The sequence below is a fragment of the Algoriphagus terrigena DSM 22685 genome, from assembly GCF_000429445.1.
Classification (GTDB): domain Bacteria; phylum Bacteroidota; class Bacteroidia; order Cytophagales; family Cyclobacteriaceae; genus Algoriphagus; species Algoriphagus terrigena.
Genome location: NZ_AUBW01000012.1, coordinates 1 through 57324, shown reverse-complemented (window position 1 = coordinate 57324; position 57324 = coordinate 1). Strand labels below are relative to the sequence as shown.

Below are 57324 nucleotides of genomic sequence, written 5' to 3'. Positions count from 1 at the left end.
TGAGTTTCTAGCGGTGGGAGTGCTTGTTTCCTGTTTTGCTTTTCTCATCCGAAGAAACGTGCTGAAGGTCCCGCGACTCAACAAACCCGAATTAAAAGGCTGGCCGGCGATGGATGCCAATCTGATCCTGGTGATTGAGATCGTGTTGATGTTTGCCATTCTGAAGATGAACGCGGCAGACCAAATCCTGGCCGAGCGAGGCGTAGGGCACTATGTCTTAGTGGGGCCTCTTTTCTTCAGTGGCTTGTTTCATCCGATTTTCGACGGGTTTTCCAACAGCTTTTTGATCTTCGCTGAGCGTGCTGCGTGGTGGTTTCACATCATCGGGATTTTGTTTTTCGCGATTTACGTCACCTACTCCAAGCACCTGCACATCTTCCTGGCATTCCCTAATACTTGGTATTCCAATCTGAAGCCAAAAGGAGAGATGAAGAATATGCCAGAGGTAACCAATGAAGTGAATATGATGTTGGGTATCCCGGTGGAAAGTCCTGCGGAGCCGCCCGCAGAGATCGGACGGTTTGGTGCCAAAGATGTCAATGACCTCAGCTGGATCAATGTACTCAACGCTTATTCCTGTACGGAATGCGGCCGCTGTACAGCGGAGTGTCCTGCGAATATTACGGGCAAGAAACTGTCTCCGCGAAAAATCATGATGGACGTCCGGGATCGGGCGGAAGAAGTCGGTAAAAGCATGGACGCCGGAGGCGCTGGTTTTGAAGATGGCAAATCACTCCTAGGTGACTACATCACCAAAGAAGAGCTTAACGCCTGTACCAGCTGCAATGCCTGCGTGGAGGCCTGTCCGGTAAATATCGATCCGCTTTCGATCATCTTGCAGATGCGTCGCTATGTAGCGATGGAGGAATCCGGCACTCCGGCGCAATGGAATGCGATGTTTCAGAACATGGAGACGAGTTTTTCCCCCTGGAAATTCAGCCCGTCGGATCGATTCAACTGGGCGGACAAGGTGAAAGAGAGTGAACAGTGATCAGTCGCAGTTGCCAGTCTTAGTGTTCAGCAAACAATGATAGATTGCACTGAAAAAGTTAAAAGTATTTTTAAAAGGCTTAGTTTGACTGATTGAATTGACTTTAATAGCAATCAAGGCCTCGTAAATCGTTATTCTAAAATCGTAATTCAAAGCTATGTCAACCTATAAAGTACCCACCATGGCCGAAATGGCCGCGAACGGGCAAAGCCCGGAAGTCCTTTTTTGGGTGGGCTGCGCGGGCTCCTTTGATGAGCGCTACAAGGCCGTCACCCAGGCATTTGTGAAGATCCTGAACAAGGTCGGCGTAAGCTTCGCGGTCCTCGGGCCTGAGGAGACCTGCACGGGAGATCCGGCGAGGAGAGCTGGGAACGAGTTTTTGTTCCAAATGCAGGCTGTCGGCAATATCCAGGTGATGAATGCCTACGACGTGAAAAAGGTCGTGACCGCCTGTCCACATTGCTTCAACACGATCAAAAACGAATATCCCGCGCTCGGTGGAAACTACGAGGTGATACACCATTCCCAGTTTCTCCAGCAGCTGATTAATGATGGAAAAGTCCGGCTTCAGGGCGGAGGAGAGTTCAAAGGGAAGAAGATCACCTTTCACGACTCCTGCTTTCTTGGCCGGGCAAACAATGTCTACGAAGCGCCTCGGGAAGTCATCAAGGCGTTGGATATAGAGTTGGTCGAAATGAAGCGTTGCAAGACCAAGGGACTCTGCTGTGGAGCCGGAGGTGCCCAGATGTTCAAAGAGCCGGAACCAGGCAACAAGGACATCAACGTCGAGCGTACGGAGGAAGCCTTGGCTACCGGTGCTCAGGCGATTGCAGTCGGCTGCCCGTTTTGTTTGACCATGATGACCGACGGGGTGAAAAACAAGAACCGCGAAGCCGAGGTCAAAGTCTACGACCTGGCAGAGATGGTTGCCAAAGACATGGGGATTTAATTCCGTGTTTTGAATCCATTCAGCCCTTTTTGCCGTTATGCAGAAAGGGTTTTTCTTTGTGAGACAAACTAACTTATGTACCTCCCTTTTGAACAGATGCCAGAGTATTCCCGAGTTTGGGTGTATCAGGCAGACCACAAATTCTCAGATTCCGAAGCGCAGCTGGTCCGAGAGCGCTTGAGCAGTTTTTGCGAAGGCTGGAATACGCACGGCAATCATATGCCGGCTTCCTTTGATTTGGTCGAAAATCAGATTCTTCTTTTGGCAGTTGACGAAAGCAATCTTGGGGCAAGTGGCTGTTCGATTGATAGTTCCGTCCGGACTTTGCGTGAGCTAGAAAGTCTTCTGGACACCAATCTGACTGATCAGGGCAAGATTAGTCTGAAGCAGCCGAGCGGGGAAATGACAGTTATACCTGCCTTGGGAGTGAAGGCCCGGGTGACTGCTGGCGAGATTAATCTGGACACAGCGGTGATCAATCCTCTCATACGAACCAAGTCCGATCTAAAAAATATGTGGCAACCCGTCCGAAATAGTTGGCTAAACAGATATTTTCCAAATTAATTAGTAATATTCAGTATTGACCGACAATCGCCTATCGATGAAGCAGCATTTTTTGTGGATACCAGTTTTGATTCTTTTGCTGAGTGGCTGCAAAAGCCTCCAGGAAAAAGGAAATGATCAATTCCTATCCGGGCAGTACCAATATGCCATCAACACGTTTACGCAAATTCTGGAGCAGGACTCCGCCAATCTGGAAGCCAATCGGGTGATCGGAGAAAGCTATCGGCTTTCCAACCGAATCGAGAAGTCCGAGCCTTACTATCGCCAACTCGTCGAGGAAGAACCTTCTTTCAACCACTATTTTTTCCTGGGTCAAAGTTTAAAGGCCCAACAAAAGAACGAGGAAGCAAAAGCAGCTTTTGAAAAAGCGAAAGGTTATACGTCTGACGAGGCGCTTTTGGCCAGAAACCAGCGCGAGATCGAATCCATCAAACTCGCCGAAGGCATCGAAAACTACTGGCCCAAACATGAGCTGGTCAATTACAAGGAGCTGAACACACCGGGGCCTGATTATTCCCCTGTTTTGAGCGAAGATTTCCTCTATTTCACTTCAGGAAGACAAGCCTCCGGTTTGTATCCCGCCACAGGTACACCTTACACGCAGTTGTTTCGAGCCCGGGCCGATGGATTGAAAGTGGATGCAGGCGCGGTGCAAGCTTTGCCGGAATTCCGAAACGAAGATGGTCTGAATCAGGGCGCCATTGCTATCAGTCCTGACGGAAATACCATCATTTACGCGAGAGGAAACTCAGTTTCGTCCAAAGACTATCCAGAGACGACGCTATTTGTATCCTATTTCCGCGGAGCGGGCTTTACACAGCCCATCTGGATGCCGGTAAATGAGGATGAGACTTGGTATAACACCACTCCAGCTTTCAGCCCGGACGGTTCCGAATTGTATTTTGCATCAACCAGACCCGGCGGATTCGGAGGTTTGGATCTGTACAAGGCAACTAAGGTCGCTAATGGCGACTTTGGCAACGCCGTGAATCTTGGCCCGACTGTCAATACACCGGGGAATGAGATGTTTCCCAGAATGGCTGCGGATGGTAAGTTTTTCTTTGCTTCGGATGGACATCCCGGATATGGGAAGCTTGATGTGTTTGTCGCGGAGAATGATGCCTCGGGCACGCAGGTGATCAGAAACTTGGGACAAAATATCAATAGCCAAGACGATGACTTTGGGATCTTCTTTACCGAATATCCGAAGGCGGGATTCCTGTCCTCCAATCGTGCAGATGGAGTTGGAGACGACGACATTTACTTCTTTGAAGACAAGACGCCGAAGCCGAAAATTATTAACATCCTGCTAAACGTCTATACCAAAGAAGCCAAAGCAGACGGGACTGAAGCGGTTTTGCCGCAGGCCCGCGTCGTACTCTACGGATCGGATAACAAGCAGCAGGGCGGAGATTTCTCCAATACCAACGGGCGTGTGAGATTCACCATGAACGCTGATTCTGACTACACCATCATTGCCTCTAAGGGAGGCTATTTCTCCAAGTCGATTCCTTACACGACCAAGGGGAAAACACCAGATCCAGCGACGCTCGTTCAGGAAGTGACCAACATTACGCTGGATACCACGCTGGTTTTGGATCAGTTAATCTTAGACAAATCCATCGTACTGGACAATATCTACTACGATTTGGATAAAGCTGAAATCCGGCCGGATGCAGCCATCGAGCTGGATAAATTGGTAAAAATCCTCACGGACAATCCTGCCATCAGTATAGAACTGAGCTCGCATACAGATTCCCGCTCCAGCGATGCATACAATCTGGATCTGTCGCAGCGAAGAGCCCAATCTGCAGTCGATTATATCGTGTCTAAGGGTGTGGCGGCCGAAAGACTGGTGGCCAAAGGCTATGGAGAATCACAGCTGATCATCAAAGATGCGCAGACGGAGGAAGAACATCAGACCAACCGACGCACCGAGTTTAAGGTGATTGAGATCAAGGAAGAATAGGTGCCTAAACGTTAGTATCAAGACGCCAGAGGTAAGAACCAAGGCTCAAGAACCAAGAGTGGGGCAGGTAGCGTTGAAACTAGAAAAGGCCTTTCGGAACATTATTCCGGATGGCCTTTTTTTCTTCTCTTGAGATTTACTCTGTAAGCAAAAAAAAGATGAACTTCTCGATCACTGCAAAAGGGCAAATTGATTTTCACAACACCAAAGTAGAATCGGATTTGTTAAAATATAAACGCAATTGACCGTTTCTCAGACTAGAAGAAATTTCTGGAACACCGACAGTGTTTGCCTAGCACCGTCCAAGCATAAGGTATGTTATCTGCTTTTATTTTTCACTATGATGCATTGGAACTTGCCTTTAAGAGTTAATACGTCAAGGTTTAGGGTCTTCAAATTTTTGCTCGTTATATCGATTGATCCGGTTAGAATGTCGCCTACTTTGTAGTTAGGAAAATTTACAAACAACGTTGATAGTTCAGGTTGGTAGTTATAAAAATAACCTGATTTGAAATCCTCGATATCCGAGTAGTGTTGAATATATGATGTCCAAGAATGATTGTCTAGCGCTATAAGCACCGCAATTCCTCCTTCTGCTAAAATATTATAAATCCTAATGTGAACTGTGTCGCCATTCATTTCGCAACTGCATCTATCGAGCTTTTCCCATTCTTCGGCTGTATCAATTACGTCTGCGATAGAAAACGAGTAAGCGAAATATTCAGTAGAATCTAGTAATGAATAGCGTTTATCATATTCCCATTTAAGCCCCTTCAAATCACGGATAACCAATTTATTCTATGCAATTGTTGCTAGCGAGTTCGTCGTGATGAAAAATAGGAAAAGAATAATTCTTCTACTCATTGACATTGGAGGTAGCGGTAAAGAGAAGGTACAACGTGACGCCGTCTAAGAGCAATCTCACTTCACCATCGCCTCATAGATGATATCGTGGATATTGGTTCGTATATTTTCGTCGTAAAGCTTGGTGTTTTCTGCTGCCGGATAGACCCGGTTGGAGAGAAACACGTAGACCAAGTTATTTTCGGGATCTGCCCAGACACAAGTGCCGGTGAATCCAGTATGTCCAAAGGTGCTTTTAGGGGCAAATTTGCTCGCCGAACCGCCTTTACCCATCTCAAGGTCTGGTTTGTCCCAACCCCAAGCCCTGCGACTCATCGTGGATTGACGCTTGGTGAATGTTTCCACTGTCTCGGGCTTGATGAGTGTGACATCGCCGTAGGTTCCCTTGTTTAGCATGAGTTGCATCATCACCGCAAGGTCGTTGGCGGTACCAAATAGTCCCGCATGACCGGCGACGCCTCCATACATTGCAGCTCCCGGATCATGAACATAGCCTTGAATCTGTCGCTTTCTGAAGGCGACGTCGTTTTCAGTCGGAGCGATGTTTTCCATCGGCATCTTATTGAGCGGATTAAAAGTTAGCGTCTTTAGTCCCAGCGGAGCATAGAAATTTTGATCCAGGAATTCATCCAGCGGCTGGTTGACGATGCGCTCTACCACCGCCTGCATGAAGTACATGGTCAAGTCAGAGTAGACGTATTTGGCTGGCTTTGGCAGTAGATCCGACTTCACAGTCCAGCTCCAGATACTGTCCCGAAGCGCGTCTCTGCCATACATGTCATTGGAGACGGGTCGGGAAAATCCGGGTTCGACGCGGGCTTTGTAGTAATCTCCACGCCATTGGCCCGACTGTACGGTGTGGACATAATGCGGGATGAAAGCCTTCAGTCCTGCTTCGTGCATCAGCACATCCTTTAGCTTCAGGTTGGATTTGTTCGTGCCTTTCAGCTCCGGCAAGTAGTCGCCCAAGGTCTTGTTCATCTCGAGCTCACCCCGGCTTTGGAGAAACATGACCGCCTGGGTCGTTGCCAATACCTTGGTGATGGACGCCAAATCATAGACTGTTTCCGCAGTCACCGGTTTGGAATTTGTGTAATCGAAGTACCCGTATGATTTTTGGAAGACGACTTTTCCATCCTTCATCACCAAGACATTTGCTCCCGGAGCTGCCTGGATATTGATCATTCGCTCGGCTATTGCGTCGATTCCCCCCAAAATCTTGCTGTCCAGACCCACGCTTTCAGGAGCTCCGTAGGAAAGGCGATGAGAATACGCTAGAAATCCTCCCACGCCGTGAGAATACAGCCCGCCGACTGTGACCGGCAGAATGCCCATCGCCGACCTACCGCCAAAAAGTACCTGTGGCGCCAGTTTTTGGGTTTCCGGAGAATTCTCGTAAGCCAATACGACATTACCAAAACCCTCCAGAGCTTTCGCCCCATAGGCATTGCCAAATAGAACGGTGACTACTTTTTGTCTTTTCTCCAGCTCCCTGATCAGGCCGATGTCACCGGGAGCGATCCCAAATGCCCGCTGCGGACTATTGGTCACTCCCATCAGGCCTACTACGACCACGTCATAGTCCTCGAGTTGCTTCATCAGATTGTAGTGGGAGGATTCTCCGGCGGCTTTTTGGACGGTGAAATGATCGAAAGAAGCGTAATTTTTCAAATACTGGCTGAAGACCTTGCCGTCGTCACCGATCGACAAACTCGCGAATTTGGTCAGATCCAGGTTCTTGAATGGAAGAAGGTCGTTTTTGTTGGCCGCCACGGTGATCGATTCGGCGTAGAGTTTCTCGATCACGGCCGCCGTCGATGGGGTGTTCAGGCGCTCGGCAATTTTGTAGGTGTCGATAGGTTTGTAATGATTCAATCCTGCCCAATACTTTGCTTTGAGGACTTTTTTGACCCGGCGATTAAGCTCTGACTCGGCAATCAGTCCCCGATTTACAGCATCTTTGATCAGGATTTTCGCTTTGGGGACATCTTGAGAGTATAGCAGCACGTCGTTTCCCGCCAAAAGCGCTTTTAGATCTACTTCTCCCGGTTTACTGAAATTTGCGACGCCCTTCATATTTAGCGCGTCGGTGAAGATCAAACCCTGAAAATTCATCCGCTTCTGGAGCAAATCCGTGACCACAGGTTTGGAAAGACTGGTAGGAATATTGGCGCCATAGTCTAGGCTGGGGACGTTGAGATGTGCGACCATGACCGACATGAGGTCTTCTCTGAATAGCTCCTGATAAGGATAGAGGTCGATGTCCCAGATGCGTTTTTCGGGATGATTGATCACAGGCAGCGCATAGTGGCTGTCTGTCTCTGTATCCCCGTGGCCGGGAAAATGCTTGGCATTTGCCATGACACCGTGATCTTGCAATCCCTTCATATAGGCGACTGCACGACGGGTGACCATTTCTTTATCTTCGCCAAAAGCCCGGTAGCCAATCACAGGATTGTCGGGATTGGAATTGACGTCCACCACCGGAGCAAAGTTGATGTGCATCCCGAGTTCCTTGAACTGGCGCGCGATCTCCGAGCCCATTTCGTAGATCAAGTCCGGATTTTGCACGGCGCCCAGCGTCATCGCCTTCGGGAAATTTGCCACGGAATCAAGGCGCATACCAATGCCCCATTCCGCATCCATGGCGATGAGTAGCGGAGTCTTTGCCTGAGCTTGGTAGTAATTGGTCAGCCGGGCCTGCCTGTCCGGGCCTCCCTGGAAGAAAATTAAGCCACCTAGATTTTCGGTTGCAACCAAATTGCTGATTTCATCGACGTGTCGTTGGTCTTTGTTGGAATAGGCGGCAACCATGAAAAGTTGGCCCAATCTGTCCTCAAAAGTCAGCGAATTGAAGACGCTGTCGACCCAGTATTCTTGGGATAGGCGGTCTTCGGCGATCAGGGGATCTTCGTTTGCAACAAAGGGATCTGTCTTTCCCGAAGTGAATAATCCCGTTAATATCAAAAAAGAAATCAGGCTCCAATGCTTTCTATTCATTACTGAGTTCAATTTTTAATCCTTAACTTTCAAAATATATTTGTGATCGCGACGGAAGAGTATACTTCCCGAGGTCCCTGGTCGCTTCAGTGCATTGGAGAAAGGGACGACAAAATGAATATAGGAAAGATTGGGCAACATTGAACACGGTTTAAGGTTAAAAAACGGAGAAAAGTGATTTACGGTATCTCTCTTTTCTAACGACTCGTTATTTTCCTTCAATTTCTGATCCCATCTATCATCCCAACGAATAGCTTATGAAATTCCCCTCCCTCTTTCGCAGCACCGCACCCATGCGGTATGATGTCAAGCCCAGATACTATGATCCCGTCAAGGAGGAGATAGAGGAGCGTACTTCCCGGATTAAAAGGGAAATGGAGGAAGAAGGATTGCTGAATGCGGAGGAAATCGAAAGTAGATCAAGAACATACGCAGGCGGGATTCGGGGGTCTTTTGCCCAACACAGGGGGATCAAGCCGAAGAGCTCAAGTATGTTCAACTCTACGGCGATGATCAGAACCCTGCTATTCTTTGCGATGATTATCGGCGCGTTTGGGTATATCTATCTTGGGCCGGTCATTCTCAATTACCTTCTCTACGTCGCGCTCATCGCGGGTGGGCTTTTCTATGCGTCCAGATTTTTAAAGCGGAGGAGGAAAGATGATTGATATCATCCAGCTACTGCCGGATGCGATTGCCAATCAGATTGCCGCTGGAGAGGTTGTCCAGCGCCCCGCTTCTGCACTTAAGGAACTTCTGGAAAATGCCGTCGATGCCGGAGCCACCCAAGTACAGGTAGTGGTCAAGGATGCCGGCAAGCAACTGATCCAAGTCATTGACAATGGCAAGGGTATGTCTGCGACAGACGCTCGGATGAGTTTCGAGCGGCACGCCACTTCCAAGATTAGAACTTCCCAAGACCTTTTTGCGATCCGGACATTTGGATTTCGCGGAGAGGCATTGGCGTCGATCGCCGCTGTCGCGCAGGTGGAGCTCAAGACCCGCCAGACTGACGCTGAACTGGGGACACTGATCCAGATCGAGGGCTCTGATGTGAAGAGGCAAGAGCCGATTGCAGCTCCGGTCGGCACGTCAGTGTCGATGAAAAACCTGTTCTTCAATGTACCAGCCCGCCGCAATTTCCTCAAATCCAACCCCGTTGAGATGCGCCACATCGTGGAGGAGTTTCAGCGGGTCGCTCTTTCTTACCCGGAAGTTGCTTTTTCTCTTTTCCAGCAAGACTTGGAGGTTTTTAGCCTTTCTTCGGGGAAGTTGAGTCAGCGGATCGTCGGGCTTTTTGGGAAAAACTACCAGGGACAGCTCGTCCCTTGCGACGAAGAAACTCCCCATCTCAATGTCAAGGGCTATATCGGAAAGCCTGAAAGTGCCAAAAAGACGCGCGGAGAGCAGTTTTTCTTTGTCAATAATCGCTTCATCAAAAGTACTTATTTACATCACGCCGTGAGCTCGGCTTTTGATGGGCTGATTGCCAGTGATCAGCATCCTTTTTATGTCCTTTTTCTCGACATTGACCCGGCTCATATTGACATCAACGTCCATCCCACCAAGACCGAAATCAAATTTGAAGATGAGCGGACGGTCTATGCGGTGATTCGCTCGGCAGTCAAGCAGGCCCTGGGCGCGCACCACGTCACACCCTCATTGGACTTTTCGCTTGATGTGAATTTTCAGGAAAACTGGACGAACAATCCCGAAACTAAAGTGCAGGTGGATCGGGAATACAGTTACAAGACATTTAACACGCCGGAGTTTAAGCAGTCGTCTGTGTCGGGCTGGGAGCGGCTTTTCGAAGGGAATCCCAATCCTGTCCCATCTTCCCTGCCCGATCCGGATGAAGATCAGGAGATCCTGACTTTTCCTAGCAGGGCATCGGCGGACGAACCCCGATTTGCGATCCCACGCCAGGACGAAGAGTCCGCCGGGACGACGTTTCAGGTGGAGTTGAGCTATGTGGTGGCGCAGATGTCCACCGGATTACTGATCATCGACCAGCAATCTTCGCATGAACGGATCTTATACGAGCGCTATTCCCGGCAGATCCAATCTGCGCAGGGCGCGTCTCAGCAGTGCCTTTTTCCGCCGACGGTTCAGCTGAACACGGGTGATTTTGCTTTGGTGATGGACATGCTGCCTGAGTTGCAAAGTTTGGGCTTTGTGGTGGAGGAATTCGGAAAGGACACCGTTCTCATCCAAGGTGTGCCGGCAGATGTACCGGTAAAAAACGAAAAAGAACTCTTCGAAGGATTGATCGAGCAGTTCAAAAATTTCAAGAATCAGCTCTCCTTGGACAAAAGAGAAAATCTTGCGAGGTCGCTTTCCCGTAGATCATCTATTAAAAAGGGCCAAAAACTCAATCCGCAGGAAATGGAAACGCTGGTCGGCCAGCTTTTTGCCTGCCAAAACCCAAACTATTCCCCCGCCGGGAACAAAACTTTTGTGAAATTGGATTTAAGTAGCATTCACTCCTTCTTCGGAAAATAGCATGTTTAGAAATATTACCCCAGTCGTACAAAATCTACTGCTGATCAACATCCTCGTATTTGTGCTGGCAAGCTTTGTCTTTCCAGTTTTGGACGAATGGTTTGCGCTTTATAACATTCAAAGTGCCTATTTCAAGCCTTTCCAGTTTCTGACCTACATGTTTATGCATGCCGATTTCTGGCATTTGTTCAGCAACATGCTCGGGCTGCTGGTCTTTGGTCCGTTGCTGGAGCAGTTTTTGGGGCCAAAGAAGCTCTTCACTCTGTGGATGGTGTGTGGCGTAGGAGCGGGGGTGCTGTATACAGGCTATTCCCTGTACGAGTATAAAAACATGGAAGAAAAGGTCCTGACCTTTGAGGGCAATCCTGACCCGGAGTATTTCAACAAACTGGTGCTGGAGAATCGGAGCTATTTTTCTCCGGAGGTTTTTGACTTTGTAGACCAATACAGTCGAAACCCACAGGATCCTATGTTCATCGAGCGCGCGGAGAAGACGCTGGAGGCGATCCTTAAACTCCACGCCAACGCACCGATGGTCGGAGCTTCGGGAGCCTTGTTTGGGGTTCTTATAGCTTTTGGGATGCTTTTCCCCAATACCCAGCTGTTCCTGCTCTTCCCACCGATGCCGGTCAAGGCAAAATATTTGGTGGGAGCGTATGCACTTTATACCGTTTACAACGTATTGCTGAATAGCTCCACGGACAACGTGGCGCACTTTGCCCACCTGAGCGGATTGGTGATCGGCGCGGTGTTGGTTTATTATTGGAAAAAAGACAAGACCTCATTTTATTGATATGTACGGTAGCTTTTGGGAAAACCTGAGAAATGCCTTCCGGCACAGCGACAACAGCCTTTACAAGCTGATTGCGATCAATGTTCTCGTGTTTTTCGCATTGTTGGTCGCGCGGGTTTTGATGACAGTCAGTGGGCTGGGCGACCTGTACAAAACTGGACTGAGCTATCTCATGATGCCGGCCTCGCTACCCAAGCTGGCTGCGCAACCCTGGACGGTTTTTACCTACATGTTCTTGCACGAAGGGGTATTCCATATCCTTTTCAACATGCTGTTTCTGTATTGGTTTGGGATGCTGGTGCATCAGTACCTGGGCAGTCGGAAGCTCGCGAATCTGTACATCCTCGGAGGTCTGTTTGGTGCGGCCTTTTATGTGTTGATCTACAATCTGGCGCCTTATTTCAGCGGATCGGTTGATACCTCTTTGATGCTCGGCGCGAGCGCGGGGGTATTTGCGGTCGTCGTTGGCGCAGCTACGTTGGCGCCCAATACTACTTTCTTTTTGATTATCATCGGTCCGGTGAAGATCGTGTACATTGCGGCTTTCTATGTGATTATGTCCTTTGCCAACTCGATCGGCGCAAATGCAGGGGGAGAAATCGCCCACTTAGGTGGTGCACTTTTGGGCTACCTGTATATTGTTCAGCTGCGCAAAGGGAATGATTGGGGAGTGCCTGTGCAGAAAGTCGGGATCTTCTTCGAAAACCTCTTTAGCCGAAATCCGAGCAAGGTCAAAGTCAGCTACCGAAAGGCCAAAACAACCAGTTCTGGAGGTTTCGGGAGCTTTTCCTCAAAGACCAAGACCAGTCAGGAAGTCAAGCCCCAAGATACTTCTCAGGAAGAAATCGACCAGATCTTGGACAAAATAGCCGCAAAAGGCTACGATGCGCTTTCCAAAGAAGAGAAGCGAAAACTGTTTGAGTTCAGCAAAAAGTAGGAAGGTAAGGGATGATGGATGTGGGATGAAAATCCGGAGACGTAGTCAATTCCAATTCCAGATTTTTATAGTGGGAATGCAAACCCGATCCGAAATCCGGGTTCCTGAGGAGTCTGGCTTTGAAACTTGAACTCCGTACTCAAACCAACCCAATCTGTCAGCCCGATGTAAGCGCCGATGCCGGCATTGGCTCCGATGTAGTTTTCCTTTGTCCCCGGCTGTCCCGGCTGGGTATTTTGAAAGGTCTGGCTATAGCCCGCCATGAAGTAAAGCTGCGAAGGGCCGGCGGTGACATAGTAGCGGAGGTCAAAGCTGAAGTTGCTGGCCTTGCCGACTTCCGGATAGAGTTTGACGAAGCTTGGCATCAGGGCAAATCGATCGGCAAAGAAATATTCAGCTCCTGCGCCTACGCCAAATGCATTGTATTTTAACCCGTAGGTTCCAAGCACATGGATTCGGGCATCTCCTTTTTCCTGCGCCTGAGCGACACTAATACCCATCACAAACAGACAAAAAATCAACAGGGTTTTCTTCATGGTCCTTTTTTGAAAAAAGGTAAAGTGCTTTGCGCAGCTTTGCAAAGTTTTGCCGAAGGTTTCTGTCGAAAAGGAGGTTTGGAGCGGGTAAAGGAAACTTGGCCTATTCGTTTGTCGCCAAATCTGCCACCTCATTCTTGTTGGCCAACTGACCGCAGGCGGCATCAATGTCCTGGCCGCGGGACTTTCTGACTTTGGCGATGATGCCCTGGCTTTCGAGGATGCGCACATACATGTCCACGGCTTCCTGTTTTGCCTGACGGAATTCGCCCTCGTCAATCGGGTTATACTGGATGATGTTGACTTTGGAGGGGATGTGCTTGCAAAACTTTGCCAGTGCCCGAGCATGCCGCTCGTCGTCATTGACACCATCCCAGATCACATACTCGTAGGTGACTTTTCGCTTTGTCTTTTGATACCAATACTTCAGCGCTTCGGCCAGTTCTTCCACAGGGTTGGAATCATTGATCGGCATCAGTCTGGAGCGGGTCTCGTTGATCGCGGAGTGGAGGGAGACGGCCAGGTTGAATTTGACTTCGTCGTCAGCCATCTTTCGGATCATCTTGGTGACGCCAACGGTGGAGACAGTGATGCGACGCGGAGCCATGCCAAGTCCCTCAGGAGATGTGATCTTGTCGATCGCCTCGATGACATTCGCATAGTTCAGCAGTGGTTCGCCCATTCCCATGAAGACGATATTGGTCAGCGGCCGCTGGAAATAGGTCTCAGCCTCGTCCTTGATTGCCACGACCTGATCGTAGATTTCGTCAGGATTGAGGTTTCGCATGCGCTTTAGCCGCGCCGTCGCGCAAAAGTTGCAGTCCAAACTGCAGCCGACTTGGGAAGAAACACAAGCCGTGATCCGCTTCGTGGTGGGGATCAAAACCGACTCGACGATCTTGCTGTCAAAGAGTTTGACGGCGTTTTTGATCGTCCCGTCGCTGCTGTGCTGCATCAGATCCACCTGGATGTGGTTGATGGCAAAGTGGCTTTTGAGCATCTCACGCGTGGAAAGCGAGATGTTGCTCATGTCATCGAAGTTTTTCAGCGACTTGTTCCAAAGCCACTCGTAGACTTGCTTGGCTCGGAATTTCTTTTCTCCCTGCGCTACAAAAAACTCTTCCAGCTCGGCCAGACTGAGTTTTCGGATGTCTTTTTTTTGAGTTTCCACAGTGCAAAGGTAAGGATTGGAAGATTTAAAAATTGTAAGATTGGAAAATTGGGAGGAAAGTGTCGGATGTTGATTGAATTGGAAGAGGGCAAAGTTCCCAGGCTTGAAGGTTACATCCGCTTGAGCCGGATTGATGCTGTTCTAGGCCTCGTAAATCGTATTTCTTAAATCGTAAATCCCCACGCCTTTTATCATAAAATGAAGGGGTTTTGGGATTTATGCCTTACTTTTGCGGTTGAAAAACCCAAGTTCTCCTATGCGCCAATCCTGGTGGAAAATTCTGGCGATCGCCCTGTTGCTCTACACCTTTACTGCCGGTCTGCTCTGGGACGTACCACGTCTTCCGATACTCAATGAGACCATTCGGGCGCTATACTTCCATGTGACGATGTGGTTTGGAATGTTGGTCGCTTTGCTCATTTCGATGATTTATAGCATCCGATATTTGAGGAGTAATAATCTGAAGGACGACGATGTAGCGATTGAGTTTGCCAATGTGGCTATCCTCTTTGGGATGCTCGGGATATTCACCGGGATGCTCTGGGCAAAATTTGCCTGGGGAGACTACTGGAGCGGCGATCCCAAGCAAAATGCGGCAGCGATTGCGTTGTTGATGTACTTCGCGTACTTGATCCTGCGAGGAAGTCTTACGGATACGCAACAGCGAGGCCGGATCAGTGCCATCTACAACATTTTTGCTTTTGCAATCTATATCCCGCTCGTCTACATCTTGCCCCGCATGACAGACAGCCTGCACCCCGGCAATGGTGGCAATCCTGGATTTAACTCGTACGATACCGATGCGACTCTAAAGATGGTTTTCTATCCGGCAATCATCGGATGGATTCTTTTCGGTACCTGGATCGCAACTGTGCGGATAAGAATGCGTAGGGTGGAGAGAACACTTGAAGACCGAATGCTAAATTCCTGATAAATGAAAAAAATACTTACGATTGCCCTGTCGCTTTTCAGCCTTGTTGCTTTGGCACAGGAGAAGATAGCTGTCACAGAGTCAGATTATTCCAACAGCAGTGTGGACATGGCTGATCTGATGCGGTCAAATGGCAAAATCTACATTGTCGTCGGAATCATCGTCATCATTTTCATAGGAATCGTCGCTTATCTGATCTACACAGATCGCAAGCTTTCCAGAATTGAAAAAAGTATTTCAGCCTAATTCTCACTATCATGAAAAAAGGACATATCATCGGTTTGTGCATTATCGCAGTGGCCATCGCCATCATCATGACCTCGATTGGAGATGCGAGCTCCTACGAAAACTTTGACACCGCTTGGGAGATGAAGCAGGACGGAGATGACAAGGCCATCCACGTGGTGGGGCAGCTGAAAAAAGATGCAGCCGGGCAAGTGACGGGATTGGAAGTAAGAGAGGACAAAACGTCGTTCACCTTTGTGCTCGTGGACAATGACGGCACCGAGCAAAAGGTGTTTTACAACGAACCCGTACCGGCAGACTTCCAACGGTCCGAATCCGTCGTAGTGATAGGTTCCTACCGTGAAAAGGAGATCTTCGTGGCTGACAAAATCCTGATGAAATGCCCTTCCAAATATCAGGAGACCGACGTGCAGTCGGCAGGGATGTGATGTTGAATAGTATCCTCAGTAAAAAATCATGATCAATACCTTTATGGGTAACCTGGGTCATTTGATGACCATCGTGGCCTTTGTGAGCGCACTCGTGACGGCCTATTCCTACTTCCAATATTTCAAAGCGAGTGAGATTGAAAAGGCCAGCTGGAGAAGATTCAGCCGGTTCAGTTTCTATATCCATGCGGTTTCGGTGGTGATGATTGCATTCTCACTTTTTGAGATCATCTACAACCACCGCTACGAGTATTTTTACGCCTATTCACACAGCTCCAAAGCACTTCCGGTTCACTACATGATCTCCAGTTTCTGGGAAGGTCAAGAGGGAGCGTTTATCCTCTGGGCATTTTGGAACGTTATTTTGGGCGTGATCTTGATCAATACCAACAAGTTTTGGGAAGGACCGGTGATGCTCGTGTTTGCTTTGGTTCAGGCGTTCTTGATCTCGATGATTATGGGTGTGGTGATTTGGGATTTGAAGATTGGGAGTTCGCCTTTCATGTTGCTGAGAGATGCAACTCAGGCACCGATTTTCCAACTCCAGCCGGATTTTGTGCCTGAGGACGGCACTGGGCTGAACCCGCTTTTGCAAAATATCTGGATGGTGATCCACCCTCCGACCTTGTTTTTGGGCTATGCCTCTACCTTGGTGCCTTTTGCCTTTTTGATTGGCGGATTGGTGACCAAGAGATACTCCGAGTGGATTCGTCCGGCGTTGCCTTGGGCAATCTTCTCTGCGATGATTCTCGGTATGGGGATCATCATGGGCGCCTACTGGGCGTATGTGACGCTGAATTTTGGCGGCTATTGGAACTGGGATCCGGTGGAAAACGCCGTGTATGTGCCATGGCTGATCATGGTGGCTGCGATCCACACCATGATTACTTTTAAGAAAAGTGCGACCGCACTGAAGACCTCAATCGTCTTGGTGATCTTGAGTTTCATCTTGGTGTTGTATGCGACTTTCTTGGTAAGATCGGGCGTGCTGGGTGATGCTTCAGTGCATTCCTTTACGGACTTGGGGCTTTCTGGTCAGCTGCTCATTTACATGCTTTTCTTCCTGGTGATTGCTGTTTTTCTTGCAGCGAGAGCCTGGAAGCATATTCCGACTTCGGAAAAGGAAGCCGATGTTTATTCACGGGAGTTCTGGATTTTCTTGGGAGCGATGACGCTCGGGTTGATGTCTTTTCAGATCATCTTGCCTACGTCGATTCCAGCGTGGAATGCACTGGTTGAGAGCTTCGGAGGTATTTCCAATATGGCGCCGCCGGCAGATCCGGTAGAGTTTTACACCAAGTTTCAGTTGTGGTTTGCGGTAGTGATCGCACTTCTCACGGCGGTGGGCCAGTATTTCTGGTGGCAAAAGATGGACAGAAAGGCTTTGAAGGACGCTTTGGTTACACCCTACATCATTTCGGTGTTGCTTTCCGCTGCTGTGATTGTCCTCACCAAAGTGTATGACTGGAAGTACATCATTGTCGTGCTGGCAGGGATGTTCACCATCGTAGCCAACTCGGTGATCTTGCTCAGAATTTTGAGAAAATCCACCTTCAAACTTGCAGGAGGTTCTCTGGCTCACATTGGATTGGGGATGATTTTGATCGGGATCATGTTTAGCTCCGGCTATTCAGATGTCATTTCGATCAACATGTCCGGCCTGACTTACAGCAATAGCTGGGAAGATGAGATGAACAAAGAGCACGTGCTGCTCTGGATCAACAAGCCTACACAGATGAAGGATTATACGGTGATCTACCGTGGCCGTCAGAAGAAAGTGGTGGGTGTGCCGGAGTACGTTCCATCCAAGATCCTCGAGTCCACCGGTAAGGTCAATGAAGCGTTGGCTTTGGAAGACTACAAGGACTACTTCAAAAAGGGCGATTTGGTCAATATCGTGCTTGAGGAAAATGATTACTTCAAGATTGACTACATGCAGAACGAAACTCTGCAATTTTCCCTGAGTCCGATGTCTCAGTTCAACGAGGGAATGGGCGGGCTAATCTCGTCTCCGGATTCCAAAATCTACCTTGACAAGGATCTCTATACCTATGTCGCGGCGATGAACGACTCTGCTGATCCAGAGTGGAAGGAAGACGAAAACTACGAGGTTGCTCCAGGCGAACAGTTTCACATTGCTGATTTTGTAACCTATTTCGACGGTGCCGAGGTGCTCAAGGAAATCGAAGGTTACGAACTTCAAGAGGGAGACATTGCAGTGAAAGCCAAGCTCCGTGTCTTGGACTATGACGTGGAAAAGCAGCTGAACCCAACCTTTATTATCCGCAATGGCCAGGTTGGCAAGCTTCCAGTCATTGACGACGAGTTGGGGCTAAAGGTAAGTTTGGAGAACATTCTGCCCGAGCAGAACAAATTCGTCTTCAAGGTCAATCAATACCAAAAAGATTATGTGGTGATGAAAGCGATTGTGAAGCCTTACATCAATGTGCTTTGGATCGGGACGATCATTATGTTGTTTGGCCTTACCGTGGCGATCGTTCGCAGATTCGACGAGTTTGCTAAGATGCGGGACAAGGGATTGGAATAAAACATTTGGAATTTTCATTTCGGATTTCAGAAAAAAAGCTCGGTTAGCCGAGCTTTTTTATTTCAATCATCCTACAGCGGAGCTTTGAATTTCCCATTCGAATACGAAATCGCAGATCCAACATCCGAAATTACCTAGCTTTGCACTATGCTTAATTTCAAAGAAATCATCTCCGTTTCTCTGATCCTTTTTTCGGTGATCGATATTTTAGGTTCGATCCCGATAGTGATCAACCTGCGGAAAAAAGTCGGTCACATAAAATCAGAGCGAGCCACCCTTGCTGCCGGATTGTTGATGGTCGCTTTTCTACTGGTTGGTGAAAGTATCTTGAGCCTTTTTGGAATTGGGGTAAGTGATTTTGCGATCGCGGGAGCGCTGATCATCTTTGCTTTGGGCGCTGAGATGATCCTTGGAATTGAGCTCTTTAAGCCCGACCCGGAGGCCACATCCAGTGCTTCTATCGTTCCGATTGCCTTTCCGCTGATCGCCGGTGCAGGGACTTTGACCACTATCCTTACTCTGAAAGCTGAATTTCAACAGCTCAATATCTTTGTCGGAATTTTGCTTAATCTGGTTTTTGTCTACGCGGTTTTGAAGAGTACGACCTGGCTCGAAAGCAAACTCGGCAGGACGGGTTTGGACGTGTTGAGAAGGATTTTTGGGATTATCCTGTTGTCTATCGCGGTCAAGATTTTCAAGACAAATGCCTTTCCGATAGCAGTTGGATAGGATCTCCACAGGCATATTTCGAGGCTTTTTTCGTTTCTTTGCCCCATGATTTTCATTTATACGGATGGTGCCGCCAAGGGCAATCCCGGCCCGGGAGGCTATGGCGCGGTGCTACTTTTCAACAATAAGGGAGAGATCCTACGAAAGGAACTTTCCGAAGGATTCCGCAGGACCACCAACAACCGAATGGAGTTGATGGCGGTCATAAAAGCGCTTCAAGCCTTGAAAGTGACCGGAATCCCTGTTCAGATCTTTTCCGACAGCAAGTACGTGGTAGATGCGATCGAGAAGGGCTGGCTATGGGGCTGGCAAAAAAAAGGATTCAAGGACAAAAAGAATCCCGATCTCTGGCTACGCTACATTCCACTGCACTTGAAGTATAAGCCCAAGTTTGTCTGGGTAAGAGGGCATGCCGGTAACATCGAAAATGAGCGCTGCGACGTGCTGGCGGTGCAGGCAGCAGAGGGGTACAACTTACCCCCAGATACTGGGTACGAGGCGAGTTTATGATTTGCCGAATTCTTTCCTACGGAAAACGTTTACATCTTCAAAAGACAAAGGTTTACGTTGTGAACGTAAACCTTTGTCTTTGATCAGGAAATCTGATCCATCGTGACCAGCGAAATATCTTTCCGGTCGAGGTCGTAGAGCGGCTTGTAGGCAGAATTTGGATATTGCCAGCCGTCTTCCCCCAGTTCATAGAGCAAAGGAGCGAGGTTTTGGACAGCGGCTTTGCAGCCTTGGACAATGGCGCCCATCTTGCCGGTTTGCTTGGAGAGGACAGCTTCATTTTCGATTTCAAAAGGACCGTTAAATCCTTTTTCCTTCAGGATGTTCACAAAAGCCCGCCAGTCCATCGAGTCCCCCAGTCCAAAACCGGGAAGCGTTGCTTCGTAATGGTGCCGATCCCAAGGATTTTTGCTGGAAGGAAGTCCGAGTTTTTCAGCCCACTCCGCCCGAATCTCTTGCATCGGGTACATATTTCCCCAAAAGGGATCGGGATTGTTTCGGGTGGATTTGACGTGAATACGCTTAAGACGACTCATGTCTGTGTTGCGGATGACTTCCACCGGATCTGTGTGCTGCCAGACATCGTGAGAGGGATCGTAGATTTCCCCGTGATTTTTCTCCGGGACGAGTTCGTACATGAGTTTGCGGGCTGCAAGGACTCCAGTGAAGTTGTTGAACGTGCCAAAATGGCCAGAACTTCTCCAACCTTCCATCGGGCAGTTTTCATACAGGACAGTGACTCCGAGGCTGTTTGCATAGCGGATGATCGGGCCAAAAACCCGCTGGTATTCCAGTAAGTTTTTTTCGAACCCGCCTTCCTGATTGCCCATTTCGTGGTTGTAGCCGACGAAAGTTCCGACTTTGACGTCGTTTTCATCGCCCCCCAGCAGGTAGGCGATGCGGATGAGACGAAGTAGGTGGTTTTGGTTTTTGACCCGATGGATGGGGTCGCCGCCGATCAGGTTTTCAAAAGCTCCGATCGAAAGCTGGAGTTTGGCACCGTTGAATTGATCAATCAGTGCCTTTGCCTGATCCGGGCCAAAGTTTTCGTAATCCAGATGTGTCGCCACAAAATCGTCTCTGGTTCCGTCCTTTCTGAACACGCAGAGGTCCAGGCCCTGTACACCGATTTCGATTGCTTTTTCGACCGTTTGATCAAGATTCAGCTGATCAAAAGCGGACGTCATGATCCAGATAGGGTTTGCCATGGTTTTTGAGGTTTGCTAAAAATAGGAATTGATCCAATCCCTGGAAATTGATTCTTGGATAAATCGAATCCAAAAGGGTGATTTTTGGTTTATATTTAAGTAAACGACATGTTTTATGAATATTGAGGAAAGAAAACTAAAGCTGATCAATAGGGTGAAGGAACTTAAAGACGAAAATACCCTTGATTTTCTTGAGGCCTATTTCGGTCAGAAACCGTATCCTCTCTCTCAGGACGAGCTTTTGGACCGGGCAATGGTAGCAGAACAAGATATCCAAAAAGGTAAGTATCTGAGCCAAGACGATTTGGAAAAAGATTCTCAAAATTGGTAAGATGAGACTGTTTTGGACTGAATTTGCCAAAAACGAGTTAAGAGAAATCCATCGGTATTATTCTCGAAAAGCCAGTCCTCAAGTAGCCAATCGGATTAAATCTGAGATTTTTACAAAAGTGAAGCTCCTTATTCTCCGGCCTGAACTTGGGCAAATTGAGTTGAATTTGGAGAGCACAGGTCTTGGCTTTAGGTATTTGGTAGCTGGTAATTTTAAAATTATTTACAAATCAGAAGGAGATGACATCTTCATCACCGACATTTTTGACACGCGTCGTGATCCGGAAAAGATGAAGCGAGCTAATTCTTAGCCCTCAGAATACCTCCTCCTGATCTCCACCTTTAGCTTTTGTCGTTCCCAAAGTGCTTTTGCCAAATCGGCCGCGACTTGGTCGGGTTCGGATTCGTGAAGGATTTGCTTCAGCTTGTTTTCAGAGAGGTCGATTCGGTAGCAGATCTGCAGCAGCCGTTCCAGGTTTCGGTCCATCAATTGACTGATGGCTTTGGCAAGGACCGCAATTGCTTTTTCTTCCGAAAATCCTTCGATGACCTCAGGTAGTTGAAAGTCCTTGGTGACCAGTGTGTAGGTTTCTGTGGAGATGGACGGATCCATAGGCGATGAAAAAAGCCCCGAGTTTGAGGTCGGGGCGGGGAAATTACGCTTCTTTTTGTTCTTCGGAAGTTTCCTGAAGGACTTCAGGAGCAGCTTTTCGGATGAGCTGATACCATGCGTTGAGCTTTTTGATATCCGAGGTATAGACTCTCGCTTCGTCAAACTCCGGAAGGATGGACTTCAAGAAAGCTCTCAACTCCGCATCCGATGAACCTGGCTCGATGCCGGTATCGCCTTGGTATTCGGCTTCGATTTTTTTCATCACAGACTCGAGCGGTTCGGCTCCTTCTTCAGTCAGGGTATAGATCGAGATATCACTTAGGATGGATACGCGCATCGACATTCCAGCTATCAATTTGGACTTTTTCTCATCCAATGACTCCAAGATGACTCCTGAACGAGTTGGCTTTATTACAGTATACAGTCCCGGCTTACCGGCTACTGAGGCTATGTCTTTGAAATTCATGTGTAAATTATTTTCAGGCTGCAAATATAGAACTATCGATCAATTTGTCCGCTCGGCTTCGTATTCTGCGACTAGTTCGTTGATGAAGGTCAGGACTTGGTCTTTTCCGCCGCCTTTCTCCGCAGAGGTGACGAAGTAATCGGGAATATCTCCGAAGATATCTTCCAGCTTGCTGAGGAAAGCCTTGACGTTTTTGTCGGTTTGGGATTTGGACTGCTTGTCAGCTTTGGTAAACGCAACCACAAACGGCACATCTTCCTCTCCGCACCAATTCAGAAATTCTAGATCAATGGTCTGAGGCTCCAGGCGGCTGTCGATGAGGACAAATACGCCGCAGAGATTTTCCCGGGAAGTCAGGTAGGCACTGATCATTTGCTCCCATTTTTCCTTGCGGTCTTTGCTGACTTTGGCAAATCCGTAGCCTGGCAAATCCACCAGATACCAGCGATCATCGATCATGAAGTGGTTGACTAATTGGGTCTTTCCCGGTCTTTGAGAGGTCTTTGCCAGTTCTTTGACGCCGGTCAGCATGTTGATCAGGGAGCTTTTGCCCACGTTGGACCGGCCGATGAAGGCGATCTCTGCCCGATCTGGTTTGGGGCATTTGGTGGGGTCGGTGTTGCTGACCACAAATTGTGCTTTTCGGATCATAATTTTTCTGTTCGGTGCAAAAATACGCTTTTATTTTAGAAGGCCTTGGAAGGGTAAAACCGCAACAATTTTCGATTCCTCGGGTTTCTGTAGTAATATTGCGCACCAAAGAAGATCCGTGATGGCCGTAGTACCCTACAAAGACAAGCAAGACTCCAAAAAAGAACAAGTAGCCGAGATGTTTAACAACATCAGCGGTAAGTATGATCTGCTCAACCATGTGCTGAGTATGGGGATCGACATTGTCTGGAGAAAAAAGGCGGTTAAACTCCTGAAAAGAGACCAACCCAAGCTGATTTTGGACATTGCGACCGGGACGGGAGACTTTGCGATCGAAGCTTTGGCGCTGAATCCAGAGAAAATCATCGGCGTGGACATCTCGGAAGGAATGCTCGCCGAGGGGAAAAAGAAGATGATCAAGCGCGGACTTCAGGACAAGATCGAGATGCAGCTGGGCGATTCCGAGGGATTGCTTTTCGAGGATAATAAGTTTGATGCAGTCATCGTTTCCTTTGGGGTCAGAAACTTCGAAAATTTGGAAAAAGGCCTCGCAGACATGTATCGTGTGCTGAAACCGGGAGGCAAGACGGTAATCCTGGAATTCAGCAAGCCACAGGGTTTTCCGATGAAGCAGGCTTATGGCTTTTATTCCAAGATGATTTTACCTCAAATCGGCAAGATTGTATCCAAAGACAATTCTGCTTATACTTATCTTCCTGAGTCAGTTCAGGCCTTTCCGGATGGAGAGGATTTTCTGGCAGTTTTGAAAAAAGTCGGATTTCACAGCACTGTATGCAGACCACTCACTTTCGGAATCAGCTCTATCTACGTCGGACAAAAGTAGGATTTCTGATTCTGGCATTTTTTGGAGTTAGTTTTTCCGGAGTTTCTCAGGGCTTATTTGGCTTGACTAGCACGGCTGGATCCGATAACAAGACTATTTCCTACGGGTTTTTCCTAGCTGGTCATACATCCACCTATCAGATCAAATATTCGGAACAATTTTTTGACCCTGCCAACGCTGCCAACAACCAAGTCTACTCGATCTATCCCAAATACACACCGGGATTTTCGCTTGGCTTTATCGGAATTTTGAGACTGCACGATCAGGTCAATTTGCTGCTGACTCCCAAGATTGCGTTCTATGAATACCGCGCGGATATCAATTACTATGATACATATGACGTGGCCCTGCCCGAGGGACCTCCACCGTTGGGCTATCGCACCGAAGAAGTGGTGAACGAAGCGACAATAGTGGAGATTCCGCTGCTATTCAAGTACCGATCCCAGCGGTTCAACAATACCCGGATGTACTTCATCGGTGGCGCCAGCTATCAGTTTCGTACCAAAAGCCAGGACGAGGCCAACCTTGACCCCATCGTCACCACGGGACAGGATTTCGCCATTGAAGCAGGGATGGGATTTGAGATCTACTTCAAGTATTTCAAGTTTGCTCCCGAGATTCGATTTTCCCATGGGCTGAACAATATTTACTACGCGGAGAAAACTCCCGCGGAAATTCGCGATGTGATCTCTTCAATAAAACGCAAGGGAATCACCATCTATCTGAACTTTCAGTAGATCCCGAGCGAAGTACTTTTCCGAAATTGTTTGCGTAGAAATCCGCCGTTTCCATCGGTAGCAGGATTTACAGGGGTAGCAAAGCAGAAGTTTATTGTTATTTTGAGGCGGACTGGAAGCGTTTCTTCCAGTCAGATAGTTTCTGCCCATATAACCTCTAGCTCAACCCATGAAATCCAAAATCTGGAACATCATCGTTCTTGCCGTGCTGATCGTTTCGGTCGGCTCTTTTCTTTTTCTCTTTGTCGAAAATAAAGTGACGCCGAAGCTTGGCAGCGTACCTTTCGTCTTCTGGGCCGGATTGCTGGTGGCGATCTTGTTGGTCGGGTTGACTTATCTTGGGTCGGTTTTTTTCCCTCATGAAGAATCCAAGAAAGTATGACGGGCTGGTTGATTTTCTTTTTCACGCTCTTCCTGGCCTCGCTTGGCTTTGCTTCCTACAAGTCTTATAGCAAAAACAGAAGCTCGGATGATTTCATGCTTGGCGGGTCGAACATTGGTTCAATCCTTGGGTTTCTTACTTTCTCCGCCGCCTTGTTTAGTGCCTTTACTTTCATGGGAATGCCGGATTTTTTCCGGACCCACGGCGTAGGGGCGTGGATATTTTTGGCCGTTTCCGATGCTTTGATGGTGTTTATGCTGATTTGGTTTGGCTTTGCGCTGCGCAAAAAAGCTTCGCAAGTCGGATACAAGGGAGTTGCCGGATTTGTACAAAGTTGCTTTCAGAATAAGTGGGCTGGGTACCTTGTGTTTATCAGTTCCTTCTTATTTCTGATTCCCTACGTGGCGATTCAGGTCCGTGGGATTTCCATCTTTCTCAGTGCGGCTTTTCCTGACCTGATTCCCGACTGGGGCTGGTCGGCGGTTCTGGTAGTGCTCATGTTGATTTATTCCGAAATCGGCGGCTTGAAAGCCATCATGTACAGCGATGCGATCCAGGGTGTGATCATGTTGGCGGTGATCTGGATCATCGGATTGACGTGTCTGAGTATGGCCGGAGGCTTGGAAGCCGGCTTGGCCAAAGTTGAAGAAAGCAATGCAGCGCTACTTTCCCTTCCCGGCCCCAAAGGACTGTTTTCAAGCCCCTTTCTGATCGCCTCGGCTATTGCGATCGTGCTGATTCCGGTATCTCAGCCTCAGTTTACGACGCGGTTGGTGGTACTGAAGAGCCTGAAGTCGGTTCACAAGATGGCTTACGCGGTTGGGATTTTTGCGATCCTGGTCATCCTCCCGACCGCCTTTATCGGCCTTTATGGCGCGGTGAAATACCCTGACGTTCCCACGGCAGAGTTTCTTTCTGCGGCCTTGCTTTTTGATCAGGCTAGTCCGGTGGCGGCCTTGGCGGTGGTCGGGCTGTTTGCCGCTTGTCTTTCCACTACCAATGCGCAGATCTTTGCCCTGGGCACCGAGCTACGCTCTTTGCTCTCAGGTTCTGACAAAGGCAACATGCGGATTACACAACTGGCGATCTTGGTTTTCTCATTGATTGTGCTGGGATTTTCGACGATTATGAGCGATGAATTGGTCATGTTGGCAAGAGTCAGCTTTGCTGGAACCTCTATGATCGCCCCGGTTGTGCTGGCGGCGGTTATCTTCAAAAACCCTCCCAAGTCGCTGCTTATTCTGTCGGGCTTGGCGTTGACTTATTTTGTTTTGTCATTGCTCGGGTTGGTGCCAGCGGGTTTTGCTGGATTGCAGACCGATGCGGCCATGTATTGCATCTTGATTCCGGTGTCAGCAGTCATTATGATCGCCCACCATTTTACCCAAAAAAATACCCATGAAGCTTAATCCAACTTCTGCGATTGCTGATTTAACATCCCATTTGCCGCGTTTTTGGGAGCTGTCTGGTCAGAAAATTCGACTGATCGAGGATTCTTTTGATACGAAAAATGGCGCCCCGGTTTTCACCGAAAAAGGCAAATATGTGACCCGGGGTTGGACAGAATGGACCCAAGGTTTTCAGTTTGGCTCAGCACTGCTGCAGTTTGACGCGACTGGGGAAAGCGAGTTTCTGGAAATCGGACGCAGAAATACCGTCAACAAGATGGCTCCCCATCTGACCCATATCGGTGTGCATGATCACGGTTTCAACAATGTAAGCACCTATGGGAATCTCCTTCGCCTCAGCAACGAGGGCAAGATCGAAGCCTCTGACTGGGAACGCGAGTTTTACAAATTGGCCCTGAAAGTCACTGGGGCGGTGCAGGCTACCCGCTGGACGACGATTCCCGGCGGCGGATTTATTTACTCTTTCAATGGCCCTCATTCGCTCTTCGTCGATACGATCCGGAGTTGCCGTGCCTTGGTCGTTTCGCATCAGTTGGGGCACTTACTTCAGGCCGAAAATGACAAACGTATCTCTCTGATTCAACGGGCGATCCAGCACATCCTGAGTACGGTTCGCTTTTCGATCTTTTATGGAAAAGGCCGTGACCGCTACGACATCGCCGGCCGGACAGCCCATGAGATCATCTTCAATACCAATGACGGTAACTACCGCTGTCCTAATTCCCAACAGGGCTACACAGGCTTCAGTACCTGGACCAGAGGCTTGGCTTGGGCGATTTGCGGCTTAGGGGAGACGCTGGAAATCCTTGATCAAATCTCTGAGGAGGACTATACGGACGTTATTTCCAAGGCAGATCTGGTTGCGGAGCTTTCGCAGGCCGCGATCGCTACCGCTGAGTTTTACCTGGCTAATACACCGACTGACGGGATTCCTTATTGGGATACCGGAGCGCCAAACTTGCATAAGATGGGAGACTATCTCAACCGCGCCTCCGATCCTTTTAATGAGTTTGAGCCAATCGACAGTTCGGCTGCCTGTATCACCGCGCAGGGCCTGATCCGCATCGGGAATTGGCTGAAGAGCTCTGATCCCGCTCGCGCTGAAAAGTATCAAAAAGCCGCTTTTCAGATCGCTGGAGCACTTTTCTCCGAACCTTATCTCTCGACAGATGCGGGCCATCAAGGCCTGATTCTGCACTCGATCTACCACGAGCCCAATGCTTGGGACTATGCGCCAGAACCCGGAAAAGTAGCTCACGGCGAGTCCAGCATGTGGGGCGATTACCACGCTCGCGAACTAGCCCTTTTGCTCCAGCGAATGCTGAATGACCAACCGTATTATTCTTACCTAAACTGCGTACCGAAATGAGTGGAAAGTACAAGCCCCCGTTTCCCCGGATTGCGCAGCTGAAGACGGCGGAGCTTTTTGCGCAGCATCTGGAGAAAAAAAATATCCAGCTAGACTTCGACGCTGAATTGATCCCCGGTGCAGATTCTCCGTTTGGAAAAGCACATACACTGCGATCTGGGCAGAAAATCGGCAATGCTATGTGCATCCTGCCGATGGAAGGCTGGGACGGAACCGAAGATGGAAGGCCCACCGAACTGACCAAAAGACGTTGGCGGAACTTTGCGCTCAGTGGAGCCAAGCTCCTCTGGGGTTGTGAGGCCGTGGCCGTGAGACCCGAAGGCCGTGCCAATCCCAACCAGCTCATGCTGAACGAACAGACCTTTCAAGAGTTTGTGGATCTCTTTCAACTCCTGCAAAGGACCCATGAGGAGCAATTCCAAGATACTTCGGATCTCTTGATCGGCTTGCAGCTCACCCACTCCGGACGCTTCTGCAAGCCAAATGACAAGAAAAAGATGGAGCCGAGGATCTTGTATCCCCATCCAGTTTTGAACAGGAAATTTGGTTTGGCCGAGGACTATCCGCTCATGTCGGATGCCGAGATTGATTCGATTATAGATGATTATGTCAAAGCGGCTGTCTTGGCGCAAAAGGCCGGATTTCACTTCGTGGACATCAAGCATTGCCACGGCTATCTCGGGCATGAGTTTCTAAGTGCCTACGACCGGGAGGGGAAATATGGGGGGAGTTTCGAGAACCGAACCCGTTTCTTGAGAGACATCGTTTCGGGCATTCGTGCTGCAGCACCGGGCTTGGAGATCGGTGTTCGAATGAGCATTTTCGACTGGGTGCCTTTTCAAAAAGGCCCTGAGGAAACCGGAGTTCCCGCCCAAAACCGACCTTATCGTTATGCTTTCGGAGGAAAGGAAAGTGGAACAAGCGCTGATATGCAGGAGTCATTTCTTTTTCTGCAAGAACTGGAAAAGCTGGGTATCGAGCTCTTCTGCACCACCGCCGGAAGTCCGTATTACAATCCGCACATTCAGCGTCCGGCTCTTTTTCCGCCTTCGGATGGCTACCTGCCGCCCGAAGATCCTCTACTCGGAGTGGCTAGGCAGATTCAGGCGACAGCCGAAATCAAGAATGCTTTTCCCGGACTGTATGTGATCGGCTCGGCTTATTCCTACCTTCAGGAGTGGCTTCCGAATGTTGGGCAAAACGTTTTGAATGTTGGAAAGGCGGACTCCATCGGTTTTGGCCGAATGGTGCTGAGCTATCCGGATATGCCTGCGGATATCATTTCCGGCAATGGATTGAAGCGTGCTAAAATCTGCCGTACCTTCTCGGATTGCACCACGGCACCGAGAAACGGGATGATTTCCGGGTGCTATCCACTGGATCCTTTGTATAAAAAAATGCCTGAATACGAGCAATTGAAAGCACTGAAAGGAGAATGAGAAAGGTAGCTTTAATCACAGGAGGCACCCGCGGCATTGGGCTGGGAATCGCCAAGAAACTGGCTCAGGAAGGAATCGACCTGGCTCTGAATGGCGTGAGACCAGAATCCGACATCGTGGAGGTTCTGGATGAGCTTCGCAAAAGCGGAGTTCGTGTGGAATATTTTCCCGGGAATATCGCGGAAAAAGCCGACCGGGAAACCATCATTGCTGGAGTGAAAGACAAGTTTGGATCACTCAATTTCTTGGTGAACAATGCGGGCGTAGCACCTCGAGTCAGAGCCGATGTGTTGGAAGTTGCCGAGGAAGATTTTGATCACCTGATGGATATCAATCTGAAAGGGACCTTTTTTCTGACGCAAGCTTTTGCAAAATGGATGATGGAAATCCGAAAGTCAGATGAAGACACTCCACTTTCAATAGTGTCCATCACTTCCGTTTCGGCGGTTCTAGCCTCCACCAACCGCGCTGCCTATTGCATGGCGAAGGCCGGACTGTCGATGATGTCACAGGTTTTGGCCGTCAGACTGGCTGAGTTTGACATTCCAGTCTATGAAATCCAGCCGGGAATCATCGAGACGGATATGACGGAGAAAGTGAAAGGAGTCTATCAAGATCGGATTCAAAACGGCCTGACTCTGGAGCCGCGGATGGGTAAACCAGAAGACATCGGTAAAGCCGTGGCTGCGCTGCTTCGTGGAGATTTGCCCTATGCGACGGGGCAAATCTTGGCCTTGGACGGCGGACTGATGGTTGGGAGGCTTTAATCTTTTCAAAATGACTTTCAATTCCCTATTTTGGAAGTCATGAAACCCCACCTTAAAACCGAAATCCTTGCGGGGATTTCCACTTTTCTAGCTTGCTTCTACATCATCATCGTCAATCCTGCCATCCTTTCCCAGGCAGGAATGCCTTTTTCGGCGGTGCTCACCGCCACGGTTTTGGTGGCGGCGTTTGGCAGCTTGATGATGGGGCTTTATGCCAAAAATCCAATCGTCGTTGCTCCCGGCATGGGCATTAACGCCTTTTTCACCTACACGGCTGTGATGGGATTCGGGCTGAGTTTCGAGGAAGCTCTCGGCGCAGTCTTCTGGTCGGGTGTGATCTTTCTGATTCTATCGGTTTTCCAGACCAGGGAAAAAATCATTCAAGCCATTCCGCCCGCCATCCGTCACGCCGTCTCTGCCGGGATCGGCTTGTTCATCTGCTTCATCGGTTTCCAAAATGCCCACTTCATCGTAGACAATCCCGCGACACTCGTCGGTATGTTTTCCTTCAAAGATCCCGTGACGCTTACCTTTCTGGCGGGGTTACTGTTCACAGGAGGATTGCTGATCCGAAAGGTTTCCGGGGCGATCATCTTCGGCATTCTGTTTACCACGGCCTTGGCCTGGCCGATTGGTAGAGTCTGGGGAGACGCTTCGGCGTTCAACTTCGGCGTTTCCACGCTTGTCAACTATACCGGTTTTTTTGCCTGGCCGGATTTCAGTCTGGTAGGCAAAGCGGACATCCTAGGCTCTCTGCGATATGCCCATATACCAGTCATATTTGTGTTTACGTTTACGATTTTGTTTGACGGGATCTCTACTTTCGTGGGGCTCGCAGAAGCTTCCGGTCTCAAGGATCCGGACGGGAATCCCAAGAATATGCGCAAATCTCTCCTAACGGATTCGGTGTCCACGCTCTTTGCAGGGCTGGTGGGGAGCAGCTCGGGGACAGCTTTCATCGAGTCAGCAGTGGGAATCGAGGAGGGCGGCCGAACCGGCGAAACGGCGATTACCGCTGGCTTGCTCTTTTTGCCTTTTATGTTTTTTTCGCCGCTGCTTTCGGTGATTCCCTCGGTCGCCAGTTCCATTGCTCTGGTCTTGGTCGGCTCTTTTATGGTGGTGCCGCTGACCAAGATCGATTGGAAAAATCCCCAAGAGGCATTGCCTTCTTTCTTGACCATTGTGCTGATTCCTTTTACTTATAGCCTGTCCGTTGGGATTTCTTTTGGGTTTATCAGCTGGACCGTTTTGAAACTTATCACTGGAAAAGTCTCAGAAATCAATCCCATCTTGGCCATCATCAGTGTACTTTCGCTCTTCTTCCTATGGCTATGAAAAAATGCTACCTACTGTTTTTCCTTTGCGTATTTTCCTTTTCAGTCTCTGCCCAGCGGATCGCGATCATGGGTGCTATGGATCAGGAAATCGCGATTTTGATTGACTCAATGAAATCTGTCAAGAAAGTGAACAAAGGCGGAATTGACTTTTATACCGGGAAATTGAAAGGGCAAAAGATAGTGCTGCTAAAAGCCGGAGTTGGCAAGGTGAACGCGGCGTACAGTACGGCGGTTTTGATGGAAAACTACGAGCCCGAGATGTTGATCTTTACAGGAGTCGCCGGAGGACTCCACCCGGAGGCGATGCCAGGAGATATTGTGATTGGAGAAAAGTTGGTTCAGTTCGACTTTGGTCAGGTGGATTCGACTGGCTTTACGGTTTGGCCTTTTCGCAAACTTGGCGGAGGGACTCACGACGATCTTTTCATTGAGGCTGATGCAGATTTGGTGGCCAAAAGTGCGGCCGTAGCCAATCGGGTCGAGTTGGAGCCGATCTCGGGACGGGAGCCAAGAGTCTTTTCCGGAGTGATATCCACGGGAGACATCTTTGTCAGCAGCAATGAAAAAGCCGTCGGGCTTTACGAAGAATTTGACGCCCTAGCCACCGAGATGGAAGGCGCGGCCATCGCCCACATCTGTAGGACTCTCGATATTCCCTTTGTGATCATCCGATCTTGCAGCGACAATGCCAACAACCACGCCCGGGTCAACTTCAACCAGTTCGTCGGTCCGGCTTCGGTCAACTCTGCCCGAATTGTGATGGGGATATTGGAAGAAATGTAGTGCAGTGTTCAGTTTGCAGTCTCAGTTTTCAGATCACTGAAACTGCAAACTGATTACTTCAAAACCTCCCGCGCGATCACAATCTTCTGGATCTCAGATGTGCCCTCCCCGATGGTGCAAAGTTTGGCGTCCCGATAGTATTTTTCCACCGGATAGTCTTTGGTGAATCCATAGCCGCCGAAGATTTGTACTGCGTCGTTGGCGACCGAGACGGCGGCTTCCGAGGCAAAGTATTTGGCTTGGGCTCCCGCGAGTTTGACGTTTTCTCCCCGGTTTTTCAGATCAGCGGCTTTGAAAGTCAACAGTTTTGCCGCCTCAAGACGCGTAGCCATGTCGGCGAGTTTGAAAGAGATTCCCTGAAAACTGGAGATGGGTTTGTTAAACTGCTGGCGCTCCTTGGAGTACTGAATGGACGCCTCAAGTGCCCCCTCGGCAATCCCGAGCGATAGTGCGGCAATGGAGATTCTGCCTCCGTCGAGGACTTTCATCGCCTGGATAAATCCCTCGCCCACTTTTCCCAAGACCTGACTTTCATGCACTTTGCAATCTTCAAAGACCATCTCCGAAGTCTCTGAAGCTCGCATCCCGAGTTTGTCTAGTTTTTTGCCGCCCGTAAATCCAGGAAGGCCTTTTTCGACGATGAACGCCGTCATTCCATGGCTGTCTCCAACCTCCCCGGTTCTGGCGATAACTACCGCCACATCGCCGGAGACACCGTGAGTAATGAAGCTTTTTGTCCCGTTTAGGATGAAATATTCTCCTTCTCTCTTTGCCACCGTGCGCATGTTTCCGGCGTCCGAACCGGTGTTCGGCTCGGTCAGTCCCCAAGCGCCCAGCCATTCACAGGTGGCGAGTTTGGGTAGATAGTTTCGTTTTTGTTCTTCGCTGCCAAAGAGCGAAATATGACCCGAGCACAGCGAGTTATGGGCGGCCATGGATAGGCCAATGGATGGATCGAGTTTCGAAAGTTCAAGTATCGCGGTGACGTATTCATGATAGCCAAATCCGGATCCGCCGTATTCGGTGGGGATCAGGACACCCATGAGGCCGAGCTCGCCAAGTTTCTTAAAAAGTGACAAAGGGAAATGTTGCTGATCATCCCATTCCCTGCGGAACGGCGTGATCTCTTTGGCTCCAAAGTCGCGGATCATCTGAGCGATCATCCGTTGATTTTCGTTCTCGGCAAAATCTAACATGTAATTCTTGGGTCTATATCTGTTCTAACCACAAGATTTAAAATAGGTTTGGGATCTCCAAGTGACTCGATGCCGAATGAGTTGAGAACCGTGCCTTTTCTGAAAAGAAAGGATGAAAACCAAAGCTTGAAACAAAAACTTTAGGAACTAATTTTTCCTTACCAGTTCGTGGGCCGATAATCTTTCAAAAACTTTCCGTTCCAGTGTTTCCCGGTACTGATCCCGTCAAAGAGCGGATCCATCACCCGCGCAGCGCCGTCTACGATATCAAGCGGCGGTTGGAAGTCATGCAGCTCCTGCTTGATCCGTGCCAAATCAGCCGGGTCTTCGTCCGTCACCCAACCGGTGTCGACGGCATTGGTGTAGATCCCAAACTTCACCAAGTCTGCCGCCGAAGTCAGCGTCATCATGTTCAGAGCAGCTTTGGCCATATTGGTATGGGGATGCCGGGATTCCTTATGAAACTGATGGAATTTCCCCTCCATCGCCGACACATTGATGATGTGCTTCTTGCCGGTATTGTCTTTTTTCATCAAGTTCACCAATCGGTTACATAGGACAAAAGGCGCAACGGAATTCACCAGCTGTACTTCCAGCATCTCGTTAGTGTGGATTTCACCGAGCTTTAGGCGCCAGCTGTTGGTCTTGCGGAGGTCGACTTGTTGAAGATCTGCGTCCAGCTTTCCGACAGGAAAGATCTCTTCCGTGGCGATCGAGTCGTCGATACTGTAGGGAATTTGAGTCAGTTGAGCGGAGGAACTCAAGCCGATTCCGAGTTGCTTTCCGTGCCAGGACACCGGCAGGTTTTTGTATTCTCCTTCGGAAAAACTCTGGCTCAAAGTCCTCAGTTCCTGCAAGCAGGCGTGATGATCGGACAAAAGTTTCTGAGAATCCGGCGAAAGATCTCTCAGTTCCAGAATCTCATTTGGCATCAAATGCTGGTAAAATCCCGCAGGTCTTCTCACCGTCTGGGCAGCATTGTTGATCAGTACATCGAGTCTGTCGTAGTGCTGCTCAATGAAATTGCAGAAAATCTCCACGCTTGGAATGTGCCTGAGATCCAGTCCGTGGATTTTCAGGCGATCGCCCCAGTCCTTGAAGTCAGGTTCTTTGGCGAAGCGCAAAGCCGAATCCACCGGAAACCGGGTCGTAGCGATCACCGTAGCACCTGCTCTCAGCATCATCAGCGTGATGTGGTAGCCGATCTTCAATCGCGAGCCCGTCACCAACGCAACTTGCCCAGTGAGGTCAGCTGTTTGGAATCGCTTTGCATAATTGAAATCACCGCAATCCGGACACATCGTGTCGTAGAAATGGTGGAGGTGAGTGTAAGATGTCTTGCAGACGTAGCACTCGCGGGGAGACTCCAGGATGACGGTTTTCTTTGCTTCTTCACCCGTCAATTCGAGCATTGCCGGGGCGATGAAAATCGAAGCTTCACGGGCACTTCTGATTCCAGTTGTGTTGCGTGCCTGGATGTCTTTGGCCGCGATCTTTTTTCGATTGACCTTTTTTGCGCCCTTTTTTCGCTGCGCGAGTTCTTCTTTTCCGGGATGGGAAAACTGCCCCGCAGCCTTTATTAATGATATCCGCTGTTCCTTCGGGATGTCAAAGATTTGATTCGTGTCTGAGTTGAGTTTTTCCAAGATGGAAATACACAACTCAATTTCTTTTGGGGTGATCTTCACTGATTCTCCTGATTCTATTTCCATCTCCATCCTCGAAAACTTACAAGGGTGCAAAAGTAGAGATTTTAAAAGTGAAAATGAGAATCAATCAAATCACCGTCACACGAACCTTCTTCTCCTTCAATTTCATGTTATTGACCTTGGGCAGCAGCCTTTCCAAAGTTGCGGTTTTCACACCGACAAAGGCGCAATCCGTTTTGAGCTCGATCACTCCCAATTCGTCTTGGGTGAGATTGCCCTGTTTGAAGAATAGCCCGGCGACGTCACCCTTGGAAATTTTGTCTTTTCGTCCGCCGGATACAAACAAGGTGCTCCATTCTGAAGGAGCAGGACGTGGGTGATTGTCTAGCTTTTCGACTGGCAGATGGCCGATGAAGTCCGGCAGGCGCTCCTTTTCGAAGTGAAGTACATAGGCCGTTCCGGCACTGTTCATTCGGGCCGTTCGGCCATTTCGATGCGTAAATTCCTCGCTTCTGAGCGGCAGATGATAGTGGATGATGAATTTGAGTTCGGGCACATCGATTCCTCTTGCAGCCAAATCGGTAGCCAAAAGGACCTGATGGGTGCCGTTTCTGAATTTGATCAGGGCCCGTTCCCGATCAGTTTGCTCCATTCCTCCGGAAAAAACGCCATGAGAAATCCCATGATCGCTCAAGTAGTCGCTGATCCGCTCGATGGAATCCTTGAAATTGCAGAAAACAATCCCATTTTGGCCACCCAGTTGAGCAAGCAAAGAAATGAGTGTTTCCAGTTTGTCTTTGGTGGGAGAAAGGACCTTTTTGACCGTCAATTGGGTGATCTTATCCTCCAAAAAATCCACCGTAACGGGAGCTTTCAACCCCACAAATCGCGGGATGTCCACGCCCTGGGTCGCTGAAGTCAAGAGTATCTTCTTCACTCTGGGTATCAGATAGAGGATGTCCTTCATCTCGACTTCAAAGCCGATCTCCAGCGACTTGTCGAACTCATCGAGGACGAGCGTGCGGATGAACGTCGAGTCAAACGCCTCCCGCCTCAAGTGATCCGCAACCCGTCCCGGAGTCCCAACCAAAACGGCAGGGCGGTGCTTGATCTCGATCCGGTCCTTAGAACCAGCCCGTCCGCCATAGACGGCATTTACCTTGAAGCCAGTGCCCATCTCACGCATCACTTGCTCGATCTGAATCGCCAATTCACGCGAAGGAACTATGATCACGAGCTGGATTTCCTCACAGGCTGGGTCGAGCTCCTGAATCAAAGGCAGGAGAAAAGCAAGGGTTTTGCCTGTGCCAGTGGGGGAAAGCAGGATGATCTCGCTGGAAGACTGGATTGCCTTTTGCGCAGCCAGCTGCATGGGATTCAGTTGCTCGATTCCAAGTTTGGCCAGGATCTCTGCTTGGCTCTTTTGCGGTGTGGACATGCGGCAAAGGTAGGTTTTTAAAAATATAAGAATCGAATCATTATTAGCTCATGCCGTCTCAAATTGTATTGTTTTGCTATTCAAAAACACGGCGCGGGTGTTGGTACCAATTATTCTGTAAGTTAAGCCAAGTTCATTTTTTCAAAGGCACATACTCCATCCAATCCACTTCCAGTTCAAATCGCTTTTCGGGCTTTTCGAGAGAATTAGGATTGGTTTCCACAGCCCAATTGTCAGTATGCCAGAAGTTCATCCGGTAGCGGGAGGGATGCTGTGGAATCCCCTTTTCACCCTGATAATCCCATAGTACGACGGTGTCAGCAGTAGCCGGGTGCAGCATCCACCAGCGGATTCGGTCCGGATGCCAGTCAAATCCATAGGTGTGAAACTGAGCGGATGCATCGAAGCCTTCGATTGCCGCGATCGATTCGGGAAGATTGCTTTCATCGGATAGTTGTTCCCTGATCTCGCGATGGTCTTCGCGATATTCGGTGGTATAAATGATTCCTTTAGCGAGGTTGATCGTTCTCCCGACCCGCTTGAGTTGTCCAGATTTTCCGGTCCAAGTGCCCACATAGATGACTTCCGGGTCCGCGATCAGCCATTCCATGTCCACTTCACTCAGCCCGAGTAGCGTGTCATTATGATAGGTGAAATACCCGACCACTGCTCCGACATTGGGTTGATCCGTCGCAGCGGGGACTTTCAGCCGGGTGGAGTAGCTGCCGAAATGGGTAAATTTGTCGGAGATGATCTCGGGCCCTTTGCCGGGTCCTGCGTCTTCTTTTGGATTTAGTTTGAAAGAAAGGATCTTGGAGCCCAGCTCCGTTTTTGACTTTTTACCGGATTGCCACTTAAAACCCGCTTTGGTTCCCGTCGATCCGTAGTGAAAGTATTCCGGTTTGGACGAGGAAAAATCTTCCCGGAACGCTTCGTGGAAATCACCGTTGAACTGGTCGGCTTGGATTACAGAAAGCAGCAGGAAAACGGAAAGGAAGTTGATTTTCATGGAAAGGAGATCAGCGGTAATTTAGTCCGGAAGTGCAAAAGCCACATATGCATCGCCGCTTTTAGTGCCTTTGCCGCCTCCACAGGCGATGACGAGGAATTGTTTTCCGCCCTTTTCATAGATTGCCGGAGTGGCATGTCCAGAAGCCGGAAGTTTGGCTTCCCAGAGAATTTTGCCCGATTCGGTGTCAAAGGCGCGGATTTTTTCATCCTTGGTCGCGGCGATAAATAGGATTCCGCCAGCTGTGACCACCGGTCCGCCGTAGTTCTCTGTGCCCGTGGGAGCAAAACCCTGCGCACTCAGCGAGTCGATTTCGCCAAGCGCGACCTGCCATTTCTTTTTTCCGGTGTTCATATCGAGTGCGGTCAGTAGTCCCCAAGGTGGATTGGAGCCATAAAGTCCCTCTTTGGTCACGAGCTTTTTGTAGCCCTTCATGTAGTAGCGGGGATAGAGCTTGGAGCTTTCGGCTTCCAGTTCTTTTTTGTCTCCGGTTTCGGTTTTGCCCAAAAGATAATCTATCAAGATTCCCTTTTCCTCTGCGGAGATGTGGGAAAAAGCAGGCATCGCACCACGCCCCGATTGAAGAAGTTTGCCCAAGGAGTCAGCGCTGTATTTTTTCTCCAAACCAATCAAAGACGGCACAGATCCGGTAACTCCTTTTCTGTCGATCCCATGGCAATTGCCACAGTAGTTGGTGTAGATGGACAGCCCGACGTTGCCAAAGCTAGCGTTGGGAGTCATCTCGATCAGCCAGGGGATCTGGTTGGCATTGATGTACATCGTCTGAGTGGTCGGATCAAAAGCCGCTCCGCCCCATTCACCGCCTCCGTCCATACCGGGGAAGAGCACGATGGGTTTTTCGGGATGCGGGGGCGCCCAGACATCGCCAATTGTTGCATTGGAAAGTTGCGATTTGATACCTGCCTGCCATTCAGGGTTCAGGTTGAGGATGTCTTTTTCTTCGAAAAGCATCTTCATAAACGGCTCCGGTAAGGTCGGAATAGGTTGGGTTTTAGAGCTGATCTCTCCGGGCATGACGGATTGAGTCACGGAAGTTTCGTTGATCGGCCAGATCGGCTCGCCTGTTTCCCGGTCGAAGACATAAGTCATCCCCTGCTTTGAAATTTGGGCGACTGCATCGATCCATTTGCCGTCCTTTTGGATGCGGATCAGATTGGGATTGGCGGGAAAATCCCGATCCCAAACATCATGGTGTACGGCCTGAAAATGCCAGATTCGTTTCCCCGTTTTGGCGTCCAAAGCCAACAGGGAATTGGCGTAAAGGTTGTCTCCGGTCCGATATCCTCCCCAGAAGTCATAGGTCGCAGAGCCAGTTGGCACATAGACAATGCCCCGAGCTTGGTCGACCGTCATCCCGGCCCAGTTATTTGCGCCACCGATCTGCTGGATGTATTTGGGATCCCAGGTTTCGTGTCCGGCTTCTCCCTCTTGCGGGATCGTGTGAAAGATCCATTCCCGCTTGCCCGTCCGAATATTGTACGCGCGGACATGACCCGGCGCGGCGTCGAGTCCTTCTGAAAGCCGCATCCCGAGGATCAGCAAGTCGTCATGAACCACTCCCGGCGAATTGGAAACGATCATAAAATCGGTCAAGTCTGTGTCCAAATCCTTCCGCAGATCGACTTTTCCCTGATCTCCAAAGGCGAAGTCCGGCTCGCCAGTCATCGCGTCTAGAGCCATCAGCCAGTTGCCGGCCGTGAAGAGAATCCGTTTTTCTTCCCCGCTTTCCCAATAGCTCACTCCACGATTCGTTCCCGCCCAGGAGTTTTCGCCTCCCAAGATCTGAAAAGGATCAAACCTCCAAACTTGCAGCCCCGTAGCGGCATCGAGCGCAAAGACATTCAGCGTGGGAGTAGTGGCGTAGAGCAGTCCATTTGCAACGATCGGCTGGCACTGGATCTGGCTCCGCTCGGTGGCGTCTTCGGTGTGATAAGTCCAGGCAACTTGGAGTTGGGTGACGTTTTCTTTGGTGATTTGTGCCAAAGCAGAGTAGCGTGAGCCGTCCTCCGGGCCTCCATAATGAGACCAGTCAGTGTAGTCGATGGTGGGGGATTTTTTTTCGCAGGAAAAGAAAAACAGCGTGATGGCAAACACAAACAGCGTCTTGGATGTCATTTTGGGGTGGTTTTGGCTGCAGAAGATCGTTTATTTTTAAATGGCTGCAAAGTTGCGCGGAGTCAAAACTTCTGTGAAAAGGACAAGACCGCGGTTCATTAGCGTTCGCGAAGGTTTATAAAGTAAAAAAGGGTAACGTTCGATGCAGTCGGCCTTACAACTTTCCGGTCTTCACAACTTTTCAAGCCTTTTTTTCCTACCTTTGCCCTCCCAAACTGAAAGGATATCCGTGAAAGCTAGAACGTTAAAGAAAGACAAGGTCAATATCATCACCATGGGTTGCTCCAAAAACCTGGTGGATTCGGAAGTCCTTTTGACCCAGTTGAAAGGTAACGGAATCGATGCCCGTCACGAGTCTAACTCTCAGGATAACAACATCATTATCATCAATACTTGCGGATTTATCGACAATGCCAAGCAGGAATCGATCGATACAATCCTGCAATATGTGGATGCCAAGGAGCAGGGTTTGGTGGACAAAGTCTATGTGACCGGATGTCTTTCGCAGCGCTACAAAGACGATTTGGAAAAGGAAATTCCGCAGGTGGATGCATTTTTTGGAACAAGGGATTTGCCTGCGATTTTGAAAAAGTTCAAGGCTGACTACAAACATGAGCTAGTTGGCGAGCGTCTGTTAACCCATTCTGCACACTATGCCTACATGAAGATCTCGGAAGGCTGCGATCGACCTTGTTCGTTTTGCGCGATTCCAATCATGCGTGGCGGACATATCTCCAGACCGATCGAGGAACTGGTGAAAGAGGCGGAGCACAAAGCTGCCGGAGGAACCAAGGAATTACTTTTGATTGCCCAGGATTCGACCTATTACGGACTGGATATTTACAAAAAGAGAAACCTCGCCGAACTGATGCGCAGGCTTTCGGATGTGAACGGAATCGACTGGATTCGTCTGCATTATGCCTATCCGACCGGCTTCCCGATGGAAGTCATCGAGGTGATGAAAGAGCGGGAAAATATCTGCAACTACCTGGATATTCCCTTGCAGCACGGTTCAAGTGACGTGCTGAAGGCTATGCGTCGCGGAACTACCCGTGAAAAACAGGAAGAGCTGATTCACAGCATCCGGGACATTTTGCCGGATATCGCTATCCGTACCACGCTCATTGCCGGGCACCCGGGTGAAGGCGAAAAAGAATTCCAGGAGATGGTGGACTTCGTAGAGCGGATGAAATTTGAGCGTTTGGGAGTCTTCACCTATTCCCATGAGGAAAATACCCATGCCTACTCGATGGAGGACAGTCTTCCGCAGGAGGTAAAGCAAGAGCGGGCAAGCCATCTGATGGAGATCCAAGAGCAGATTTCCTACGACCTGAATCAGGAGAAGATCGGCAAGACGTACAAAGTACTGATTGATAAAAAAGAAGGCGGACACTTCGTGGGCCGTACCGAATACGATTCAGTGGAAGTGGACAACGAAGTCTTGATCGATGCCTCCAAGCATTATTGCAGGGTGGGTGATTTTGTACAGGCGAAAGTCTACGAGGCGACAGAGTTTGATCTGTACGCGACGGTGGAAGACTAGTCTGGCCTCTTACGAAAAAGGATAAAAATACTTGCGATGCTGCTTCTCCGGAAGCAGCATTTTTTTGTTTAGTTCGGCTTTTGGAGAGACAGGACAAAAATCGAATTAATCCGAAATTATAGCTGTCGGAAATTCTTTAATCTCCAAAACCCTTCACTTCGTCCAGAGATTTGCTGCGTTCGTAGACATTTTTTTTCCACCTTCATAGTCTTAGGCAATTTGAGTGCATCAACAACTCAAAAACACTAAAATGAAAAAGGTAAAATCAATTCTCGCCCTGGGACTACTCATGCTTGTCATGAATTCCTGTGTGTATTCGCTATTTCCGATCTACACGGACGACACCCTTGTTTCTCTGCCCGGACTGATCGGCCGATGGGGGATGGAGGGGAAACCGGAAGAGTTCATTGAGTTCAGCAGCCTTTCGGCTGAGAAAAATGAACTGCCGAATTCTCTGGACAGGGCAGCCAAAAACGGGAAGAGCTATCGAATCGAGATCACCGAGGGTGTCGAGAAGGAGGTGTATGTCGGTCACATCGCCCAAATTGGCAACGACTATTTTCTGGATCTTTATCCGAGGGAGGATTACAGCTCGAATTTTATGCCCGTCCATACATTCATTAAGCTGAAATTCACAAATAATCAGCTAGACCTGACTGCCTTTAATCTGGAGAAACTGAACAAGCTTTTCGAAAGCAATCTCATCCGCCTGAGGCATGAAAATGTGGATGGGACAGTGCTGATCACGGCCCAACCGGAGGAAATCCAGAAGTTTATCGATCAGTACTCGGATGACGAGACGGTATTTGAAGAGACGGAACACTACAAAAGAATTAGCTGATTCCTCTTATGGCAAAGTTCATTCATTCAAAATGGTTACAGCATCCGGTTTTTTGGATGCTGTCCATTTATGCCATTGGAAGTTACTTTTCGATCTCGAGTATCTTCAAGTTTATAGATATTTTTTATGCCCTGCTTTTTCATGTCCCGCTGATTTTTCTAGTGTATCTCAATCTGAGGTTGCTGATCCCCAGATTTCTCGATAGCGGCAAATATCTCCAGTATATCCTCAGTATTCCCTTGCTTTTGCTTGCGGCCTACGGTGTCCATGAGCTCACTTTTGAGATCCTCTTTCCGCTAATGGATTCGGATTATTACATGGTTTCCTTTACGGAGTGGCAGGTTTTGGTCAGTATTTTCCTGATTTATCTGATCTTGACCACGCTTATCAAGTTGTCCAAGTCATGGTATAGACTTCAGCAAGTCGAAAAGGAAAAGTTATCCCTTGAACTCAATTCACTGAAGACCCAGATCAATCCCCATTTCTTGTTTAATAGCTTAAACAGCATTTACTCGCAAGCTTTGGCCAAAAGTGACCAGACACCGGAGACGGTTTTGGAGCTTTCCAATCTCCTTCGCTATATGCTCTATGAGGTGGGCGAGGAAAAAGTGCCTTTGGCTAAAGAAGTGGAGATGCTGGAGAATTACATCGAGTTGCAGAAACTTCGCCTTGAGGCTGGATCCAAGGTTGGATTTACGGTCCGGGGAGACTTAGAGGGAGTGATGATCGCTCCGTTGCTATTGTTTCCCTTGGTGGAAAACGCCTTCAAACATGGAATGAAAGAGGCTTCCGAACAGGCCTTTATCGACATCCACCTGAAGATTGAAACTGGAATCGTCTTTTGTATTAAGAATAAGTTGGGGCAAGTCGACGATGTGGAAAAAGGAAAATATGGCGGGATCGGCCTTGAAAATGTAAAAAGACGGCTGGAACTTATTTACCCCAATTCGCATGAATTTGAGATTCTTAAGACAGCAACCGACTTTGAGGCTAAATTGAAATTGTTATGATCCGATGCGCAATCATAGATGACGAACCGCTCAGCCGGGGCGTTTTGAGGCAATTTGTTTCGGATCATCCGGATCTGATCTTGGCGGGAGAGTACAAAGGTGCGCTGGAGTTTATCGCTGCTGCCGAATCGAATCCCGTTGATCTGCTGTTGTTAGACATCAATATGCCCAAACTGTCCGGGATCAACCTTTACAAATCTCTGGCAAATAAGCCGCTGGTGATCTTCACAACTGCCTATCCCGAGTTTGCACTGGATGGATTTGACCTCAATGCGGTCGATTACCTGATGAAACCGATCCCGTTCGACCGTTTTTTACAGGCGGTTCAGAAGGTCAAAGCCCGATTGAAAACACAGCAGGAACCTCCCGAGTACATCATGCTGAAGGTGGATAAGAAGTTGTACCGCGCCCCTTTTCAGGACATTTTGTTTTTTGAGGCTTTTGGAGATTATGGAAAGGCTCACCTTACCAACCAAGTCTTGATCATCACCTCGACGATGAAAAAAATGGAGGCGGAGCTGCCAAAGGAGCTTTTCGTCCGGGTCCACAAGTCCTATATTATTAACACGACCAAAGTGGAATATGTCGAAGGCAATCAGGTCAAGATCGGAAGCAAATTGATTCCGATAGGGATGAGCTATCGCGAGAATCTGCTGAAGCAGTTGGGATGAAATGGGCCTAGGTAATGAAGAAGCAGGACGACATAAGGGTCTTATGGAAAATAGAAAATGCCAGCGGATTAGACAGGCATTTTTAATTGAGAAAAAAGTTTCGAGCTTTTTTGAATTAGGCTTTCGCGTTTAGAATAACCTGTAGGAGACACCCAACGAATACCTTCCGACAGGGCCATATCCCAGTTCTGTAAAAAGTCCGCAATTTTTGGTGGGGTAGTATCGAATGACTGCATTGACTCCGGCGATGTAATTCATGTCTTCTTCAGCTTCGTATTCTGACCATTCAATGGCCTCGCCTTCATCGATTGGAGTTAATATATTTTCGGACATGACAGTGAGTCCGCCGTAGCCCAATAGCAAAATCTCCCATTTTGGTTCGTCTTTGATCCAGCCAAGTTGGTTTGAAAAAAATGAGCTTAAGTCAAACCCAATTCGAACTCCCAGCGGAATGTATTGCCTCTCATAATTAATTTCCTTTGTCGTATAAGGCGGGATTGGATACTCTGAGGTAAAACCAGATTTTCTGTTTTGAATTCCTAGATAACCGCCCAAAACCAAATAATCACTGAGATGATGGTCAAATGAAGGTTGATAATACAGGCCATTGTCTTCTGCCTGAGCATATCGATAGCTGTCTGGGGAGACAGATAATCCAAAGGTCCACTTGGATATTTCTTTTTCTATTTGTCCAAATGAAAAAAGAGGAATTCCGGTGAAAAGAAGAAGGGTTAAAAGCTTTTTCATAAAAGTATGGCTTAGTTGTTTCCAATTTTAAAAGATTAATCGAAATTGTCAAAATTTTAAGGGATTCAGGGGAAATCCAACTTCCTCTCCGACTTCTGGAGACGCAGGAAAACTAGCAGCAGGACGACATAACCTGCACTTTTTGCCCTTTCACCCTTTCGCCCTAATTTAGCGGTCTAAAATCACCCGAATGAAGTTGATCGAAGTCACCACACCTGCCCATCAGAGAGAGTTTATCGAGATGGCTGTCAGCTTGTATAAAAACGAAAAGAATTGGATCAGGCCTCTTGACGCAGATATCGAGGGGCTTTTTCATAAAGAAACCAATAAGCTTTTCCGAAACGGGGCGAAGGCAAAAAGATGGCTTTTGCAAAATGACAAGCAAGAAACCATCGGACGTGTTGCGGCTTTTATCAATCCAAAGATGAAAGAAAAACAGCCGACCGGAGGTTTGGGTTTCTTCGAGTGTATCAATGATCATAAGGCAGCTTTTCTCCTTTTTGACACCGCAAAAGCCTGGCTGGAAAGCGAAGGCATGGAAGCAATGGACGGCCCGATCAACTTCGGCGAGCGCGACAAGTGGTGGGGCTTGCTCGTGGATGGATTCACTGAGCCCAACTACAACATGCCCTGGAATTTCGGCTACTACCAGAAGTTTTTCGAGGACTATGGATTCCAGCTCTATTTCAAACAGTTCACCTACATGCGACCAGTACAAGACTTGGGTTTTGACGAAAAGATGATCCAGCGGGCCAATCTGATCATGGCAAATTCCGAGTATTCCTTCCGCTATATCAAGGGAAAAGAACTGAAGGAAAAGGCGCCGGAGTACTTTATGACGGTGTATAACAAAGCCTGGGCCCGCCACATGGGCAAGTCCATCGCGCTGAAAGAAGCCCAGATGATGTTTGGCAAGATGCAGCCGATCATCGATGAGCGCTTGATTTACTTCGCTTTTCACAAGGAGGAGCCGGTTGGCTTTTTCATCCAAATCCCGGAAATCAACCAGATTTTTAAGCACGTGAACGGGAAGATGGACCTCGTCGGCAAGTTGAAGTTTCTTTGGTACAAGACCTTTTTTCCTCCCAACAAGATGCTCGGTCTGGTCTTTGGCGTAGTGCCGGAGCATCAGGGCAAAGGCGTAGAATCTGCCATGATCATCAGCTACGACAAGATGAGCGGCAAGTCTTCTTTTCCCTACAAGACCATCGAGATGAACTGGATCGGTGATTTCAACCCGAAGATGATGCGGGTATGCGAGCAGCTACTGGCGACGATTTACAAGACGCACCATACGTATCGGTTCTTGTTTGATCGGGAAAAGCCGTTTGAAAGACACAGGATCTTTGATTGATAAAGTGTCGGATGCTGGATGTCGGATGGCTGCTGTCAGTCCGAGCATCTGACCGACGAGAGTCGGGAAGTACGAGGACCGCCAATAGTGGACTTCGACTCCGCTCAGTCTGACACCTCATAAATTTTCCAATATTTCAATTTTATAATTTTCCAATACAGAATAAAAAATGAAAAAATACGACGTGACCGGCATCGGGAATGCCTTGGTGGATATCGAGTTTAAAGTTCAAGACCAGTTTTTCACAGACAACGGAGTCGAAAAAGGACTGATGACTTTGGTGGACGAGGAGCGGCAAAACTCGCTTATGGGCGTGATCAACACCGCCGAAGCCAAGAAGCAAGCCGGTGGTTCGGCTGCCAACTCCATCGTGGCGGTAAGCCAGTTTGGAGGAAAATCCTTTTATAACTTCCGCGTCGCCAACGACGAACTGGGACACTTTTACCTGCAGGATCTGATCGATTCGGGAGTAGCCATCGCGGTGGAAAAGGACAAACTGGAAGCCGGCGTGACCGGGAAATGTCTGGTGATGGTGACTGAAGACTCGGAGCGCACGATGAATACCTTTTTGGGTATCACCCAAAACTTCTCCGTGGCGGATGTGCACGAATCTGCCATCAAGGATTCCAAATACCTCTTTATCGAAGGATATCTGGTGACTTCGCAAAACGGAAAGGACGCCATGATGTATTCCAAGAAAATCGCCGAAGACACCGGAGCGAAAGTTGCGATGACCTTTTCCGATCCTGCGATGGTGAAGTATTTCAAGGCAAACTTTGACGATGTGATCGGCTCGGGCGTGGATTTGCTTTTTGCCAATGAGGAAGAAGCCATGCTTTTCACAGGAAAAGAAACTTTGGCAGAAGCCAGAGAAGAAATGAAGAAATTCGCCGAGCATTTTGTCATCACGCTCGGCAAAAATGGAGCGATGATCTTTGATGGCGACACCTTCATCGACATCGAACCTTACCCGACCACGGCGATCGACAGCAACGGCGCCGGAGATATGTTTGCCGGGGCATTTCTGTATGGAATCACCAACGGACACAGCTATGCATCCAGCGGGAAACTGGCCTCGATGGCAAGTTCCCAGATCGTGAGCCAATTTGGGCCGCGTCTGAAACGGGAAGAAGCAGAAGCGATATTGGAGCGATTGAAACCCTAAATGAATGCCCGGAACGACAGTCGGGCATTTTTATTTGCCCTTTATTAACTACTAAGATTTTGGTATTTCACGAATAGATATTTTTTTAGGAGAAAAATAAATAACTAGATTCCCCTCAACCGGATGTTTGTCCATTTATGGACAGATAGAACCTTTTGGGGTTTTACCCGATAAGTATTGCAACAGAAACTAACCCATCTTTTTACTATGAAAAAAATAACTGCGGTTGGCCTGATAGCTGGGATGCTCAGTTTTCCGGCTTTGGCCCAAAACAAGATCGAGTTCAAGGAATTCACCTTGGACAACGGTCTGCATGTGATCATGCACCAAGACAATACTACCCCGATTGTGGTCGCTTCGGTGCTGTATCATGTCGGATCAAAAAACGAAAATCCAGAGCGGACAGGCTTTGCCCACTTCTTTGAGCACTTGATGTTTGAAGGCTCCGAAAATATCGACCGCGGCCAATACATGAACATCATCCAAAGCCGTGGCGGTACGCTCAATGCCTACACGTCTAACGACATCACTTACTACTATGAACTGCTTCCATCTAACGAACTGGAACTGGCTCTCTACATGGAAAGTGAGCGCATGCTGCATTCCAAGGTCGATCTGACAGGCGTCGAGACACAGCGGGAAGTAGTAAAGGAGGAGCGGAGACAGCGGTACGAAAACCAGCCTTACGGGACGATTCTCCCGGAAACCTTGGTGAGAGCCTATTCCGTCCACCCGTACCAGTGGGCTCCAATCGGCTCAATGGATCACTTGAATGCGGCCACGATAGAGGAATTCCAGCAGTTCTACAAAGACTTCTATGTGCCAAACAATGCGACGCTGACGATTGCGGGTGACATCGATTACGCGCAGACTGAGAAATGGGTGAAGGAATATTTCAGTGAAATACCCAAAGGAGCAAAGGAAATCTATCGCCCGGACATCACCGAGCCTAAGAAAACCGCTGAGATCAGAGACATTATCTATGACAATATTCAGATTCCGGCGGTCATCCAAGCCTACAATCTGCCGCCGAGAAACCACCCGGATTCGTACGCGCTATCCATGCTTTCCACGTACCTGACAGGGGGGAATTCCTCGCTGATGACCAAGGAGCTGGTCGATAAGCAGCAAAAGGCCTTGGTGATCGCAGCTATCCCGCTTGAGTTGGAAGATGGAGGGATCTTCATCATGTACGGTATCACCAATATGGGTGTGGAGCCAAAGGATCTGGAGACCGAAATCGACAAGTTGATCAAGCAAGTCCAGGATCAGGGGATCTCGGATGAGGAGTTTGAAAAGTTGAAAAACATCATGGAAAACAACATCGTGAGCGGGAATTCGACGGTCGAAGGGATTGCTGAAAATCTGGCCGAGGCCAACGTGATCTATGGCAATACCAACTACATCAATCAGGTCATGGACAAGTATTCCCAAGTCACCAAAGCCGACATTCAGCGGGTAGCCAAAGAATACCTGGATCTGCAAGGCCGAGTCGTATTGTATTATTTGCCAAAATCAGCTCAACCTACCGTTGAGTAATTGTTTGACCTAAACGATCGAAGACACATGAAAAAAATAGCAATAGCATTTGTATTGACACTTTTGGTCGCTGTGGGCAGTTTTGCCCAAGTAGACCGAAGTAAGTTTCCTCCGGCTGGGCCAGCACCCGAGATCAAAATCGGAGAAGCCGAGACGTTCACTCTGGACAATGGACTGAAAGTGTTTGTGGTGAAAAACACCAAACTTCCCCGCGTATCCTTTACGCTGGTTTTGGAAAGAGACCCGATCCTGGAAGGGGACAAAGCCGGGATGACCGGATTCGTCGGGGAGATGATGATGGGCGGGACCAAAAACCGATCAAAAGATCAGCTGGATCAGGAAATCGACTTTATCGGGGCGAGCCTGAGTGCTTCTTCCACTTCGATGTATGCCTCTTCGCTGAAGAAGCACCAAGCCAAGGTGCTTGAATTGATGGCTGACGTGCTTTACAATCCTGTTTTTCCGCAGGAAGAACTGGACAAACTGAAAAAGCAATCCCTGACTGGATTGGCGCAGAGCAAAGACAATCCCAACGCGATCTCCTCAAGACTTGCGGCGGCGGTGGTATTTGGCAAAGACCATCCTTATGGTGAGATGGAGTCCGAGGCGACGATCAACAACATCACCGTGGATGACTTAAAAAGCTACTACCGCACCTTTTTTAAACCGAATATCGCTTACCTCGCCATTGTCGGCGACATGGACAAAGCGGAAGCAGAGAAAGTGGTGAAGCAGTATTTTGGCACCTGGACCAAAGGCGAAGTGCCCACATTTACCTATCCAGTCCCAGAAAGAGCTTCCAAGAGAGCGGTCGCTTTAGTCGACAGAAGCTCCTCCGTGCAGTCGGTGATCAATCTGACGCAACCGGTGCAGATGAAAATCGGCGATCCCGACTACATCTCCAGCCGATTGCTTAATCAGATCTTGGGAGGAGGCTCTGCTTCTCGATTGTTTATGAATCTGCGGGAAGACAAGGGTTACACCTACGGCGCTTACTCGTCGATCGGAGCCAATAAGCTAGTGACGACTATCTCTGCCAATGCTTCCGTTCGGACCGAAGTGACCGATTCGGCCGTGTACGAGTTCATCCATGAAATCCAGAATTTGGTCGAAAATGGCGTGACCGAAGAGGAGCTTGCCAAAGCCAAAGCAGAATTGTCTGGAAGCTTCGGGCGCTCGCTGGAGCAGCCAGCTACCGTGGCAAACTTTGCGCTAAACATCGAGCGATATGGCCTTCCAAAAGACTACTACGAAACCTACCTTCAAAAACTCAACGCATTCACTGTCGCTGATATCAATGCGACTGCCAAACGACTGATCGAACCGGATAAGTTTGTGATCACCACCGTAGGGAATGGTGCCGAGATCAAAGAAAAACTGGCTCAGTTTGGAGAGGTCACGATGTACGATAACATGGGTCAGCCCGCCAAGGAGCTCACAGCGGACGCGGACATGACTGCCGAAAAGGTGTTAGAAACCTACCTGACTGCGATTGGTGGCGCAGAAAAAGTCAAAGCAATCAAAACGGCCAAGATCTCCATGGATGCGAATGTCATGGGAACCGCGCTGAACATCGCTTTCTTCTACGATTCTCAAAACGGTCGCTATGGACAAAAACTCTCTATAGCTGGCAATGTGATGCAAAAAACTACGTTGGCTGATGGAAAAGCTTCGATGTCTGCGCAAGGCCAAGAGATGGAGTTGAGCGGCGAACAGCTGGAGGCAGTGAAATTGAACTCCTACCTATTCCCCGAGGCGATCTATCAGGAAATGGGCTACACGCTCACCTTTGATGGCTTGAAAGATGTGGATGGAACTCCGGCATACAAGGTGATCATCTCCGCCCCATCCGGAGCAAAGCTGATCAATTATTATGCGCAGGAGTCTGGACTGAAGATCAAATATGAAAACCCGGCCTCTGGTGACACGTTCTATTCTGACTACCAAGCCAAGGATGGCGTATTGCTACCAATGGCTTGGACCATCAAGTCGCCAGCTATTCCGGCTCCATTGGAAGGAAAAGTGACTTCGCTGGAGCTGAATGTGCCGATCACGGACGAGGATATCAAATGATTTGAAAAAGGGGGGAGAAATCCCCCTTTCGTTAAAAATAAAAATCTCTTGAAATGCCAATTGTAAAAGTCCCCTAAATGGGATTTGGGTATTCCGTGTTGCAATTTAAAGACAAATTATAACCACATGAAAATCAAGTCTCTTTTACTAGTAGGTCTGCTGGTTTCCGGAATCTCGGTAGAGCTAGTTGCGGAAAAAGTCCCTTCGACCGGGGATCCTTTTGTCATCGTCGAAAACGACCCAGCGACCGTGATCGCCAAGTACTTGGAGGCAGTCGGTGGCGAGGAAAAGATCCAGACGATCAAAAATGCCAGCATGACGGCCGAGGCCAGTTTTCAGGGCCAGATCATCGAAATCAAGACAATCGCAGACTCCGAAAACTCCCGATTGATGCAATCCACTGCTGTGGGGGGAAATGTAATGCAAAAAACACTTTTTGTGAACGGCAAAGGGCAAATGGTAATGATGGGCCAGACTCAGGAGCTTACTGAGGAGACGATTGCCATGCTCAAGCCACAGACCTTTGTATTTCCCGAGCAGCATTACGAGGAGATGGGTTTCAAGCTGGCATATATCGGTGAAGAAGATCTGGAGGGCGTTGCGGTACATAAGTTGGAGATGACCTCTCCGACCGGCATCGTCACGCAGGAATTCTATTCGGTAGAGAGCGGGCTAAAGTTGAAAACCAGCTCCGAATCGGCAGGGGATATCTCCTATTCTGACTACCAGGAAGTGGACGGGATCTTAATGCCAATGCTCTTGACGATCAAAAACCCGATGCTTCCGGTAGCTTTGGAAGCCAAGATAGTATCGGTAAAATTTAACCAGACGCTGACTGAAGCGGATTTTCAATAATTGAAAACGCTTCGTTTTTGAGAGAGACCTTCTGAAAAGAAGGTCTTTTTTATGCCTTCCAGTTTTCTCTCGTTGGGGTTGTATCTGTTTGGAAAAGTTGATAGATCGGAAAGAAACTCTCGCTCTTCTCAGAAAGTGACACTTCCAGCATCCTTCCGTTCCGTTCGATTTGAAGTTGCAACGGGCCGGATTCGATGGCTTTTCCCATTGGCCAATTGACGATTCGGTCGTTTTTCATCAGGCTGAAAAATGCATTGGAATCCGGATGAAGCTGCGAGATTATCCCGGCCGAACTCGTACGGACGCCCCTCTCGTGCAAAAGCCAGTCTTCGCCATACGTTTCTTCCAGCGAGATTCCTATTTCTGTCAACAGTGTCCTGAGTGTTGGAAAAAGATCCTGATAGCCGCTCACAAAGTCGGCAAAGAATGCACGGATTTCACTCGTCTCCGAAAACTCCGAGAAAACTGCATTTTCGAAATCAGCGAGTTCATATCCGATGAAAGGCTTTCCAAAATCTACCCACATTTTCCGCATGACCTGAGCCAGAGAGCTTCCGTTTTTTAGCAAGAGAAGATCGATGCATAGTGTAAGTAAGGCTCCTCTCGTGTAGATATTAACCTTTCGGTCGGTCACTCCCGGCACGTAACCGTCCAGCCACAGATCGTAGGAGGACTCTTGAATCGTGTAGTTTTGCCAGCCAAAACTGGCAGCTTCTCGGTTGACAATTTTTTCCAAATGTCGGAGATAGGTCGCTAGATCATAGACTCCAGACTTCAACAAATACAAATCGCCCATGTAAGTGGTGACGCCTTCGAGGATCAAACCACATTTTGAATAGGCTTCCTTGGAAAAATCATACGGCGAAAGCTCTTTGGGGCGAATCCGGCACACATTCCAGGCGTGGTAGAGTTCGTGGCAGCTCACTCCAAGTAGCTCCTCCATCTGAGTAGCCTCTTGAAGGCTCTCCGCGGGACCAAAGGTGATCACAGTTCCCCGCCGATGCTCCACACCGTGGTAGTGCGGGTAGGGAAGTAATTGGAAGATGAAATGGTATTCGGATTCGGGAAATTCCCCGAAGTCCAAGATCAGTTTCTGCGAAAAGGCTTTGAATCGATCAAGGAACAGGTTCTTGTCAAAATGCACTTCGCCATGTATCCAGACATGAAAAGCGGTTTCATCTACTTGGTATTCCCAATGATTTAGATCTTTGGCGGCCAAAATTGTAGAGTCCGCCAGCATCTGGAAGTTTTCTGCTTTCCAGATCGAGGAAGAAATCGGGATCAGCGTGGTGATTTGCTTCGGGAAATTAGGAAGATCCAGAGCAACCTCGATTTCTTCTTCACTTCTGCCCAATACTTCAAAACAGCAATTGACCAGATTTATATAGACTTGCTCGTCATCGGCCCAGGCGCTTCCCGCATCCATCTTTCCTGCCCAATATTCATAGCTAATATGAACGCTTCCGGCGGAGGTGGGGAGGATGCTCCAAGAGTCTTTTGACAATTTTTCGAAGGGAACGGGATTGTTTTTTTCATCGAAAACTTGAAACCCACGAATATTTTGAGCGAAGTTTGCCAACTGATAGCGACCGGCTCTCCAGGCGGAAAGCTGGATTGAAACTGTTCTTTTTTCCAGAATATTAAGATTAAGCTTGATTTGGAGGAATTGGGAGGCTGGGTTTGGACAAGAAATCTGAAAGTAAAGCATGGGTTTTCTCACTGAGTTTCAAAACAAATGTATTGCCCCGATTTGTATTTAAAAAAATGGTGCATATCTTTGCAATCCTTTTTGGGGTCAATGCCAAAGAGGAAGGACAAGAGAGCACAATTAGATAAAGATATTCGATCATGAAAAGAACATTCCAGCCTTCTAATAGAAAAAGAAAAAACAAGCACGGCTTCAGAGAAAGAATGTCCACTGCAAACGGCAGAAGAGTCTTGAGAGCAAGAAGAGCCAAAGGAAGACACAAGTTGACTGTATCTTCTGAAAAGACTTTGAAGAAGTAATTCTTTTCGCCGGTTTTCGTATGTTCACATACGAGTACTGTCCTTGCGATGAATTATCGACTTCCCAAATCAGAACGGCTACATGCCGAAAGAGTAATCAAGGAACTTTTTAGCGAAGGTTCCTCTTTTTTTTTATACCCATTTAAGGTCATTTTTTTAAGGAAAATTGACCTCGTCGGCCAAGCCAATCAAGTGCTTTTTTCCGTTTCGAAGAAGAAAATCAAACGGGCCAACGGCCGGAATTTCATCAAACGCAGATTCAAAGAAGCATACCGGCTCAATAAACATTTATTGCCCTCAGATGGAATCATCCTGGGCTTTATATTTGTTGGCAAGGCAGAGATGTCTTTTGCCGAGATCGAACCCAAAATGATTCAGGCGTTAAACAAGCTGAGCCAGGAATTATTCCAAAATCCACTTTCAACATGATTCAAAAATTGAAAAAACCGATTGTCTTTATTCCGCTGATTTTGGTGCTTTTTTCAGGTGTTTTTGCGTTTCAGACGAAAAACGACAAGCTGTTCGCCCTGGCCAAAAACATTGACATTTTCGCTACGCTGGTGCGGGAGCTGGATTCATATTATGTAGATGACATCGATCCGGATCACCTGGTGACGATCGGGATCAATGCGATGCTTGCGGAATTAGACCCCTATACAGAATATATTCCCGAAGAGGAATCAGATGATTTCAGGGTGCTGACTACCGGAGAATACGCGGGTATCGGAGCTCTGATCGGCAATCGGGGAGAAGGAAACATGGTTTTGATGCCCTATACAGGATTTCCCGCTCAGGTTGGAGGATTGAAGATCGCCGACTTTATCTTGAAAATCGACTCTGTCGACGTGACAGGTAAGCCGACTACTGAAGTGTCAGAGTTGTTGAAAGGACCGGCTAATACACCTTTGAATATCAAGGTTTTGCGAGATAAAGACACCCTAGATTTTGCATTGGTACGCAAGAAGATCTCGCTGAAGAATGTGCCTTTCTATGGCAAATTGGATGATAAGACCGGTTACATCAAATTGGCTGATTTTACCACCAATGCTTCGGCGGAAGTCAGAAATGCTTTAGTAAACCTCAAATCTCAGGGAGCAGATCGGCTGATCTTGGACTTGCGGGACAATCCCGGGGGACTGGTAAATGAAGCGGTGGAAATTGTGAATCTTTTCATACCCAAAGGAAAAGATGTTGTCAAGACCCTTGGCAAGCTTCAAAACGTGAATTACAACTACAAAACGACCAAAACACCCGTGGACAAAGACATTCCGATGGTCGTGCTGATCAATGAGAGAAGTGCGTCGGCGGCTGAGATCGTGGCGGGAGCGCTGCAAGATTACGACAGAGCCGTTTTGATTGGGAGAAAGTCCTTCGGAAAAGGATTGGTGCAAACCACGATTCCATTGACCTATAATGCACAATTGAAAGTCACCACTGCCAAGTACTACATCCCGAGTGGTCGCTGTATTCAGGCGATCGATTATGCCCAGTCCAGAGAAAACGGAGAGCTAACATCGGTTCCGGACTCATTGAGAAAAGCCTTCAAGACTGCAAATGGTAGAGAAGTGCTGGACGGTGCTGGAATCGAACCGGATGATCTGGTGGAGGAGGTGACTTACGCGCCGATTTCTTACACGCTGGTGGCCGGGAATCACATTTTCGATTTTGCGACGCAATATTTCTATAAGCACCCGTCGATCTCTGATCCGATGGCCTATACGATTACCGATCAGGATTACGAGGATTTTAAAAAATTCCTTGTGGGCAAAGAATACGACTACACGACTTATATAGAGAAGTCCGTGGAGGATTTGGAGAAGTATGCCGAAAAGGAAGAGTATTTCGAAGAGATCAAGTCACAGCTCGAGGCTATCAAAGCCAAAGTAAATCACAGCAAGGAGCAGGATCTGGATAATCACAAAGAAGAGGTGAAGAAAGTGTTGAGTGAGGAGATCGTTTCGAGATATTATTTCCAGGAAGGCATGATTGAAGCGGGCCTTGATCAGGATCCAGGAGTCGACTTGGCAATATCTTACCTTTCCAGTCCGGACAAGATCGCCAAGACACTTTCCGCATCGACCAAATAACATGGCGACGATCCTGTCAATTGAGACTTCGACCTCTATTTGTTCTGTAGCGGTTCATTTGGATGGGAGACTGATTTCACTTTCTGAACTGACCGAGCCTGGTGCACACGCGGAGCGGCTGATGCTGTTGATTGAGGAAGTGTTGGAAAAAGCAAAGATCGGATTTCAGAAGCTCGATGCCGTTGCTGTGTCCGAAGGGCCGGGTTCGTATACCGGCTTGCGGATTGGCGTGTCCACTGCCAAAGGCCTGGCCTTTGGCCTAAATAAGCCACTGATCGGAGTGAATACATTGCAAGCTTTGGCAAGTGCCGTGGCTTCACGCGAGGGCGAACTCGTTATTCCAGTTTTGGACGCTCGGAGGATGGAAGTGTTTAGACAGGTATTTGATTGGAAACTGAACTCCGTAGCGAAGCTTGATGCAGAAGTGTTGTCGGAAGATTCCTTTCAGAACTTTCTGGAAAGTCACCGGGTTTACTTTTTGGGCGATGCAGTCGATAAAGTCGAATCTATTGTACAGCATGATCACGCGCGCTTTATTTCCGACTTGTCGTTTTCTGCCCAGCATATGGGCGGAATAGCATTCGACAAATATCAAAAAGGCCAGTTTGCAGACTTGGCTTACTTCGTCCCCAATTATCTAAAGGAATTTAAAGCGCTGCATTCTAAAAAGAATCCGTTATTGAGTTTATGAGTGAGCTAGTTAATCGCGTTGCAGCAAGTCCGATCCTATCGATCAATATGGAGGAGTTTTATCCCCAGGAAGAAAGGGTGTTGTTTGACCTGAAGCCTTTCCTTTTCCAAGAACTGATCTTGAGGGAAAAGGAATTTCGTCAGGCGTTAAAAGAATTGGATTGGTCAATTTATAATAACAAATGGGTTGCGGTGACCTGTACTGCGGATGCAATAGTTCCTACGTGGGCATTTATGCTGGTCTGTACTTATTTGGAAAGCGATTCTAAAGGATATGTTGTAGGTAGTCTGGAAACCTTGGAACAGCACATTGCTGAGACAGCTTTGGCTAAAATGGACTTGGCTGAATTTGCGAATCGGCCGGTGGTAATCAAAGGGTGCTCTAAATTTCCGATACCTCTATTTGCTTACGGACGGTTAGTTTCGCTTTTGCAAAGCCAGGCAAAGAGCTTGATGTTTGGAGAGCCTTGCAGCACAGTGCCGCTTTATAAGAAGCCGAAGGCGTGATTGTGAAAGACTAGGAGAATTGACGCTGCTAGTAAAAGGGTCTCTGGAAACTGAAATTCTGGAGGCCTTTTTACTTATAAAACTTTTCCTTGATCATTTTCAGGGAGTTAGGCTGGGGAGAGATTTTTTTTGGAGTAGGGTATTGTTGTGGAGAAAAAAAGGGGGATATTTGCACTCCCAATCGAGGCGAACGGTGTCGAGGGAAATTGAAATGAGGGAGTGTGGTGGGGTTAAAAACCCGGAACAGGCGCTGGGGAGGCGGAAAAATTAAAAAATTTATTTTCCGATCCGGTTGCAAATAGAAAAACTTCACTTACCTTTGCATCCCGGTTCGCAAGGAACGGAAAGCAGAAAGAGAAAACGAGACGGAAATCAGGGAGGTGACTCCGGATTTTGACAGTCCAGCCGAAAGCGGTTGGGCAAGTTCTTTGAAATGTTGTAAGAGATAGAAAGCCTGAGGAAACGACAGGCGTGAATGAGTTGCTTCGGCGTTCATTTGCGGATACGAATGATAATTTACAATGGAGAGTTTGATCCTGGCTCAGGATGAACGCTAGCGGCAGGCCTAATACATGCAAGTCGAGCGGCAAGTCGAGGAGTAATCTGAGACCTAGAGCGGCGTACGGGTGCGTAACGCGTATGCAACCTACCTCATACAGGGGGATAGCCCGGAGAAATCTGGATTAATACCCCATGGCACAGCACAAGGGCATCTGCGAGCTGTTAAAGATTCATCGGTATGAGATGGGCATGCGTCTGATTAGCTAGTTGGCGGTGTAACGGACCACCAAGGCGACGATCAGT

At 48.5% G+C, this 57324-nt stretch carries 53 protein-coding genes and 1 rRNA gene (1 of these 54 only partly in view); 40 read left to right on the top strand and 14 right to left on the bottom strand.

The genetic code is table 11. The features are described from left to right. From G459_RS0112240 to G459_RS0112225, 4 genes are all read left to right on the top strand, one after another. A protein-coding gene (locus tag G459_RS0112240) for a 4Fe-4S dicluster domain-containing protein (protein WP_026967917.1) crosses the window boundary here: on the top strand, positions 1 to 991 show its 3' portion. The gene continues 341 nt to the left of window position 1, outside the view; 991 of the gene's 1332 nt are visible here — the last part of the coding sequence; its start codon lies off the left edge, out of view; it ends in the stop codon at positions 989 to 991. A 157-nt stretch (positions 992 to 1148) separates the two neighbouring features. Further along, positions 1149 to 1940: a (Fe-S)-binding protein gene (locus G459_RS0112235; RefSeq protein ID WP_026967916.1), complete on the top strand. Its 792-nt coding sequence runs from the start codon at positions 1149 to 1151 to the stop codon at positions 1938 to 1940. A gap of 75 nt (positions 1941 to 2015) precedes the next feature. Beyond that, positions 2016 to 2504, top strand: a complete 489-nt coding sequence (locus tag G459_RS0112230) for a hypothetical protein (RefSeq protein WP_026967915.1) — start codon at positions 2016 to 2018, stop codon at positions 2502 to 2504. Between the two features lie 37 nt (positions 2505 to 2541). Further along, positions 2542 to 4473 carry a CHU_0125 family OmpA-like outer membrane integrity protein gene (locus G459_RS0112225; protein ID WP_026967914.1) on the top strand — a complete coding sequence of 644 codons (1932 nt, stop codon included), beginning with the start codon at positions 2542 to 2544 and terminating at the stop codon, positions 4471 to 4473. Positions 4474 to 5394: 921 nt separating this feature from the next. Here G459_RS0112225 and G459_RS0112210 read toward each other — a convergent pair. Continuing rightward, positions 5395 to 8337, bottom strand: a complete 2943-nt coding sequence (locus G459_RS0112210; RefSeq protein WP_026967912.1) for a serine hydrolase domain-containing protein — start codon at positions 8335 to 8337, stop codon at positions 5395 to 5397. 257 nt (positions 8338 to 8594) lie between these two features. On the opposite strand from G459_RS0112210, the gene G459_RS0112205 reads away from it, so the two are divergent. The 4 genes from G459_RS0112205 to G459_RS0112190 are packed head-to-tail and all read left to right on the top strand — an operon-like array spanning position 8595 to position 12569. Then, positions 8595 to 9005: a hypothetical protein gene (locus G459_RS0112205; RefSeq protein ID WP_026967911.1), complete on the top strand. Its 411-nt coding sequence runs from the start codon at positions 8595 to 8597 to the stop codon at positions 9003 to 9005. Beyond that, the gene (mutL, locus tag G459_RS0112200) at positions 8998 to 10839 is read left to right on the top strand and encodes a DNA mismatch repair endonuclease MutL (RefSeq protein WP_026967910.1); all 1842 of its coding nucleotides are present in this window, start codon (positions 8998 to 9000) and stop codon (positions 10837 to 10839) included. Before G459_RS0112205 ends, mutL begins: the two co-directional genes overlap by 8 nt. A 1-nt stretch (position 10840) precedes the next feature. Then, positions 10841 to 11632: a rhomboid family intramembrane serine protease gene (locus G459_RS0112195; protein ID WP_026967909.1), complete on the top strand. Its 792-nt coding sequence runs from the start codon at positions 10841 to 10843 to the stop codon at positions 11630 to 11632. Position 11633: 1 nt separating this feature from the next. After that, positions 11634 to 12569: a rhomboid family intramembrane serine protease gene (locus G459_RS0112190; RefSeq protein WP_026967908.1), complete on the top strand. Its 936-nt coding sequence runs from the start codon at positions 11634 to 11636 to the stop codon at positions 12567 to 12569. 65 nt (positions 12570 to 12634) lie between these two features. Here the strand turns inward: G459_RS0112190 and G459_RS0112185 are convergent, their stop codons facing one another. Both G459_RS0112185 and rlmN read right to left on the bottom strand, forming a co-directional pair. Then, complete coding sequence (locus tag G459_RS0112185; RefSeq protein ID WP_035455833.1) at positions 12635 to 13105, bottom strand: hypothetical protein; 471 nt, start codon at positions 13103 to 13105, stop codon at positions 12635 to 12637. A 103-nt stretch (positions 13106 to 13208) separates the two neighbouring features. Then, positions 13209 to 14276, bottom strand: a complete 1068-nt coding sequence (rlmN, locus tag G459_RS0112180) for a dual-specificity RNA methyltransferase RlmN (RefSeq protein ID WP_026967906.1) — start codon at positions 14274 to 14276, stop codon at positions 13209 to 13211. Between the two features lie 256 nt (positions 14277 to 14532). Here rlmN and ccsA (G459_RS0112175) point away from each other — a divergent pair, with 256 nt between their 5' ends. From ccsA (G459_RS0112175) to G459_RS0112150, 6 genes are all read left to right on the top strand, one after another. Next, the gene (ccsA, locus tag G459_RS0112175) at positions 14533 to 15207 is read left to right on the top strand and encodes a cytochrome c biogenesis protein CcsA (RefSeq protein WP_026967905.1); all 675 of its coding nucleotides are present in this window, start codon (positions 14533 to 14535) and stop codon (positions 15205 to 15207) included. Positions 15208 to 15210: 3 nt separating this feature from the next. Beyond that, positions 15211 to 15453 (top strand): CcmD family protein, encoded by a 243-nt coding sequence (locus tag G459_RS0112170; RefSeq protein ID WP_026967904.1) that lies wholly within the window; start codon positions 15211 to 15213, stop codon positions 15451 to 15453. An 11-nt stretch (positions 15454 to 15464) separates the two neighbouring features. After that, complete coding sequence (locus G459_RS0112165) at positions 15465 to 15881, top strand: cytochrome c maturation protein CcmE domain-containing protein (protein WP_026967903.1); 417 nt, start codon at positions 15465 to 15467, stop codon at positions 15879 to 15881. A 28-nt stretch (positions 15882 to 15909) separates the two neighbouring features. Beyond that, a complete protein-coding gene (gene ccsA, locus G459_RS0112160; protein ID WP_026967902.1) occupies positions 15910 to 18429 on the top strand; it encodes a cytochrome c biogenesis protein CcsA in 2520 nt (839 codons plus the stop codon). A gap of 147 nt (positions 18430 to 18576) precedes the next feature. Further along, positions 18577 to 19158, top strand: coding sequence for a MarC family protein (locus tag G459_RS0112155; protein WP_026967901.1), 582 nt, complete (start codon positions 18577 to 18579; stop codon positions 19156 to 19158). A gap of 45 nt (positions 19159 to 19203) precedes the next feature. After that, the gene (locus tag G459_RS0112150) at positions 19204 to 19668 is read left to right on the top strand and encodes a ribonuclease H family protein (protein ID WP_026967900.1); all 465 of its coding nucleotides are present in this window, start codon (positions 19204 to 19206) and stop codon (positions 19666 to 19668) included. Between the two features lie 83 nt (positions 19669 to 19751). Here G459_RS0112150 and G459_RS0112145 read toward each other — a convergent pair whose 3' ends face one another. Next, on the bottom strand, positions 19752 to 20876 hold the full coding sequence (locus G459_RS0112145; RefSeq protein WP_026967899.1) for a sugar phosphate isomerase/epimerase family protein: 1125 nt from the start codon (positions 20874 to 20876) through the stop codon (positions 19752 to 19754). Positions 20877 to 20991: 115 nt separating this feature from the next. Between G459_RS0112145 and G459_RS0112140 the strand changes: the two genes are divergently transcribed. Together G459_RS0112140 and G459_RS30625 are read left to right on the top strand one after the other, a co-directional pair. Further along, entirely contained in the window at positions 20992 to 21207 is a 216-nt protein-coding gene (locus G459_RS0112140; RefSeq protein ID WP_026967898.1) for a hypothetical protein, read from the top strand. A 1-nt stretch (position 21208) separates the two neighbouring features. Next, a complete protein-coding gene (locus G459_RS30625; protein ID WP_035455805.1) occupies positions 21209 to 21517 on the top strand; it encodes a type II toxin-antitoxin system RelE/ParE family toxin in 309 nt (102 codons plus the stop codon). Here the strand turns inward: G459_RS30625 and G459_RS0112130 are convergent. Genes G459_RS0112130 through yihA form a run of 3 tightly spaced genes read right to left on the bottom strand, consistent with a single transcriptional unit; the run spans position 21514 to position 22936 of the window. Beyond that, positions 21514 to 21819 carry a hypothetical protein gene (locus tag G459_RS0112130; RefSeq protein ID WP_026967896.1) on the bottom strand — a complete coding sequence of 102 codons (306 nt, stop codon included), beginning with the start codon at positions 21817 to 21819 and terminating at the stop codon, positions 21514 to 21516. The genes G459_RS30625 and G459_RS0112130 overlap by 4 nt on opposite strands. A 43-nt stretch (positions 21820 to 21862) precedes the next feature. Continuing rightward, the gene (locus G459_RS0112125; protein WP_026967895.1) at positions 21863 to 22285 is read right to left on the bottom strand and encodes a DUF5606 family protein; all 423 of its coding nucleotides are present in this window, start codon (positions 22283 to 22285) and stop codon (positions 21863 to 21865) included. Between the two features lie 39 nt (positions 22286 to 22324). Continuing rightward, positions 22325 to 22936 (bottom strand): ribosome biogenesis GTP-binding protein YihA/YsxC, encoded by a 612-nt coding sequence (gene yihA / locus G459_RS0112120; protein ID WP_035455802.1) that lies wholly within the window; start codon positions 22934 to 22936, stop codon positions 22325 to 22327. A 121-nt stretch (positions 22937 to 23057) separates the two neighbouring features. Here yihA and ubiE point away from each other — a divergent pair, with 121 nt between their 5' ends. From ubiE to G459_RS0112075, 9 genes are all read left to right on the top strand, one after another. Continuing rightward, positions 23058 to 23780, top strand: coding sequence for a bifunctional demethylmenaquinone methyltransferase/2-methoxy-6-polyprenyl-1,4-benzoquinol methylase UbiE (gene ubiE, locus G459_RS0112115; protein ID WP_026967893.1), 723 nt, complete (start codon positions 23058 to 23060; stop codon positions 23778 to 23780). Continuing rightward, the gene (gene porT / locus G459_RS0112110) at positions 23729 to 24517 is read left to right on the top strand and encodes a type IX secretion/gliding motility protein PorT/SprT (RefSeq protein ID WP_026967892.1); all 789 of its coding nucleotides are present in this window, start codon (positions 23729 to 23731) and stop codon (positions 24515 to 24517) included. Before ubiE ends, porT begins: the two co-directional genes overlap by 52 nt. Positions 24518 to 24686: 169 nt before the next feature. Next, positions 24687 to 24899: a hypothetical protein gene (locus tag G459_RS0112105; protein WP_026967891.1), complete on the top strand. Its 213-nt coding sequence runs from the start codon at positions 24687 to 24689 to the stop codon at positions 24897 to 24899. Next, on the top strand, positions 24896 to 26308 hold the full coding sequence (locus G459_RS0112100; RefSeq protein ID WP_026967890.1) for a sodium:solute symporter family protein: 1413 nt from the start codon (positions 24896 to 24898) through the stop codon (positions 26306 to 26308). The genes G459_RS0112105 and G459_RS0112100 overlap by 4 nt, the downstream gene beginning before the upstream one ends. After that, complete coding sequence (locus G459_RS0112095) at positions 26298 to 27677, top strand: glycoside hydrolase family 88 protein (protein ID WP_026967889.1); 1380 nt, start codon at positions 26298 to 26300, stop codon at positions 27675 to 27677. Before G459_RS0112100 ends, G459_RS0112095 begins: the two co-directional genes overlap by 11 nt. Next, entirely contained in the window at positions 27674 to 29116 is a 1443-nt protein-coding gene (locus G459_RS0112090; protein ID WP_026967888.1) for an oxidoreductase, read from the top strand. Before G459_RS0112095 ends, G459_RS0112090 begins: the two co-directional genes overlap by 4 nt. Beyond that, the gene (locus G459_RS0112085; RefSeq protein WP_026967887.1) at positions 29113 to 29883 is read left to right on the top strand and encodes a 3-ketoacyl-ACP reductase; all 771 of its coding nucleotides are present in this window, start codon (positions 29113 to 29115) and stop codon (positions 29881 to 29883) included. The genes G459_RS0112090 and G459_RS0112085 overlap by 4 nt, the downstream gene beginning before the upstream one ends. A 39-nt stretch (positions 29884 to 29922) precedes the next feature. Next, complete coding sequence (locus G459_RS0112080; protein WP_026967886.1) at positions 29923 to 31218, top strand: NCS2 family permease; 1296 nt, start codon at positions 29923 to 29925, stop codon at positions 31216 to 31218. Next, the gene (locus tag G459_RS0112075; RefSeq protein WP_026967885.1) at positions 31215 to 32003 is read left to right on the top strand and encodes a 5'-methylthioadenosine/adenosylhomocysteine nucleosidase; all 789 of its coding nucleotides are present in this window, start codon (positions 31215 to 31217) and stop codon (positions 32001 to 32003) included. The genes G459_RS0112080 and G459_RS0112075 overlap by 4 nt, the downstream gene beginning before the upstream one ends. Positions 32004 to 32056: 53 nt before the next feature. On the opposite strand, the gene G459_RS0112070 is transcribed toward G459_RS0112075, so the two are convergent. From G459_RS0112070 to G459_RS0112050, 5 genes are all read right to left on the bottom strand, one after another. Next, the gene (locus G459_RS0112070) at positions 32057 to 33199 is read right to left on the bottom strand and encodes an acyl-CoA dehydrogenase family protein (RefSeq protein ID WP_026967884.1); all 1143 of its coding nucleotides are present in this window, start codon (positions 33197 to 33199) and stop codon (positions 32057 to 32059) included. Between the two features lie 158 nt (positions 33200 to 33357). Then, positions 33358 to 34911 carry an SDR family NAD(P)-dependent oxidoreductase gene (locus tag G459_RS0112065; RefSeq protein ID WP_245588176.1) on the bottom strand — a complete coding sequence of 518 codons (1554 nt, stop codon included), beginning with the start codon at positions 34909 to 34911 and terminating at the stop codon, positions 33358 to 33360. A 64-nt stretch (positions 34912 to 34975) separates the two neighbouring features. After that, positions 34976 to 36286, bottom strand: coding sequence for a DEAD/DEAH box helicase (locus tag G459_RS0112060; protein WP_026967882.1), 1311 nt, complete (start codon positions 36284 to 36286; stop codon positions 34976 to 34978). Between the two features lie 133 nt (positions 36287 to 36419). Continuing rightward, on the bottom strand, positions 36420 to 37295 hold the full coding sequence (locus tag G459_RS0112055; RefSeq protein ID WP_035455799.1) for a glycoside hydrolase family 16 protein: 876 nt from the start codon (positions 37293 to 37295) through the stop codon (positions 36420 to 36422). A 21-nt stretch (positions 37296 to 37316) separates the two neighbouring features. Next, a complete protein-coding gene (locus G459_RS0112050; protein WP_051315189.1) occupies positions 37317 to 39431 on the bottom strand; it encodes an outer membrane protein assembly factor BamB family protein in 2115 nt (704 codons plus the stop codon). 229 nt (positions 39432 to 39660) lie between these two features. On the opposite strand from G459_RS0112050, the gene rimO reads away from it, so the two are divergent. From rimO to G459_RS0112030, 4 genes are all read left to right on the top strand, one after another. Continuing rightward, positions 39661 to 40974 (top strand): 30S ribosomal protein S12 methylthiotransferase RimO, encoded by a 1314-nt coding sequence (rimO, locus tag G459_RS0112045; protein ID WP_026967879.1) that lies wholly within the window; start codon positions 39661 to 39663, stop codon positions 40972 to 40974. A gap of 250 nt (positions 40975 to 41224) precedes the next feature. After that, positions 41225 to 41815, top strand: coding sequence for a hypothetical protein (locus tag G459_RS0112040; RefSeq protein ID WP_026967878.1), 591 nt, complete (start codon positions 41225 to 41227; stop codon positions 41813 to 41815). Positions 41816 to 41823: 8 nt separating this feature from the next. Further along, a complete protein-coding gene (locus G459_RS27360) occupies positions 41824 to 42825 on the top strand; it encodes a sensor histidine kinase (RefSeq protein ID WP_084454475.1) in 1002 nt (333 codons plus the stop codon). After that, a complete protein-coding gene (locus tag G459_RS0112030) occupies positions 42822 to 43496 on the top strand; it encodes a LytR/AlgR family response regulator transcription factor (protein WP_026967877.1) in 675 nt (224 codons plus the stop codon). Before G459_RS27360 ends, G459_RS0112030 begins: the two co-directional genes overlap by 4 nt. A gap of 129 nt (positions 43497 to 43625) precedes the next feature. On the opposite strand, the gene G459_RS0112025 is transcribed toward G459_RS0112030, so the two are convergent. Further along, entirely contained in the window at positions 43626 to 44243 is a 618-nt protein-coding gene (locus G459_RS0112025) for a hypothetical protein (protein ID WP_026967876.1), read from the bottom strand. A 190-nt stretch (positions 44244 to 44433) separates the two neighbouring features. Here G459_RS0112025 and G459_RS0112020 point away from each other — a divergent pair, with 190 nt between their 5' ends. The 5 genes from G459_RS0112020 to G459_RS0112000 all read left to right on the top strand — a co-directional run bounded on the left by G459_RS0112020 (position 44434) and on the right by G459_RS0112000 (position 51229). Next, on the top strand, positions 44434 to 45597 hold the full coding sequence (locus G459_RS0112020) for a hypothetical protein (protein WP_026967875.1): 1164 nt from the start codon (positions 44434 to 44436) through the stop codon (positions 45595 to 45597). Positions 45598 to 45766: 169 nt separating this feature from the next. Next, a complete protein-coding gene (locus G459_RS0112015; protein WP_026967874.1) occupies positions 45767 to 46762 on the top strand; it encodes an adenosine kinase in 996 nt (331 codons plus the stop codon). A gap of 207 nt (positions 46763 to 46969) precedes the next feature. Next, positions 46970 to 48301, top strand: a complete 1332-nt coding sequence (locus tag G459_RS0112010) for a M16 family metallopeptidase (protein ID WP_026967873.1) — start codon at positions 46970 to 46972, stop codon at positions 48299 to 48301. A 27-nt stretch (positions 48302 to 48328) separates the two neighbouring features. Beyond that, entirely contained in the window at positions 48329 to 50374 is a 2046-nt protein-coding gene (locus tag G459_RS0112005; protein ID WP_026967872.1) for a M16 family metallopeptidase, read from the top strand. A gap of 126 nt (positions 50375 to 50500) precedes the next feature. After that, positions 50501 to 51229 carry a LolA-like protein gene (locus tag G459_RS0112000; protein WP_026967871.1) on the top strand — a complete coding sequence of 243 codons (729 nt, stop codon included), beginning with the start codon at positions 50501 to 50503 and terminating at the stop codon, positions 51227 to 51229. 49 nt (positions 51230 to 51278) lie between these two features. Here the strand turns inward: G459_RS0112000 and G459_RS27355 are convergent, their stop codons facing one another. Beyond that, on the bottom strand, positions 51279 to 52937 hold the full coding sequence (locus G459_RS27355; RefSeq protein WP_035455795.1) for a M61 family metallopeptidase: 1659 nt from the start codon (positions 52935 to 52937) through the stop codon (positions 51279 to 51281). A gap of 140 nt (positions 52938 to 53077) precedes the next feature. Between G459_RS27355 and rpmH the strand changes: the two genes are divergently transcribed. From rpmH to G459_RS0111965, 6 genes are all read left to right on the top strand, one after another. After that, positions 53078 to 53236: a 50S ribosomal protein L34 gene (rpmH, locus tag G459_RS0111990; protein WP_026967870.1), complete on the top strand. Its 159-nt coding sequence runs from the start codon at positions 53078 to 53080 to the stop codon at positions 53234 to 53236. A 48-nt stretch (positions 53237 to 53284) separates the two neighbouring features. Beyond that, positions 53285 to 53665 (top strand): ribonuclease P protein component, encoded by a 381-nt coding sequence (rnpA, locus tag G459_RS0111985; RefSeq protein WP_026967869.1) that lies wholly within the window; start codon positions 53285 to 53287, stop codon positions 53663 to 53665. After that, positions 53662 to 55323, top strand: a complete 1662-nt coding sequence (locus tag G459_RS0111980; protein ID WP_026967868.1) for a S41 family peptidase — start codon at positions 53662 to 53664, stop codon at positions 55321 to 55323. Before rnpA ends, G459_RS0111980 begins: the two co-directional genes overlap by 4 nt. Before the next feature lies 1 nt (position 55324). Then, positions 55325 to 56014 carry a tRNA (adenosine(37)-N6)-threonylcarbamoyltransferase complex dimerization subunit type 1 TsaB gene (gene tsaB / locus G459_RS0111975; RefSeq protein ID WP_026967867.1) on the top strand — a complete coding sequence of 230 codons (690 nt, stop codon included), beginning with the start codon at positions 55325 to 55327 and terminating at the stop codon, positions 56012 to 56014. Then, positions 56011 to 56520, top strand: a complete 510-nt coding sequence (locus G459_RS0111970) for a DUF2480 family protein (protein ID WP_026967866.1) — start codon at positions 56011 to 56013, stop codon at positions 56518 to 56520. The genes tsaB and G459_RS0111970 overlap by 4 nt, the downstream gene beginning before the upstream one ends. A gap of 518 nt (positions 56521 to 57038) precedes the next feature. Further along, positions 57039 to 57324: ribosomal RNA gene (locus G459_RS0111965) — 16S ribosomal RNA — on the top strand; the annotation flags it as partial.

Coding starts and splice junctions, on each gene's coding strand:
- G459_RS0112040 (WP_026967878.1), top strand. CDS start 41,225: ATGAAAAAGGTAAAATCAATTCTCGCCCTGGGACTACTCATGCTTGTC.
- G459_RS0112185 (WP_035455833.1), bottom strand. CDS start 13,105: ATGAAGAAAACCCTGTTGATTTTTTGTCTGTTTGTGATGGGTATTAGT.
- G459_RS0112140 (WP_026967898.1), top strand. CDS start 20,992: ATGAATATTGAGGAAAGAAAACTAAAGCTGATCAATAGGGTGAAGGAA.
- G459_RS0112030 (WP_026967877.1), top strand. CDS start 42,822: ATGATCCGATGCGCAATCATAGATGACGAACCGCTCAGCCGGGGCGTT.
- G459_RS0112145 (WP_026967899.1), bottom strand. CDS start 20,876: ATGGCAAACCCTATCTGGATCATGACGTCCGCTTTTGATCAGCTGAAT.
- G459_RS0112085 (WP_026967887.1), top strand. CDS start 29,113: ATGAGAAAGGTAGCTTTAATCACAGGAGGCACCCGCGGCATTGGGCTG.
- G459_RS0112235 (WP_026967916.1), top strand. CDS start 1,149: ATGTCAACCTATAAAGTACCCACCATGGCCGAAATGGCCGCGAACGGG.
- G459_RS0112075 (WP_026967885.1), top strand. CDS start 31,215: ATGAAAAAATGCTACCTACTGTTTTTCCTTTGCGTATTTTCCTTTTCA.
- G459_RS0112190 (WP_026967908.1), top strand. CDS start 11,634: ATGTACGGTAGCTTTTGGGAAAACCTGAGAAATGCCTTCCGGCACAGC.
- G459_RS0112150 (WP_026967900.1), top strand. CDS start 19,204: ATGATTTTCATTTATACGGATGGTGCCGCCAAGGGCAATCCCGGCCCG.
- G459_RS0112090 (WP_026967888.1), top strand. CDS start 27,674: ATGAGTGGAAAGTACAAGCCCCCGTTTCCCCGGATTGCGCAGCTGAAG.
- ubiE (WP_026967893.1), top strand. CDS start 23,058: ATGGCCGTAGTACCCTACAAAGACAAGCAAGACTCCAAAAAAGAACAA.
- G459_RS0112050 (WP_051315189.1), bottom strand. CDS start 39,431: ATGACATCCAAGACGCTGTTTGTGTTTGCCATCACGCTGTTTTTCTTT.
- G459_RS0112225 (WP_026967914.1), top strand. CDS start 2,542: ATGAAGCAGCATTTTTTGTGGATACCAGTTTTGATTCTTTTGCTGAGT.
- G459_RS27355 (WP_035455795.1), bottom strand. CDS start 52,937: ATGCTTTACTTTCAGATTTCTTGTCCAAACCCAGCCTCCCAATTCCTC.
- G459_RS0112060 (WP_026967882.1), bottom strand. CDS start 36,286: ATGTCCACACCGCAAAAGAGCCAAGCAGAGATCCTGGCCAAACTTGGA.
- G459_RS27360 (WP_084454475.1), top strand. CDS start 41,824: ATGGCAAAGTTCATTCATTCAAAATGGTTACAGCATCCGGTTTTTTGG.
- G459_RS0112005 (WP_026967872.1), top strand. CDS start 48,329: ATGAAAAAAATAGCAATAGCATTTGTATTGACACTTTTGGTCGCTGTG.
- G459_RS0112095 (WP_026967889.1), top strand. CDS start 26,298: ATGAAGCTTAATCCAACTTCTGCGATTGCTGATTTAACATCCCATTTG.
- G459_RS0111980 (WP_026967868.1), top strand. CDS start 53,662: ATGATTCAAAAATTGAAAAAACCGATTGTCTTTATTCCGCTGATTTTG.
- G459_RS30625 (WP_035455805.1), top strand. CDS start 21,209: ATGAGACTGTTTTGGACTGAATTTGCCAAAAACGAGTTAAGAGAAATC.
- G459_RS0112100 (WP_026967890.1), top strand. CDS start 24,896: ATGACGGGCTGGTTGATTTTCTTTTTCACGCTCTTCCTGGCCTCGCTT.
- tsaB (WP_026967867.1), top strand. CDS start 55,325: ATGGCGACGATCCTGTCAATTGAGACTTCGACCTCTATTTGTTCTGTA.
- G459_RS0112155 (WP_026967901.1), top strand. CDS start 18,577: ATGCTTAATTTCAAAGAAATCATCTCCGTTTCTCTGATCCTTTTTTCG.
- G459_RS0112170 (WP_026967904.1), top strand. CDS start 15,211: ATGAAAAAAATACTTACGATTGCCCTGTCGCTTTTCAGCCTTGTTGCT.
- G459_RS0112080 (WP_026967886.1), top strand. CDS start 29,923: ATGAAACCCCACCTTAAAACCGAAATCCTTGCGGGGATTTCCACTTTT.
- G459_RS0112195 (WP_026967909.1), top strand. CDS start 10,841: ATGTTTAGAAATATTACCCCAGTCGTACAAAATCTACTGCTGATCAAC.
- yihA (WP_035455802.1), bottom strand. CDS start 22,936: ATGATCCGAAAAGCACAATTTGTGGTCAGCAACACCGACCCCACCAAA.
- G459_RS0112070 (WP_026967884.1), bottom strand. CDS start 33,199: ATGTTAGATTTTGCCGAGAACGAAAATCAACGGATGATCGCTCAGATG.
- G459_RS0112125 (WP_026967895.1), bottom strand. CDS start 22,285: ATGAATTTCAAAGACATAGCCTCAGTAGCCGGTAAGCCGGGACTGTAT.
- G459_RS0112230 (WP_026967915.1), top strand. CDS start 2,016: ATGTACCTCCCTTTTGAACAGATGCCAGAGTATTCCCGAGTTTGGGTG.
- G459_RS0112165 (WP_026967903.1), top strand. CDS start 15,465: ATGAAAAAAGGACATATCATCGGTTTGTGCATTATCGCAGTGGCCATC.
- G459_RS0112105 (WP_026967891.1), top strand. CDS start 24,687: ATGAAATCCAAAATCTGGAACATCATCGTTCTTGCCGTGCTGATCGTT.
- porT (WP_026967892.1), top strand. CDS start 23,729: ATGCAGACCACTCACTTTCGGAATCAGCTCTATCTACGTCGGACAAAA.
- G459_RS0112055 (WP_035455799.1), bottom strand. CDS start 37,295: ATGAAAATCAACTTCCTTTCCGTTTTCCTGCTGCTTTCTGTAATCCAA.
- G459_RS0112205 (WP_026967911.1), top strand. CDS start 8,595: ATGAAATTCCCCTCCCTCTTTCGCAGCACCGCACCCATGCGGTATGAT.
- G459_RS0112065 (WP_245588176.1), bottom strand. CDS start 34,911: ATGGAAATAGAATCAGGAGAATCAGTGAAGATCACCCCAAAAGAAATT.
- rnpA (WP_026967869.1), top strand. CDS start 53,285: ATGAATTATCGACTTCCCAAATCAGAACGGCTACATGCCGAAAGAGTA.
- ccsA (WP_026967902.1), top strand. CDS start 15,910: ATGATCAATACCTTTATGGGTAACCTGGGTCATTTGATGACCATCGTG.
- mutL (WP_026967910.1), top strand. CDS start 8,998: ATGATTGATATCATCCAGCTACTGCCGGATGCGATTGCCAATCAGATT.
- ccsA (WP_026967905.1), top strand. CDS start 14,533: ATGCGCCAATCCTGGTGGAAAATTCTGGCGATCGCCCTGTTGCTCTAC.
- rpmH (WP_026967870.1), top strand. CDS start 53,078: ATGAAAAGAACATTCCAGCCTTCTAATAGAAAAAGAAAAAACAAGCAC.
- G459_RS0112020 (WP_026967875.1), top strand. CDS start 44,434: ATGAAGTTGATCGAAGTCACCACACCTGCCCATCAGAGAGAGTTTATC.
- G459_RS0112210 (WP_026967912.1), bottom strand. CDS start 8,337: ATGAATAGAAAGCATTGGAGCCTGATTTCTTTTTTGATATTAACGGGA.
- G459_RS0111970 (WP_026967866.1), top strand. CDS start 56,011: ATGAGTGAGCTAGTTAATCGCGTTGCAGCAAGTCCGATCCTATCGATC.
- G459_RS0112130 (WP_026967896.1), bottom strand. CDS start 21,819: ATGGATCCGTCCATCTCCACAGAAACCTACACACTGGTCACCAAGGAC.
- G459_RS0112010 (WP_026967873.1), top strand. CDS start 46,970: ATGAAAAAAATAACTGCGGTTGGCCTGATAGCTGGGATGCTCAGTTTT.
- G459_RS0112025 (WP_026967876.1), bottom strand. CDS start 44,243: ATGAAAAAGCTTTTAACCCTTCTTCTTTTCACCGGAATTCCTCTTTTT.
- G459_RS0112015 (WP_026967874.1), top strand. CDS start 45,767: ATGAAAAAATACGACGTGACCGGCATCGGGAATGCCTTGGTGGATATC.
- G459_RS0112000 (WP_026967871.1), top strand. CDS start 50,501: ATGAAAATCAAGTCTCTTTTACTAGTAGGTCTGCTGGTTTCCGGAATC.